44 protein-coding genes are annotated in these 43,965 nt (G+C 67.0%); 19 read left to right on the top strand and 25 right to left on the bottom strand.

Annotated features, from left to right (window positions below):
• Nucleotides 1–1,207: glutamine synthetase family protein (locus tag ACK4HL_RS12865; protein WP_409760912.1), on the bottom strand; the 1,207-nt coding region annotated here is incomplete at its 3' end.
• Between the two features lie 16 nt (nt 1,208–1,223).
• Nucleotides 1,224–2,579 (bottom strand): aspartate aminotransferase family protein, encoded by a 1,356-nt coding sequence (locus ACK4HL_RS12860; protein ID WP_409760910.1) that lies wholly within the window; start codon nt 2,577–2,579, stop codon nt 1,224–1,226.
• Between the two features lie 124 nt (nt 2,580–2,703).
• Here ACK4HL_RS12860 and ACK4HL_RS12855 point away from each other — a divergent pair, with 124 nt between their 5' ends.
• Entirely contained in the window at nt 2,704–3,549 is an 846-nt protein-coding gene (locus ACK4HL_RS12855; protein ID WP_409760908.1) for a D-amino-acid transaminase, read from the top strand.
• A 234-nt stretch (nt 3,550–3,783) separates the two neighbouring features.
• Here ACK4HL_RS12855 and betA read toward each other — a convergent pair whose 3' ends face one another.
• Nucleotides 3,784–5,445, bottom strand: coding sequence for a choline dehydrogenase (betA, locus tag ACK4HL_RS12850; protein ID WP_409760906.1), 1,662 nt, complete (start codon nt 5,443–5,445; stop codon nt 3,784–3,786).
• Nucleotides 5,442–6,308, bottom strand: a complete 867-nt coding sequence (locus ACK4HL_RS12845) for a MurR/RpiR family transcriptional regulator (protein ID WP_409760904.1) — start codon at nt 6,306–6,308, stop codon at nt 5,442–5,444. The genes betA and ACK4HL_RS12845 overlap by 4 nt, the downstream gene beginning before the upstream one ends.
• A gap of 105 nt (nt 6,309–6,413) precedes the next feature.
• Between ACK4HL_RS12845 and ACK4HL_RS12840 the strand changes: the two genes are divergently transcribed.
• The 4 genes from ACK4HL_RS12840 (at nt 6,414) to ACK4HL_RS12825 (ending at nt 10,488) form a co-directional block, all read left to right on the top strand.
• Nucleotides 6,414–7,163 (top strand): N-formylglutamate amidohydrolase, encoded by a 750-nt coding sequence (locus ACK4HL_RS12840; RefSeq protein ID WP_409760902.1) that lies wholly within the window; start codon nt 6,414–6,416, stop codon nt 7,161–7,163.
• Between the two features lie 17 nt (nt 7,164–7,180).
• A complete protein-coding gene (locus ACK4HL_RS12835) occupies nt 7,181–8,554 on the top strand; it encodes a glutamine synthetase family protein (protein ID WP_409760900.1) in 1,374 nt (457 codons plus the stop codon).
• 131 nt (nt 8,555–8,685) lie between these two features.
• Nucleotides 8,686–9,846, top strand: coding sequence for an iron-containing alcohol dehydrogenase (locus ACK4HL_RS12830; RefSeq protein WP_409760898.1), 1,161 nt, complete (start codon nt 8,686–8,688; stop codon nt 9,844–9,846).
• A 51-nt stretch (nt 9,847–9,897) separates the two neighbouring features.
• Nucleotides 9,898–10,488: a hypothetical protein gene (locus tag ACK4HL_RS12825; protein WP_409760896.1), complete on the top strand. Its 591-nt coding sequence runs from the start codon at nt 9,898–9,900 to the stop codon at nt 10,486–10,488.
• A 2-nt stretch (nt 10,489–10,490) separates the two neighbouring features.
• Here ACK4HL_RS12825 and ACK4HL_RS12820 read toward each other — a convergent pair whose 3' ends face one another.
• Entirely contained in the window at nt 10,491–10,925 is a 435-nt protein-coding gene (locus ACK4HL_RS12820) for a copper chaperone PCu(A)C (RefSeq protein ID WP_409760894.1), read from the bottom strand.
• A 96-nt stretch (nt 10,926–11,021) separates the two neighbouring features.
• Here ACK4HL_RS12820 and ACK4HL_RS12815 point away from each other — a divergent pair, with 96 nt between their 5' ends.
• The 4 genes from ACK4HL_RS12815 to ACK4HL_RS12800 all read left to right on the top strand — a co-directional run bounded on the left by ACK4HL_RS12815 (nt 11,022) and on the right by ACK4HL_RS12800 (nt 17,666).
• A complete protein-coding gene (locus tag ACK4HL_RS12815; protein WP_409760892.1) occupies nt 11,022–12,044 on the top strand; it encodes an NADP-dependent oxidoreductase in 1,023 nt (340 codons plus the stop codon).
• 150 nt (nt 12,045–12,194) lie between these two features.
• A complete protein-coding gene (locus ACK4HL_RS12810) occupies nt 12,195–13,040 on the top strand; it encodes an ImuA family protein (protein ID WP_409760890.1) in 846 nt (281 codons plus the stop codon).
• Nucleotides 12,925–14,427: a Y-family DNA polymerase gene (locus ACK4HL_RS12805; RefSeq protein ID WP_409760888.1), complete on the top strand. Its 1,503-nt coding sequence runs from the start codon at nt 12,925–12,927 to the stop codon at nt 14,425–14,427. Before ACK4HL_RS12810 ends, ACK4HL_RS12805 begins: the two co-directional genes overlap by 116 nt.
• Nucleotides 14,424–17,666, top strand: a complete 3,243-nt coding sequence (locus tag ACK4HL_RS12800; RefSeq protein WP_409760886.1) for an error-prone DNA polymerase — start codon at nt 14,424–14,426, stop codon at nt 17,664–17,666. Before ACK4HL_RS12805 ends, ACK4HL_RS12800 begins: the two co-directional genes overlap by 4 nt.
• Before the next feature lie 12 nt (nt 17,667–17,678).
• Here ACK4HL_RS12800 and ACK4HL_RS12795 read toward each other — a convergent pair whose 3' ends face one another.
• The 6 genes from ACK4HL_RS12795 to ACK4HL_RS12770 form a co-directional block, all read right to left on the bottom strand.
• Nucleotides 17,679–18,779, bottom strand: a complete 1,101-nt coding sequence (locus ACK4HL_RS12795; RefSeq protein ID WP_409760884.1) for a WD40/YVTN/BNR-like repeat-containing protein — start codon at nt 18,777–18,779, stop codon at nt 17,679–17,681.
• Nucleotides 18,780–18,782: 3 nt separating this feature from the next.
• Nucleotides 18,783–19,052 (bottom strand): MoaD/ThiS family protein, encoded by a 270-nt coding sequence (locus ACK4HL_RS12790; RefSeq protein ID WP_409760882.1) that lies wholly within the window; start codon nt 19,050–19,052, stop codon nt 18,783–18,785.
• Nucleotides 19,053–19,117: 65 nt separating this feature from the next.
• A complete protein-coding gene (locus tag ACK4HL_RS12785; RefSeq protein WP_409760880.1) occupies nt 19,118–19,600 on the bottom strand; it encodes a TspO/MBR family protein in 483 nt (160 codons plus the stop codon).
• Between the two features lie 5 nt (nt 19,601–19,605).
• Nucleotides 19,606–20,727: a nickel/cobalt transporter gene (locus tag ACK4HL_RS12780; RefSeq protein ID WP_409760878.1), complete on the bottom strand. Its 1,122-nt coding sequence runs from the start codon at nt 20,725–20,727 to the stop codon at nt 19,606–19,608.
• The gene (locus ACK4HL_RS12775) at nt 20,724–21,395 is read right to left on the bottom strand and encodes a DUF1007 family protein (RefSeq protein ID WP_409760876.1); all 672 of its coding nucleotides are present in this window, start codon (nt 21,393–21,395) and stop codon (nt 20,724–20,726) included. Before ACK4HL_RS12775 ends, ACK4HL_RS12780 begins: the two co-directional genes overlap by 4 nt.
• A 65-nt stretch (nt 21,396–21,460) precedes the next feature.
• Nucleotides 21,461–22,402 carry a zinc ABC transporter substrate-binding protein gene (locus tag ACK4HL_RS12770; RefSeq protein WP_409760874.1) on the bottom strand — a complete coding sequence of 314 codons (942 nt, stop codon included), beginning with the start codon at nt 22,400–22,402 and terminating at the stop codon, nt 21,461–21,463.
• Nucleotides 22,403–22,538: 136 nt separating this feature from the next.
• Here ACK4HL_RS12770 and ACK4HL_RS12765 point away from each other — a divergent pair, with 136 nt between their 5' ends.
• Nucleotides 22,539–23,312, top strand: coding sequence for a cytochrome c biogenesis CcdA family protein (locus tag ACK4HL_RS12765; RefSeq protein ID WP_409760872.1), 774 nt, complete (start codon nt 22,539–22,541; stop codon nt 23,310–23,312).
• Here the strand turns inward: ACK4HL_RS12765 and ACK4HL_RS12760 are convergent.
• Genes ACK4HL_RS12760 through nthA form a run of 4 tightly spaced genes read right to left on the bottom strand, consistent with a single transcriptional unit; the run spans nt 23,299 to nt 25,535 of the window.
• Nucleotides 23,299–23,649 carry a nitrile hydratase accessory protein gene (locus ACK4HL_RS12760; RefSeq protein ID WP_409760870.1) on the bottom strand — a complete coding sequence of 117 codons (351 nt, stop codon included), beginning with the start codon at nt 23,647–23,649 and terminating at the stop codon, nt 23,299–23,301. The genes ACK4HL_RS12765 and ACK4HL_RS12760 overlap by 14 nt on opposite strands.
• Nucleotides 23,612–24,262, bottom strand: coding sequence for a nitrile hydratase subunit beta (nthB, locus tag ACK4HL_RS12755; RefSeq protein WP_409760868.1), 651 nt, complete (start codon nt 24,260–24,262; stop codon nt 23,612–23,614). Before nthB (ACK4HL_RS12755) ends, ACK4HL_RS12760 begins: the two co-directional genes overlap by 38 nt.
• Nucleotides 24,259–24,915, bottom strand: coding sequence for a nitrile hydratase subunit beta (gene nthB / locus ACK4HL_RS12750; protein WP_409760866.1), 657 nt, complete (start codon nt 24,913–24,915; stop codon nt 24,259–24,261). The genes nthB (ACK4HL_RS12755) and nthB (ACK4HL_RS12750) overlap by 4 nt, the downstream gene beginning before the upstream one ends.
• Complete coding sequence (gene nthA / locus ACK4HL_RS12745) at nt 24,912–25,535, bottom strand: nitrile hydratase subunit alpha (protein ID WP_409760864.1); 624 nt, start codon at nt 25,533–25,535, stop codon at nt 24,912–24,914. Before nthA ends, nthB (ACK4HL_RS12750) begins: the two co-directional genes overlap by 4 nt.
• Before the next feature lie 55 nt (nt 25,536–25,590).
• Between nthA and ACK4HL_RS12740 the strand changes: the two genes are divergently transcribed.
• Nucleotides 25,591–26,268, top strand: coding sequence for a haloacid dehalogenase type II (locus tag ACK4HL_RS12740; RefSeq protein ID WP_409760862.1), 678 nt, complete (start codon nt 25,591–25,593; stop codon nt 26,266–26,268).
• A gap of 7 nt (nt 26,269–26,275) precedes the next feature.
• Here ACK4HL_RS12740 and gshB read toward each other — a convergent pair whose 3' ends face one another.
• The 6 genes from gshB to rph all read right to left on the bottom strand — a co-directional run bounded on the left by gshB (nt 26,276) and on the right by rph (nt 31,451).
• Nucleotides 26,276–27,220, bottom strand: a complete 945-nt coding sequence (gshB, locus tag ACK4HL_RS12735) for a glutathione synthase (protein WP_409760860.1) — start codon at nt 27,218–27,220, stop codon at nt 26,276–26,278.
• On the bottom strand, nt 27,217–27,582 hold the full coding sequence (locus ACK4HL_RS12730; protein WP_409760858.1) for a YraN family protein: 366 nt from the start codon (nt 27,580–27,582) through the stop codon (nt 27,217–27,219). Before ACK4HL_RS12730 ends, gshB begins: the two co-directional genes overlap by 4 nt.
• Nucleotides 27,572–28,468 (bottom strand): 16S rRNA (cytidine(1402)-2'-O)-methyltransferase, encoded by an 897-nt coding sequence (gene rsmI / locus ACK4HL_RS12725; RefSeq protein ID WP_409760856.1) that lies wholly within the window; start codon nt 28,466–28,468, stop codon nt 27,572–27,574. The genes ACK4HL_RS12730 and rsmI overlap by 11 nt, the downstream gene beginning before the upstream one ends.
• A gap of 124 nt (nt 28,469–28,592) precedes the next feature.
• Nucleotides 28,593–29,741, bottom strand: a complete 1,149-nt coding sequence (gene hemW, locus ACK4HL_RS12720) for a radical SAM family heme chaperone HemW (protein WP_409760854.1) — start codon at nt 29,739–29,741, stop codon at nt 28,593–28,595.
• On the bottom strand, nt 29,728–30,738 hold the full coding sequence (gene rdgB, locus ACK4HL_RS12715; RefSeq protein ID WP_409760852.1) for an RdgB/HAM1 family non-canonical purine NTP pyrophosphatase: 1,011 nt from the start codon (nt 30,736–30,738) through the stop codon (nt 29,728–29,730). Before rdgB ends, hemW begins: the two co-directional genes overlap by 14 nt.
• Nucleotides 30,738–31,451 carry a ribonuclease PH gene (rph, locus tag ACK4HL_RS12710; RefSeq protein ID WP_409760850.1) on the bottom strand — a complete coding sequence of 238 codons (714 nt, stop codon included), beginning with the start codon at nt 31,449–31,451 and terminating at the stop codon, nt 30,738–30,740. Before rph ends, rdgB begins: the two co-directional genes overlap by 1 nt.
• An 87-nt stretch (nt 31,452–31,538) precedes the next feature.
• Here rph and hrcA point away from each other — a divergent pair, with 87 nt between their 5' ends.
• Both hrcA and grpE read left to right on the top strand, forming a co-directional pair.
• A complete protein-coding gene (gene hrcA / locus ACK4HL_RS12705) occupies nt 31,539–32,624 on the top strand; it encodes a heat-inducible transcriptional repressor HrcA (protein WP_409760848.1) in 1,086 nt (361 codons plus the stop codon).
• Nucleotides 32,625–32,689: 65 nt separating this feature from the next.
• A complete protein-coding gene (grpE, locus tag ACK4HL_RS12700; RefSeq protein ID WP_409760846.1) occupies nt 32,690–33,286 on the top strand; it encodes a nucleotide exchange factor GrpE in 597 nt (198 codons plus the stop codon).
• A gap of 6 nt (nt 33,287–33,292) precedes the next feature.
• Here the strand turns inward: grpE and ACK4HL_RS12695 are convergent, their stop codons facing one another.
• A complete protein-coding gene (locus tag ACK4HL_RS12695; protein ID WP_409760844.1) occupies nt 33,293–34,540 on the bottom strand; it encodes a flavin monoamine oxidase family protein in 1,248 nt (415 codons plus the stop codon).
• A gap of 102 nt (nt 34,541–34,642) precedes the next feature.
• Here ACK4HL_RS12695 and ACK4HL_RS12690 point away from each other — a divergent pair, with 102 nt between their 5' ends.
• The 3 genes from ACK4HL_RS12690 to dnaJ all read left to right on the top strand — a co-directional run bounded on the left by ACK4HL_RS12690 (nt 34,643) and on the right by dnaJ (nt 38,452).
• On the top strand, nt 34,643–35,017 hold the full coding sequence (locus tag ACK4HL_RS12690) for a cupin domain-containing protein (RefSeq protein ID WP_409760842.1): 375 nt from the start codon (nt 34,643–34,645) through the stop codon (nt 35,015–35,017).
• 192 nt (nt 35,018–35,209) lie between these two features.
• Nucleotides 35,210–37,126 carry a molecular chaperone DnaK gene (gene dnaK, locus ACK4HL_RS12685; RefSeq protein WP_409760840.1) on the top strand — a complete coding sequence of 639 codons (1,917 nt, stop codon included), beginning with the start codon at nt 35,210–35,212 and terminating at the stop codon, nt 37,124–37,126.
• Between the two features lie 156 nt (nt 37,127–37,282).
• Complete coding sequence (gene dnaJ, locus ACK4HL_RS12680) at nt 37,283–38,452, top strand: molecular chaperone DnaJ (RefSeq protein WP_409760838.1); 1,170 nt, start codon at nt 37,283–37,285, stop codon at nt 38,450–38,452.
• Nucleotides 38,453–38,493: 41 nt separating this feature from the next.
• On the opposite strand, the gene ACK4HL_RS12675 is transcribed toward dnaJ, so the two are convergent.
• Entirely contained in the window at nt 38,494–39,102 is a 609-nt protein-coding gene (locus ACK4HL_RS12675; RefSeq protein ID WP_409760836.1) for an SH3 domain-containing protein, read from the bottom strand.
• A 185-nt stretch (nt 39,103–39,287) separates the two neighbouring features.
• On the opposite strand from ACK4HL_RS12675, the gene ACK4HL_RS12670 reads away from it, so the two are divergent.
• Nucleotides 39,288–40,277: a 2-hydroxyacid dehydrogenase gene (locus ACK4HL_RS12670; RefSeq protein ID WP_409760834.1), complete on the top strand. Its 990-nt coding sequence runs from the start codon at nt 39,288–39,290 to the stop codon at nt 40,275–40,277.
• Nucleotides 40,278–40,310: 33 nt separating this feature from the next.
• On the opposite strand, the gene ACK4HL_RS12665 is transcribed toward ACK4HL_RS12670, so the two are convergent.
• Entirely contained in the window at nt 40,311–41,087 is a 777-nt protein-coding gene (locus ACK4HL_RS12665) for a gamma-glutamyl-gamma-aminobutyrate hydrolase family protein (RefSeq protein ID WP_409760832.1), read from the bottom strand.
• A 66-nt stretch (nt 41,088–41,153) separates the two neighbouring features.
• On the opposite strand from ACK4HL_RS12665, the gene ACK4HL_RS12660 reads away from it, so the two are divergent.
• Together ACK4HL_RS12660 and ACK4HL_RS12655 are read left to right on the top strand one after the other, a co-directional pair.
• Nucleotides 41,154–41,924 (top strand): SDR family NAD(P)-dependent oxidoreductase, encoded by a 771-nt coding sequence (locus ACK4HL_RS12660; RefSeq protein ID WP_409760830.1) that lies wholly within the window; start codon nt 41,154–41,156, stop codon nt 41,922–41,924.
• A gap of 13 nt (nt 41,925–41,937) precedes the next feature.
• Nucleotides 41,938–43,140, top strand: a complete 1,203-nt coding sequence (locus ACK4HL_RS12655; RefSeq protein WP_409760828.1) for an acyl-CoA dehydrogenase family protein — start codon at nt 41,938–41,940, stop codon at nt 43,138–43,140.
• Here ACK4HL_RS12655 and ACK4HL_RS12650 read toward each other — a convergent pair.
• Nucleotides 43,137–43,965: chromate transporter (locus ACK4HL_RS12650; protein ID WP_409760826.1), on the bottom strand; the 829-nt coding region annotated here is incomplete at its 5' end. The two genes, ACK4HL_RS12655 and ACK4HL_RS12650, sit on opposite strands and share 4 nt — an antisense overlap.

Here is a 43,965-nt window from a genome sequence, read left to right as displayed (position 1 = left end):
TGTACTTGGCGTGGCGCTCGTAGTTGTTGCCGTTCACCGGATTGCCGGGCTCGGACTTCTCGGTGATGCCGTAATGAATCCCGGCGAGGATCGCCGCCATCACCAGGTAGGGGTTGGCGTCCGCCCCCGAAGGCCGGTGCTCGATGTGGCAGGCCTTGGCAGGCCCCGCGGGAATGCGCAGCGAAACGGTGCGGTTGTTGATCCCCCAGGATGCCGAGACCGGCGCATAGGAATTGCGCCGGAAGCGCCGGTAGGAATTGGCGTTGGGCGCGAAGATCAGCATCGATTCCGCCATGGCCGCCTTGAGCCCGCCGATCGCATGCATGAGGAGCTCGTTCTGGGTGGGGTCTTCCGCCGCGAAGAGGTTGTTGCCGTCCTCGTCCGCAAGCGAGACGTGGATGTGCATGCCGGATCCGGTCCAGCCGGAATAGGGCTTGGCCATGAAGGTGGCGGCAAGCCCGTGCTTTTCCGCCGCGTTCTTGATGAGGCGCTTCAGCATGATGCCCTCGTCGCAGGCCTTCAGCACGTCGGCGCGGTGGCGGAGCACGATCTCCATCTGGCCCGGCGCGTATTCCGAGATCAGCGTCTTGGCGGGAAGGCCCTGGACCTCGCACATGGCGTAAAGGTCCTTGAAGAAGGGCGCGAAATCCTCCGTATCCTGAAGATAATAGGCCTGGTAGTGTTGCGGGCGTGCCTCGTTGATCTGGGCGCGCGGCGCGATCGGCTTTCCGGCGAGCGCGGAGGCCCGGTCCATGAGGAAGAACTCGAGCTCGACGGCGCCGACCGGCGTCATCTTCAGCTCGGACTGGAAGCGCCGCACGATCTTCTCCAGCGCGTTGCGCGGGTCGGCGTAGTGCGGCGTGCCGTCGAGATCGTGGATGGCGGCGATGTACTGCGCGGTGGGCGCCCCGGCCCACGGCACGCGCACCATGCTCCCCGGCACCGGCCACATCAGCATGTCGCGGTCGCCTTCGTCGAAGACGAGGCCCGTCTCCGGCACGTCCTGCCCGGTCACGTCGAGCACGAGTGCCGAGATCGGCATGAAGCGGCCATCCTTCCAGGCGGGCACCACCTCGTCGCGGCGCAGCACCTTGCCGCGCGCCACGCCGCACAGGTCGGTCCACACCACATGCACGCTTTCGATGTCGGGGTTCTGGTCGAGGAACGCCTGCGCTTCGGCTTCGCGGCGGGGGAATACGAGGGTCATGTTCGGTTGCTCCGGTTCAGCTCATCAGTTCGGAAAGGCAGCGGTCGAGTCCTTCGACGAGCTGCTCCACATGCGCCTCGGTCGTCGCCGGGCAGATGAGCATCATGTTGTGGAATGGGGTGACGATCACCCCGCGGTTCAGGAGATAGTGATGCACCGCCACGTCGATCGGCTGGTGGATCATCTTCGCGGCCTCGCCGCCGTTCTTCGGGCGCGCCGGCGTGCACATGAATTCCACGCGCGCGCCCACCCGGACGACGTGCCAGCCCACGCCATGTTTGATGATGACGTCGGCAATGCCCTTTTCGAGGCGCCTTGCCAGCGCCTCGAGGGGGCCGAACGCCTCCTCGGTGAAGTAGCTCTCGAGCACGGCGCGCATCAGCGCCAGCTGGATCTTGGAGCCCGACAGCGTCGTGCCGATTCCCGAATGGCCTGGCGTCCGCGTCTCGAGAAAGGTGCGGATGCGGTCGCTCACGTCCTGCGTGAAGCCGTAGACGGCCGCGGGAATGCCGCCGGCGATGGGCTTGCCGAGAACCATGGCGTCAGGCTCGAGGCGGTGTGCCCGCGTGTAGCCGCCGGGCCCGGAAGACATGCAGTGAGTCTCGTCCATGACGAGCAGCGTGCCCGTCCTCCGCGTGATCTCGCGCAGTGCCGCGTGATAGCCCTCCTCGGGGAGAACCATGCCGACATTGGTCATCACCGGCTCGGCGAGAACGCAGGCGACGTCGCCCCCGGCAAGCGCCTTCTCGAGCGCCGGGACGTCGTTGAACTCGACGACCCTGGTGAACTGCGTGAGGTCGCGCACCTCGCCGATGAGCGCGGGGTCCGCATGTGGCGCGCCGCCGTCGATCGTCACGTAGGTGTCGTCCACCGCGCCATGGTAGCAGTGGTTGAACACGAGGATCTTGCTGCGGCCCGAAATGGCGCGGCACCACTTGATCACCGCGCGGTTGGCATCCGAAGCCGTCGCCGTAACCTGCCAGCAGGGAAGTCCGAACCTGTCCTCGAGCAGCTTTCCGACGGTCGCCGCGTCGGGCGAGGGCATCATGGTGGTGAAGCCGTTCGCACCCTCCCGGCGCAGGGCCTCCACCACGGCGGGAGGCGAATGGCCGAACATCGCGCCGGTGTCGCCGAGGCAGAAGTCGATGTAGCGGTTGCCGTCGGCATCCGTCACGTCCACGCCCTGCGCCTTGGCCACGAACAGCGGAAACGGCGTTCCCCAATCCACCATCCAGTGCATTGGAACGCCCTTCAGCCAATTGCGGCCGGCCTCCTCGGAGAGCTGCTTCGAAGCGGGGTTGCGCTGGGTGAAGAGGGCTTCTTCGCGGGCCAGCATGGCCTTTATCGAGGCTTCCGGAATGGGAGGCGGCATGATGTCCTTCTTGGCCGTTGACGTTGGCCATCTCCTAGCCGCCCGCGGGGGTCGCCACAACCCCCATGGATTCGCCGGTTGGAATCGTGTTTAGAAGCGCTGCAGCATGAAGGAGCCTGGTCGCATGGTCCGCACCGTCTACGTGAACGGCGAGTATCTCCCTGAGTCGGAAGGAAAAATCTCCATCTTCGATCGCGGCTTCCTGTTCGCCGACGGGGTCTACGAGGTGACGGCGGTGGTGAAGGGCAGGCTGGTCGATCATGACTCCCACATGCAGCGGCTCGCGCGCTCCTTGCAGGAACTGCGCATGGGCTGGCCCTGCACCAGGGCCGAACTCGACGCTATGCACCTCGAGTTGATCCGCCGCAACCGGCTCGAGGAAGGCATCATCTACATGCAGGTGACGCGTGGCGCCGCCGACCGCAGCTTCAACTTCCCGAAGGAAGCCGTGAAGCCCACGCTCGTCGCCTTCACCCAGACGATGAACCTCGTGAACAACCCGAACGCGGTGACGGGCATCAAGGTGATCACCACGCCCGATCTCCGTTGGGCCAGGCGCGACATCAAGACCGTGATGCTCCTCGCGCCATCCCTGGGAAAGCAGGAGGCCTACGAGAAGGGCTGCCAGGAGGCCTGGATGGTGGAGAACGGCCGCGTCACCGAGGGGACCTCCTCCAACGCCTATATCGTGAAGGGCGGCAAGGTGGTCACCCGCGGCCTTTCGAACGAGATCCTCGCCGGCTGCACCCGTCGCGCCCTGCTGCGCCTCGCCAGCGAATACGGCATCGAGATCGAGGAACGCGCCTTCACGCCGGAGGAGGCCTATGGCGCCGACGAGGCCTTCCTCACCTCCGCCTCGCAATTCGTCATGCCCATCGTGGAAGTGGACGGCCACCGGATCGGCGGCGGCCAGCCGGGCCCGGTGGTTCGCAAGCTGCGCGAGATCTATCTCGAAGAGGCGGGGAAGTAGGGGCGGAGACAGCCCTCAATCCGTCATCCCGGCGGCCGCCGGGGTCCAACTCCGGGCGCCCGAAGCCGGGTTCCGGTTTTCGCCGGAATGACGGACCTGAGAAGCAGTCCGTAAGTCGTTTCACGATGTCAATCAGCAGCAGGCACGGCTGACCGGCATCTAGAACGGATAGGAATAAAAGTCAAGGATTAAATTCCCGTACCTCCCTTGGGAGAACGGGAGAGGGAGAGCGTCCTACCTCTGGCTCACCTTCCAGGCCGGGTTGATCCAGGGTTCCTGGTTGGAGGGCGGCAGGGGATCGCGGCCCAGGATGTGGTCGCTCGCCTTCTCGCCGATCATCAGGGTGGGCGCGTTGAGATTGCCGTTGGTCACCTGCGGCATGATGGAGGAATCCGCCACCCGCAGGGCCTCGATGCCGATCACGCGGCATTCGTGGTCGACGACCGCCATCGGGTCTCCGGCCGATCCCATCTTGCAGGTGCCGCAGGGGTGGTAGGCGCTCTCGCAGTGCTCGCGGATGAAGGCGTCGATCTCGTCGTCGCTCTGGACCTTTGCCCCCGGTTGGATTTCCTCCGCCGCGTAGCGCTGCATGGCGGGCTGCTGGAAGAGTTCGCGGGTGAGGCGCACGGCCCGGCGCCATTCCGGCAGGTCTTCCGGGTGAGTAAGATAGTTGAAGAGAATCCGCGGCGCCTCGCGCGGGTCATTGTTCCTGACACGGACGAAACCGCGTGACTTGGCGCGCATCGGCCCCACATGCACCTGGAAGCCGTGGCCGGGGAATGCGGTCCGCCCGTCGTAGCGCATCGCGGCAGGCAGGAAATGATACTGGATGTCCGGGTACTCGATGCCCGCGGCAGAACGGATGAAGCCGCAGGACTCGAAGTGGTTGGTGGTGCCGAGCCCCGTCTTGAAGAACAGCCACTCCGCGCCGATCAGCCCCTTGGAGAACCAGTTGAGCTTGGAATAGAGCGTCACCGGTTCCTTGGAGCGCACCTGGAAATAGATCTCGAGGTGGTCCTGCAGGTTCTCGCCCACGCCGGGAAGCGCGTGAACGACCTCGATCCCCGCCGCCTTCAGCACCTCAGGCGAGCCGATGCCGGAGGCCTGCAGCAGCTTCGGCGAATTGATGGTGGAGGCGGCGACGATCACCTCGCGCCTGGCCTTCACCTGGTGGCGTTCGCCTCCGCGCTCGTACTCGACGCCAACCGCGCGCCGCCCCTCGAGCAGCACCCGGTGGGCGAGGGCGCGCGTCACGAGCGTCACGTTGCCGCGCTTGAGGGCGGGCTTCAGATAGGCATTGGCCGCCGACCAGCGCACGCCCTTGTGCACCGTCATTTCCATGGGGCCGAAGCCCTCCTGCTGGCGGCCGTTGTAATCCTCGGTGATGGGATATCCCGCCTCCCGGCCGGCCTCGACGAAGGCCCGGTAGAGCGGGTTCGAGCGCGGCCCCCGCCGCACGTGCATGGGCCCCGACGTGCCGCGCCAGCCTTCCTCGCCGCCATGGCTGGTCTCGAGGCGCTTGAAATAGGGCAGCACGTGGCGGAAGCCCCAGCCCTTTGCCCCCATCTCCTCCCAGGTGTCGAAGTCCCTGGCATGGCCGCGCACATAGACCATGCCGTTGATCGAGGAGGAGCCGCCCACCACCTTGCCGCGCGGCGTGGCAAGCCGCCTGCCGCCGAGCCCCGGCTCCGGCTCCGATTCGAAGCCCCAGTTATAGAGGCTCATGTTCATGGGGTAGGAGAGGGCGGAGGGCATCTGGATGAAGGGGCCGCGGTCGCTTCCGCCGTATTCCAGCACGCAGACGCTGTTCTTCCCGTCTTCGGAAAGGCGGTAGGCCATGGCGCATCCGGCCGAGCCCGCGCCGACGATGACGAAGTCGAAGCTCTCGGTGTTCATTTGCCGCGCCGTCCTGAATCCGACAGAGATTCGAGTTCGGCGATGCGGGCCTCCGTCTCGCGCCAGGAGGCGTTGACGGTTGCCGCTACGAGAGCCTCGGCCACGAACAGCGGCACGATGTTCGAGTCCCAGCTCGAGGGGGCTTCGATGCGGAGGGGAAGTGAGTGCACGGCAAGTCTCGCGATCGGGGAAATCCACTGGTCGGTAATGAGCACGACCTTGGCCCCCCGCTCTCTGGCGGAAGCGGCAAATTCGAGCATGCGCGCGTCATAGCGGCGGATATCGAAGAACACGATCACGTCCTGCTTGCCGATGTCGAGCAGGTATTGCGGCCAGAAGGACTGGGTGGCGGGAACGAGGCTCACCCCCGGCCGCGCCATCTGCAGGTGGATGGCGAGGTAGCCGGCGATCGCCCCGGTGATGCGCCCGCCGGCGATGTGGATCTTCCGCTTCCTGTCCGCCAGCAGCGCCACGACGGCGTCGAAGGCGCGGTGGTCCATCAGCTTGAGGGAGCCGGAGAGGTTCTCCATCGCAGCCGTGGCGAAGCGGTTGAGGATGTGGGTGTCGGGCGCTTCCGCCGACCAGCGGTCATGCTTGGCGATGGGGTTCTGCAGCTGTGCGGAGAGTTCCGCCCGGAGATCGTCCTGGAAGGCGGGAAAGCCGGTGAAGCCCAGCTTCTTGGCGAGCCGCAGCACCGAGGGGGTCGAAACCTCCGCCTCGCGGGCGAAGTCGGAGATGCTGCCGAGCCCGGCCATCGGGTAGTTGGCGAAGAGGGCGGCCATCAGCTTCCGCTCGGCGGCGGTGAGCTCCCCCGACATCAGGCGCAATCTCTCGGCAACGGTCGTCGCGCGCTGCGGCGGCATGGCGGGTTCTCCTGTCTCGCGTGCCAGTGTAACGAATTTGACAGCTCTGGTACAATCTGAAATCATCGCTTCAACCCCGCCATTTCGGCCCCGGAGATTTTCTGAATGGGAGCCCTGCTCCAAGACGACGAGGAAAACCCGTTCATCGCCGTGAACGAGGGCGGACGTTCACCCTATGTGCTGATCTGCGAGCACGCCTCCCGCCTGCTCCCGAGGCGTCTCGGCAATCTGGGCCTGGCCGAGGCCGAACTCTCCCGCCACATCGCCTGGGACATCGGCGCGGAGAAGGTGGCGCGCCTCCTCTCGCGCCTCATGGATGCGCCGCTCCTGCTGCAGCGCTATTCGCGGCTGGCCTACGACTGCAACCGCCCGCCCGAGTCGCCGGACGCCATACCCGAGGTGAGCGAGACCACCGCCATTCCCGGCAACCGCAGGCTTTCGCCGGAGGACAGGCACTCACGCATCCGCGAAATCTACCGGCCCTTCCATGACGGCGTCTCGGCCTTGCTGGACAGGCGGGCGGCTTCCGGCATGCGGGCCATCGTCGTGTCGATCCACTCCTTCACCCCCGTCTACAAGGGCAAGGCACGCAGCGTCGAGCTCGGCATCCTGCACGACCGGGACACATCGCTCTCTTCGAGGCTCATCAAGAGCTTTCCCAACATCGATGCGCGCCTCAACGAGCCCTACGGCCCGAAGGACGGCGTGCTCCATACGCTCAACATGCATGGCTTCGCGCGCGGCCTCAGGCACGCCATGATCGAGATCAGGAACGATCTCGTCGCTGCAGAGCGCGGGCAGGACGAATGGGCCCAGCGGCTCTCCGTGCCGCTCATCCAGGCCGCAACCACATAAGGGACAGGGGAAACGACATGAATGAGGGCATGCTGAGCCTCGAGCAGCTGAAGGCCGAAGTGGCCGCGGGAAAGATCGACACGGTGGTGGCGGCCATGGTGGACCTGCAGGGCCGGCTCGTCGGCAAGCGGTTCCACGCAGGATATTTCGTCGATGGCGGCCACGAGGAGACGCACGCCTGCAACTACCTCCTCGGCGTCGACATCGAGATGGAGCCGGTGCCGGGCTACAAGGCGACGAGCTGGGAGAAGGGCTATGGCGATTTCGTGCTGAAGCCCGATCTCGCCACCCTGCGCAGGACGCCCTGGCTCCCCGGAACGGCGCTCGTCCTCTGCGACGTGCTGGACCATCACACCCACGAGGACGTGCCGCATTCCCCGCGCGCCATGCTGAGGAAGCAGCTGAAGCGGCTCGACGACATGGGAATGAAGGCCTACATGGCCTCGGAGCTCGAGTTCTTCCTGTTCGACGACAGCTACGAGGTGGCGAACCAGAAGGGCTACCGCAACCTCAAGACCGCCGCCTACTACATCGAGGACTATTCCGTGCTGCAGACCTCGAAGGAGGAGGTCTACATGCGCGCCCTGCGCAACGGGCTCGCCGGCGCGGGCATCCCGGTGGAGAACTCCAAGGGCGAGTGGGGCCCCGGCCAGGAGGAGATCAACGTCAAGTACGCCGAGGCCCTGGAGATGGCCGACCGCCACGCCATCATCAAGAACGGCGCCAAGGAGATCGCCTATGCCCTCGGCAAGGCCGTCTCCTTCATGGCGAAGTGGGACTATGGCATGGCGGGCAACTCCTCCCACATCCACCAGTCCCTGTGGACGAAGGATGGCGCGCCGCTGTTCTTCGAGAAGGGTGCGGAGCACGGCATGTCGGCGATGATGAAGCATTATCTCGCGGGCCAGCTCGCCCATGCGGGCGAGATCACCTATTTCCTGGCGCCCTACATCAATTCCTACAAGCGCTTCATGGCCGGCACCTTCGCCCCCACCCGCGCCGTGTGGAGCTTCGACAACCGCACGGCGGGCTTCCGCATCTGCGGGGCCGACTCCAAGGCGGTGCGCGTCGAATGCCGCGTCGGCGGCGCGGACCTCAACCCCTACGTCGCCTTCGCCGCGCTGATCGCGGCGGGCCTTCATGGCATCGAGAAGAAGATGGAGCTCGAGCCTGTCGTCTCGGGCGACATCTACGACACCTCGCGCAAGCTGCGCGAGATCCCCAAGACGCTGCGCGACGCCACGAAGCTGCTGGACGAGTCCGCCTTCCTGCGCTCCGTGATGGGTGACGAGGTGGTGGACCACTACGTCCACACCGCGAACTGGGAGCAGTTCGAATTCGACCGCCGCGTCACGGACCTCGAGCTGAAGCGCGGTTTCGAGAGATATTGACGTTCTTCGAGGGCGTCACCCCGGCGAAGGCCGGGGACCAGCTTCAGGCGCCCACAGCTGGATCCCGGCCTTCGCCGGGATGACGCCGCATAAGGGGCTAAGAGTTTCAGACGGCAGCAGGAGAAAACGCCATGGCCATTCCGAACCGCAACATCAACTACCCCACTGCCATCAAGTTCGGCGCCGGCCGCATCCGGGAGCTCGCCGAGCATTGCCGGGCGAACGGCATCAGCCGCCCGCTGGTCGTTACCGACAAGGGTCTCGCCGCCATGCCGATGGTTGCGGACATCATGGCGGACCTCAAGAAGGCGGGGCTGAAGGCCGGCCTCTTTGCCGATGTGCGCCCGAACCCGGTTGAGGAGAACGTGCTCGCCGGCTGCCAGGTCTTCAAGGACGGCAGGCATGACGGCGTCGTGGCGCTCGGCGGCGGCTCCGGCCTCGACACGGGAAAGCTCGTTGCGCTGATGCATTCCCAGAACATCTCGGTCTTCGAGCTCGAGGACATCGGCGACTGGTGGACGCGCGCGGACGCCTCGGTGATCGCGCCCATCATCGCCGTGCCCACCACGGCGGGCACGGGCTCCGAAGTGGGCCGCGCCGGAGTCGTCACGCATCCGATCACGCATGAAAAGAAGATCATCTTCCACCCCGCGATCATGCCGAAGGTGGCGATACTCGATCCCGAACTCACGGTCGGCCTGCCGCCCAAGCTCACCGCCGCCACCGGCATGGACGCGCTCGCGCACAATCTCGAGGCCTATTGCGCGCCCTTCTATCATCCCTGGTCGGCGGGCGTGGCGCTCGAGGGCATGCGCCTCGTGAAGGAGAACCTCGCCAGGGCGGTGAAGAAGGGCAAGGACCTTGACGCCCGCGGCAACATGCTCGTCGCCTCCGCCATGGGCGCCACCGCGTTCCAGCGGGGCCTCGGCGCCGTCCACGCCATCTCGCACCCGTTCGGCGGCCTCTACGATGCGCATCACGGCCTGTTGAACGGCATCATCATGCCCTATGTGGTGAAGGCCAACCGCCGCAAGATCGAAAAGGACATCGAGCGCGCCGCCGCCTATCTCGGCATCAAGGGGGGCTTCAACGGCTTTCTCAAGTGGATCCTGGCGCTGCGGAAGGAGATCGGCATCCCGCATGCGCTGAAGGACATCGGCATCGACACCAAGCGGCTCGACGAGGTGGCGGCGATGGCGGTGAAGGATCCGACCGCGGGCGCCAACCCGATCCAGTTCACCGAAAAGCAGTACAAGGCCCTGGCCAGGAAGTGCGTGACGGGAGATCTTTAGACCGCCCTGGAGCCCGCCCGCTCGTCCCCTTGGGGAGGTCACGCCTTCATCATGCCCGTGCTCGGCACGGGCATTTTTTTGTGGGGCCGGTCCGGACAGGCAGATGATGAGGAACAGCGGGAGGAGGGCTCCGCGGCCTTCGATGAGGTCACATTCAAAACCGAGGGAACGGAAGGCGCGCGAGTTGCATTAGAACGGGTGGCAACACTGGGCTGGTTGGCATTGAAGCGGCTGCTTCAGGAGGAAGCTATGTGTGACTACTCATTGGAAATGTATAGCTCGCGTCCCGCCCGTGAGGGTGAGCGCTACGTGATGACCCGGTTCCCGAGCGGGTCGATGGGACTGGCCGCTCCTGGGCAGCCCGGAACCGCGGTGTGCCTGGCATGCGACACCAAGCTCGCCATCGCCGACATTCCGGCCGAGCTCGCCGCGCGCCACGGCCTTGCCGAGCGTGAGGAGGCGACGTTCATCCGCCTCGACTCGGGCGTCTACCGCGATGGCGTGCGCTTCGCGAACGGCGTCGAGCTGTCGCTGCAGCAGCTGCCCGTCGGCGTCACCATGGAGCTGGTGCCCGTCGAGCCGGTGAAGCTTCCGATCGCCGAGAAGGCCGAGGAAAAGGCAATTCTGCCGGAACTCGTCTAGCCTCAGTCGCCTGGCGCCGTCTCGACGTGAAACTCGATCTCGGCTTCCCCCGCCTGCTGGAAATCCAGGATGATGGTGAAGCGCTGGTCGGGGAGAAGCGGCCCTTTGAGACCCATGAGGCGGAGATGCCGCGCAGTGGGTCTCAAAGCCAGCGGTTTGCCGGGCTGCAGAACGAATGAACTGAGCGGCGGATCATCGTAGCGGTTGTTCCGCCGAAGTTCGATCTGTGTACAGACGGATGATCGCGCCCCGACGAGTTCGTCGGCCGTCGGGCCGTTGTTGATCATGGGGAGGAAGGCCTGGCCTTCGCTGCCTTGGGCAGGAAGCGCCCAGGCATGGCCGATGGCAATGCCCCCTTGCGCATAGGAATGGCTGCGGGCCGGGGCGGTGGAGGCTGTGAGTCCCGCCAGGCCGATGATGAAGCGGCGTCTCTGCATCGAAATTTTTGGTCCTTGTGTGCGATCATGGCGGCTCTGGCCGTCATGTGGGGTGCCTCATATAGTCGCGGGTGAAGGCGAGGCAGGGGATGTTTCATGGGCCAGGAGATTCGGAACCGGCGGATCGTGATGGCGTCGCGTCCAGCCGGCGCGCCGGTGCCGGGGAATTTCCGGCTCGAGGAGGTGGAGGAGCCGCTTGCGCCTGAAACCGGCCTGCGGCTCAGGACGCTGTTCATTTCGCTCGATCCCTACATGCGCGGCATGATGGACGAGGGCCCTTCCTATGTGACCCCGCTCAACCCCGGCGAGGTGATGCGGGGAGACGCGGTGAGCGAGGTGATCTTCTCCCGCCATCCGGGGTTCAGCGTGGGGGACATCGTGCTGGGCTATACCGGCTGGCAGAGTTTCCCCCATTCGCACGGCGATGGCCTGCGCAAGCTCGACCCGGCCGTGGCGCCGGTGTCGACCGCCCTCGGCGTTCTCGGCATGCCGGGGATGACGGCCTATGTGGGCCTGCTCGAGATCGGCGCCCCGAGGCCCGGCGAGACCCTGCTCGTCGCCGCGGCGAGCGGCGCGGTCGGCTCCGCCGTGGGGCAGATCGGCAGGATCAAGGGCTGCCGCGTGGTGGGGATTGCCGGCGGGCCGGAGAAGACGCGCCACGTGCGCGAGGACTTGGGCTTCGACGTGGCGCTCGACCATCGGGCGCCCGATTTCGCCGCAAGGCTGAAGGAGGCCTGCCCGGAAGGCGTCGACATCTATTTCGAGAATGTCGGCGGGCGGGTCTGGGCGCTCGCCTTCCCGCTGCTCCGGCAGTTCGCGCGGGTGCCGGTCTGCGGGCTGATCGCGCAGTACAACGGGCTTCCGCCGGGCGGCGGGGAGGGGCCCGGCGTTCCGCAACTGATGCACGACGTGCTGCGCAAGCGCCTGCGCATCGAAGGCTTCATCGTCTCGGATTTCGAGGCGCGGGAGAAGGAGTTCCTGCGCGACATGGGGGCCTGGGTGGCCTCCGGCCGGGTGAAATACCGGGAGGACGTGGTGGAAGGCCTGGAGAACGCCGTTCCCGCCTTCATCGGCCTGCTCGAAGGGCGGAATTTCGGCAAGCTCCTCGTGAAGCTCTGAGCCTCTGGGCCTGCAGCCCGCGGCAACCAGAGATTCTGCGCGCTTGACTCTGCGCCCGCTCTATGGAACAAAATAGGAACATTCTGGATCATTAGTATCATGCGTATGGGACCGGCACATGTTGCGCGGAGCGGGGAAACTTGCGCCGGCGTGACCCCTTTCCGTCGGGGCGAGGAGGATCTGGCCTCGCTGCTTGCGGGTTTGCGGGCGCACATCACCAGGCTCGAGCAGGGCCGGGGGCAGTTCGAGCGGCAGCGGGCGAAGAGCGCCCCCTGGCTCATCGGCCTCGACCCGATCGACCGGCACCTGCCGGCCCAGGGGCTGCAGCGTTCGGGTCTTCACGACGTGTCGCCGCGCGCCCATGGCGACCAGCCTGCCGCCATGGGCTTCGCCCTGGCGCTGGCGCTCCGCCGCCTGGCTGACCCGGAGGAACGCCGCCCGCTGCTGTGGTGCCGGCTCGCCGCCCATGAGCGCGAGCATGGCAGGCTCTATGGCCATGGCCTCGCCCGGCTGGGGCTTCCCCGCCACCGCTTCGTGACGGCGACGCTCCGGAAACCCGCCAGCCTCCTGTGGACCATGGAGGAGGCGCTGAAATCGGGTGCGGTCGCCGCCGTCATCGGCGATGCCGATGCCGCCCATGCCGATCTCACCGTCACCCGCCGCCTGTCGCTGGCGGCAAAGGCAGGCAAGTGTGCGGCCATCCTCACCTTCGCCAGGGCGGAGCCCGCCGCCACCGCCAGCCACACGCGCTGGACGGCGGGCACCGTCCCCTCCGTGAGCCCGCCGCATGACGCGCAGGCGCCCGGCCTGCCCTGCTGGAGCATCGAACTCACCCGCGTCCGGGGCGGCCGCCCCGGCGCCTGGATTCTGGAATGGCATCATGCGCAGTCTCGTTTCTCTCTGGTTCCCGGATTTTCCCGTCGAACGCTTCATCCGGGGACGGATCAAGGCGGGACGGAAGCCGCCGCCCCGGGGCCTGCCCTTCGCGCTGGTTGAGCGCAGCAAGTCGGGCCTGCGCCTCGTGGCGGTCAATGCCGCGGCGCGCGAGTTCGGGCTCATGCGCGGCATGCGGCTTTCGGACGCGCGCGCCCAGCTGCCCGATCTCCTCTCGGAGCCGCATGAACCTGAGGAGGACATGAACAGCCTGCTGGGGCTTTGCCGCTGGATGGAGCGCTACAGCCCCTGGGTGGCGCCCGATCCGCCGGATGGCATCCTGTTCGATGCCTCGGGCGTTCCCCATCTCTTCGGCGGCGAGGCGCGCATGATGGCGGAGATCCGCGCGCGCCTGGCGCAATATGGCTTCAGCGCGCGGATCGGCCAGGCCGCCACGATCGGCGCCGCCTGGGCGCTCGCCCGCTATGATGCAAAGGATCTCCAGGGCCTCCCCGTCGAGGCGCTGCGGATCGACGGCACGGCGGTGAAGACGCTCCGCCGCCTCGGCCTCAAGACGGTGGGTTCGCTGCTCGCCATCCCGCGCGCCGCACTTGCCCGCCGCTTCCGTGGCGAGAGCATCGGCGAGAACGTGCTGATGCGGCTCGACGAGATGATGGGCCAGCGCGAGGAGCCGCTGAACCCCCTGAACCCGCCCACCTCCTTCATGGCGCACCGCGCGCTGATGGAGCCCGTCATCCATGCCGAGGGGCTGGAGGCGGTGCTGGCGGGCCTCGTCAACCTGCTCTGCCGCGATCTCGAGCGGCAGGGCAAGGGCGCCCTGCGCCTGATCCTCAAGCTCTTCCGGGCCGACGGTTCGCGCGCCAACCTGCCCGCCGGCTTTTCCGTGCCCACCCATGACCCCGGCCACATGCTGCGCGTGCTGAAGCCCAAGCTCGAGGCGGTGGACGCTGGCTTCGGCATCGACGCCATGACGCTCGAGGCGCGCGAGACGGCGGAGGCGAAGATCCAGCAGCACGGCTTCCTCGCCGACGAGAGCACGCTGGCCTTGGAACAGCTGAACGACCGCGTGGCAAACCGGCAGGAAGCGCAGTTCCTCTCGCTCGAGGAGGCCGAAAGCCATATTCCCGAACGCGCCGAGACGCCGAGGCCCCTGGCGCAGAAGCCTCCTCCCGCGCCCGCCCCCTTCCTGGCGGGCGCCCGGCCGCTCCTCGTCTTCGAGGCGCCGGAGCCCGCCAAGGTGATCGCCGCCGTGCCGGACGGCCCGCCCATGAGCCTCACCTGGCGGCGCGTCACGAGGCGCGTGGCGAAGGCCCAGGGGCCCGAGCGCGTGGCGCCCGAATGGTGGCGCCTCGCCGGGGGCGAGCGCCCGCGCGACTATTACGTGGTGGAGGACGAGCAGGGCCGCCGCTACTGGCTCTACCGCGAAGGCCTTTACGGCGAGCCGGGCGAGGACCAGCCGAGATGGTTCGTACACGGATTGTCCGCATGAGCAGCATCGCCTACGCCGAGCTTCAGTGCACCAGCAACTTCTCCTTCCTGCGCGGCGCCTCCCACCCCGAGGAGCTCGCCATGCAGGCGAAGCACCTCGGGATTGCCGCGCTCGCCGTCACCGACCGCAACACGCTGGCCGGCGTGGTGCGCGCCCATGCGGCCGCGAAGGATGCGGAGCTTCCCTTCATCGTGGGGGCGAGGCTCGACCTTCAGCAGCCGGAGATCTCGCTTCTCGCCTATCCGACGGACCGCGCCGCCTATGGGGGGCTCTGCCGGCTCCTCAGCCTCGGCCAGCGGCGCGCCGAGAAGGGCCAGTGCCTCATCACGCTCGATGACGTTCTCGCCCATGCCGCGGGGCTCGTCTTCGCGCTCGCCTCCGAAGGTGCGGATCACCTGCCCGAACTCCGCCGGAGGCTCAAGGCGCCGCTCTACCTGGCGGTGAGCCACCATTACCGCGGCGATGACCGGGAACGGCTGAACCGCCTCGCCGAATTCGCGCACACTCACAGGACGGGCCTTCTCGCCACCAATGACGTGCTCTACCATCACCCCTCGCGCCGCGTGCTGCAGGACGTGGTGACGGCGATCCGCGAAGGCGTCGAGGTGGCGGAGGCCGGCTACCTGCTCGAGGCCAATGCCGAGCGCCATCTGAAGACGCCTGATGAAATGGCGCGGCTGTTCCGCGATCACCCGCAGGCCATCGCCAACACGCTGGCCATCGCCAAGGCCTGCCGCTTCTCCCTCGACGAGCTCAGATACGAATACCCCGAGGAGCCGATCCCGCAGGGTTCCACCCCGCAGGCCCATCTCGCGCACCTCGCCTGGGAAGGCGCGAAGACCCGCTATCCGCAGGGCGTGCCGCCGAAGGTGAAGGAGAATATCGCAAGGGAGCTGGCGCTGATCGAGAAGCTCAACTACGCGCCCTATTTCCTCACCGTGCACGACATCGTCAATTTCGCCCGCTGCCAGGATCCGCCGATCCTCTGCCAGGGGAGGGGCTCGGCCGCCAATTCCACAGTGTGCTACGTCATCGGCATCACCGCGGTCGATCCCGGTGAAATCGATCTCCTCTTCGAGCGCTTCATCTCGGAGGAGCGCAAGGAGCCGCCCGACATCGACGTCGATTTCGAGCATGAGCGGCGCGAGCAGGTGATCCAGTACATCTATTCGCGCTATGGCCGCGAGCGGGCGGGGCTTGCCGCCACCGTCATCACCTACCGCGGCCGCTCCGCCATGCGCGAGGTGGGAAAGGCGATGGGCCTTTCGGAGGATGTGACGGCCACGCTCGCCGGCATCGTATGGGGCCAGATGCGCGAGGAGATGCACAATGGCCGCCTGAAGGAGGCGGGGCTCGACCCCGACGATCCGCTGCTTGCGAAGGTGATCGAACTCGCCGACGAGATCCAGGGCTTTCCCCGCCACCTCTCCCAGCATGTGGGGGGATTCGTGCTCACCAAGGGCCGGCTCGACGAGACGGTGCCCATCGGCAATGCCGCCATGGAGGAGCGCACCTTCATCGAATGGGACAAGGACGACATCGACACGCTGGGCATCCTGAAGGTCGATGTGCTGGCGCTCGGCATGCTCACCTGCATCCAGAAGAGCTTCGAGATGATGGAAGCCTGGTACGGCCTCAAGCATTCCCTCGCCAGCCTGCCGCGCCAGGATGACGCCGTCTACGACATGCTGTGCCGGGCGGATTCGGTGGGCGTGTTCCAGGTGGAGAGCCGGGCCCAGATGAACATGCTGCCGCGGCTCAAGCCCCGCTGCTTCTACGATCTGGTGATCGAAGTGGCGATCGTCAGGCCTGGCCCCATCCAGGGCGACATGGTGCACCCTTACCTCAGGCGGCGCGACGGGCTGGAGCCCGAGGACTATCCCGCACCCCACCCCGATTTCGGGCCACCCGACGAATTGCGCCAGGTGCTGGGCCGCACCAGGGGCGTGCCGCTGTTCCAGGAACAGGCGATGAAGCTCGCCATGGTCGCCGCCGAATTCACCGCCGGAGAACTCAACGAGCTGCGCAAGGCGATGGCCACCTTCCGCCGCCGCGGCACCATCGGAAGGCTCGAGCAGAAGATGGTGAGCCGCATGGTGGAGCGCGGCTACGACGCCGCCTTCGCCGCGCGCTGCTTCAACCAGATCAAGGGTTTCGGCGAATACGGCTTCCCCGAGAGCCATGCCGCGAGCTTCGCGCATCTCGTCTATGTCTCGGCCTGGCTCAAGTGCCATCACCCGGAGGTGTTTGCCGCTGCGCTGCTCAATTCCCAGCCCATGGGATTTTATGCCCCGGCCCAGATCGTGCGCGACGCGCGCGAGCACGGCGTGGAGGTGAGGCCGGTGGATGTGAGCTTCTCCGCCTGGGATTCATCGCTGGAAGAGCCTTCCCACGGACAGCGCGCGGCGGTGCGGCTGGGGCTTCGCGAGGTCGATGGCCTCAAGGCGGATGATGCGGCCCTGCTGCTGCAGTATCGCGCCCGGGGAAAGCCCCTCTCGATCGCAGCGCTCCATGGCTTCGGCGTTCCGGTATCAGGGCTCGAGAAGCTCGCCGCCGCCGATTGCTTCCGCTCGCTCGGCCTCGACCGGCGCGCCGCGCTGTGGGAGGTGAAGGCGCTGGCCAAGTCGAGGGCGCTGCCGCTCTTCGCCTTCGCCGAGACGCGCGAGCAGGGCGATGAACCCGAGGTGCTGCTCCCCGAGATGCCGCTCTCCGAGCATGTGGTGAACGACTACCAGACGCTGAAGCTGTCCTTGAAGGCGCATCCCATGCAGTTCCTGCGCGGGCTGTGCAATGAACGCGAGGTGACGGACAATGCGCGGCTGAAGAGCCTGCGCAATGGCGCGGCGGTGACGGTGGCGGGCGTCGTGCTGGTGCGCCAGCGCCCGGGCTCGGCCAAGGGTGTGGTGTTCCTGACGCTCGAGGACGAGTTCGCCGTCGCGAACGCGGTGATCTGGCCCAAGGTGCTGGAAACCCACCGCGCGGTGGTGATGGGTGCCCGCCTCATGCTCATCCGGGGCCGCGTGCAGCGCACCGGCGACATCATCCACGTGGTGGCGAACGCCATCGAGGACCGCTCCTCATGGCTGGCGCTCCTCACCGAGGATGGCAGCCTGCTCAAGAATCCGCTCGCCAGGGCGGATGAGGTGGTCCGCCCGGGCCCCGACCCGCATCAGCAACAGCCCCCGGCGCGGCATCCGCGGCAGGTCAGGGTGATCCCCAGGAGCCGGGACTTCCATTGACGGCCCTTCGCGTCACCCGAACCGCACCGCATGGATGGGCGGGAGCGATGTGCTCACCGTCGTCCAGGAATCGCCCTGGTCCTCGCTCACCCAGAGGTTCCCGGTCGTCGAACCGAAGCCCAGCCTTTCGCCCGTGCCGTCACCCGCCAGCGCGTGGCGGAACACGATGTCATAGGCGTGTTGCTTCGGCAGCCCATTCGCGAGCACCTCGAAGCTCCGGCCGCCGTCGCGCGTGCGGGTCACCACCAGCCGGCCATCGACGGGGTAGCGCTTCTCGTCCTTGATGCCGGGCACGAACCAGGCGGTGTCCGGGTCATTGGGATGGACGACGACGCCGAAGCCGAAACTCGAGGGCCTGGCCTTCACCTCCTGCCAGCTCTTGCCGTCGTCCACCGATTTCCAGATGCCGCAATGATGCTGCACCCAGAAGCGCTCGGGTGCTGCGGGGCACTGCACCATCATGTGCGGGTCCTGGGTGTGCGGGTCGTCCGCCACGCCTTCGGGCCCGTCGTCGAAGCGCATGCCATGGGCGGACTGGCGCCACGTTTCGCCGCCGTCATGCGTCACCCATACGCCGCCGCAGGAGATGGCGACGCGCACCGTCCTCGATGAGCGCGGGTCGACGCAGATCGAATGGATGCCGGGAATGTCGGCGCCGCCGCCCAGCCACTTGTTGCGCTCTGGCATGTCCCACAGGGGCCGGATCATCTCCCAGCTGTTCCCCCGGTCGCGGCTCCGGAACAGGCCGCCCGGCATGGTGCCGGCCCACAGCGTGCCGGGCTCGTCCGCGCTCCCGGCCTCGAGCGACCAGATCAGCTGCGTCGTCCATTTCACCGGGCGGCCCCAGCCGTCCCGGTCGTCGAGGCCCTCGGGCTTTTCGGGATAGGCTGGGGTGGCGATCTCCTGCCACGTGCCGCCTTTGTCCCTCCGGTGCAGCTTCACGCCGAAATGGCCGTGGTTCAGGGCGGCATAGTCGGCGCCGTCGCGCGCGTCATGCAGCGCCAGCGTGACATTGTCGCCGAGAAAGGAAGCCCCCGACACCTGCCAGCCGCCGCCATTGCGCGTCACGTCGAAAAGCCCCTTGCGGGTTGAAACCATCATGCGTCCGGACATGTCTCATCCTCCCGAAAGGGCCTGCATCACCCAGATCTCGCTCGAGGGGCGGACGGCATCGCTCAGCCGCTCCAGGTCGCGGATGCGCTGGCCGTCCACCAGTATGGTCATGTGCTTGCGGAGCGCGCCCTGGTCGTCCAGCACGTAGCTGCCGAGGCGGTCCTGCGCCCGGAAGACCTGAGCGAGGACATCGCGCACGGTCGCGCCCTCCGCCTCCATGCTGGCGCAGTCGACGTGGCGGCGCAGATTGGCCGTGAAGAACACCTTCGCCATTCGCCATCGCTTCCGTTTTCCCGGGGCGCAGTCTAGCCCAAGGGGGAGGGGCGCGACAGCAACCCTCAGTTCAGGGTCCAGATCGCGAAGTTGAGCGCGCCTGCAAAGCTCACCCAGGCGAGATAGGGAACGAACAGGAGGCCCGCCGCCGTGGACCTGCCGAAGAATGCGAGCATGGTGAGGAGCACGGCCACCCACAGCATCACGAGTTCGATGAAGGCGAGCCCCGGTGAACGCGCGCCGAAGAACAGGAAGGACCAGGCGAGGTTCAGCGCCAGCTGGACCGCGAACAGCGCCATGGCCGGCCCGATGCGGTCCCGCGTCTTCCAGACGAGCCAGGCCGCCACCGCCATCATGATGTAGAGCAGTGTCCAGACCGGTCCGAACAGCCAGTCGGGCGGGGTCCAGGATGGCTTGGCGAGCGTGCGGTACCAGCTCTCGATGGCGCTCGACGTGGCAAGGCCGCCGAGCGCCCCGACGCCGAGGCAGAGCAGCAGAAGCAGCGCGAGGACCACCCACTGGTTCCGGAAAATGGTGCTTTCCCGCATGACGCTCACATCATGGCGTTGGTGGAGCCCAACGAGCCGAGGAACAGGATCGTTCCGAGAAAGGCGATGGCGAGGCCCCCCGCGAAGCGGAGCCCGATGCCGAACCAGTCGAGCAGGCGCGAGTTGCCGCGCATCAGCCGTGCGGCGAGCCGCTTCGAATAGACGGCGACCGCCGCGATGACGGAAACCGTGATGAAGGTGCCCGCCGCCATGGCGAAGGCCGAGGAAATTCCCGCCCAGTAGAGCCCGAGCCCGTTGGCGAAGACCAGCACCAGGATTGCCCCGGTGCAGGGCCGGATGCCGACGGCGAAGGCGAGCGAAAAGGCCTTGGCGAAGGACCAGTCGCCCCTCACGTCCCGGGCGGCCGGGACATGCGCGTGGCCGCAGCCGCAATCAGGGCCGTGCACGTGATCGGCCGTCGCGCCATGGGACCTCAGCGGCTCGAAACCCGTGAAGTCGTGGAGGCCGGTGGACTGGCGCATGGCGACGCCGGCGAGGGCGGGCTGCGGCACGGCGAGCGCCCGCGAGGGCCGCAGCATCAGCAGCCCCGTAACGATGAGCCAGAGACCGAGCAGCGCGATCAGCCCGTAGCTGGCGCTTTCGAGGAGCCCGGCGATGCTGCGCGCCGTGGAGCCGACGCTCGCCACCACGAGGAACAGAACGCTCACCAGCACGATTGCGGTGAGCGCCTGGATGATGGCGCTCATGAAGGAGATGAGAATGCCGCGCTTCAGGTCGTTCTCGGTGGCGAGCAGCCAGGCGGAGATCACCGCCTTCCCGTGGCCCGGCCCCGCAGCATGGAACACGCCGTAGCCGAAGCTCAGCAGCATCAGCGTCCAGGTGGCGGCGAGCGGCGAGCTTCCCTTCATCTGGCGCAGCGTCGCCGAAAGCTTGCCATAGAAGGCCTGCTGCTTCTCGCGCGCCCACAGCACCGGGTCTTCCCAGAAGGAGACCTGCTGCAGGGTGCCGTCCTTGTTGCGCGGCTGCACGAGAAGCTTCTTGCGGTCGATCTTCACGGGCGGTGCCGCCTGTTCGGCTGCGGGCTGCTCCGCCTGCGCGCCAGCCTGCGGCGGCGCGGCCACGACCATGAGGAACAGGGCGAGGATGGCGAGGAACGCCCGGCTCATGCCACCTTGCACTGGATGGTGACCGGCTGGGCGAAGAGGGCGCCGAAATCCTCGTCGTTCTCGGGCTTCCAGTCAGGTCCCTTGGTGGAAAGCATGGCGCGCGTCTGCTCGACCTCCGCATCGGTGGGAACGGGCTTCACGACGAGCTGGCAGGATTTCGGCATGGCGCCGATCACCGTCACCGGATCGTCCTTCACGTAGTCGATGGCGATGAAGAAATCGGGGTCATAGACCTTGGCGACGAACTCGCCCTTGGTCGGATCGACCGGCGTCTTGAGCGGCACCTGGAAGTGAAGCTGCAGCTTGTCGTTGGACCAGATCTGGCCGAACTCCGTGACCTCGCCGATCGGCTGCTTCTGGCCGTTGAACCGCAACACCGTGAAGAACTCGTAATCCTTGAGCGAGGCGATGTTCTCCCTGGTCAGCGGATCGAGCTCGGACTGGCTGTAGACGCCGTCGCCATTGGTGTCGAGCCCGTCGAGGGCCATCTGCGCATAGGCGTCGTCGAAGGTCCACATCAGGTTCAGCGCGCTGACCTGACCTTGCTCGTTGAACACCACGTCGGATCGCATCTCGATCCACACATGCGGATGTGCCATCGCCGCGGGGGCGGCGAGGCCTACGGCGGCCAGAAGGGCTGCGGCGGCGGCCCGGTGACGGATGATCATTGCCCACTACTCTTGATTTTTCTGACGAATGATGGGGCAATGCGGCAAAAAAGTGAAGCGCCCGGTCAGCCCGCGAGGCACTGCCTCAGGCTGGCCGCCAGGTTCCTGAGAATTTGCTGGTATGCCAGCGGGCCGGGCGCCACATCCGCGCCGATCGGGTCGAGCACGCCCTCTCGCGCAGCCGTTCCCTCGACGACGGTCGCCACCACCTTATTGTCATATTGCGGCTCCCGGAAAACGCAGGCCGCCTTCACCTCGGTGATCTTCCGCCGGATCTCCCGCAGGCGCTGGGCCGAAGGTGCTGCGGCCGAAACGTCCGATATCGATCCTGCCGCCGCCAGCCCGAACCGCCTCTCGAAATACTGGTAGGCATCGTGGAAGACCACGTAGGGCGTGGTCTTCACGCCCTCGAGCTCAGCCTCGATCGCTTCCGCCGTCTCGTCCACGGAACGGGCGAAATCCTCGGCGTTGCGGAGATAGAGGGCCGCGTTACCCGGGTCCGCCTTGGCCAGCTCCTGTGCCACGGCGAGCGCCATGGCCTTGGCGTTCGCCGGATCGAGCCAGACATGGGGGTCGAAGGCGAGAACGCCCTCGTCGTGGCCTTCGCCTTCCTCGTGCCCGTGCTCCTCCTCGTGGGCGTGATCGTGCGTCTCCCAGGTCCCGCCCTGGCGAACGGGCAGGGTCGTGACGCCGGGCGCGGCGGCGAGCTCGACGAAGCGCCTGCCGTTCACCGCTTCCGTTCCGCTCATCTGCGACAGCTTGGCCTCGAGGCCCTGTCCGATGATGAAGACGAGGTCGGCCTCTCCGAGCTCCTTGATCTGCTGGGGCGAGAAGCTGGCCCGATGCTCCGGCATGCTGCCCGCGAGGAGGAGTTCCGGCTGGCCCTTGTCCCCCATCACGGCCGACACGATCCCATGAACCGGGATCACGCTGGCGACAACCTTCGGCTGCGCCACGGCAGGAGCGGAGGCGAGCAGGAGGGCGAGCGGAACGAGAAATCGGCGCATGCAAGGTATCCTCTATGTAATGTTATAATATAACATACCTGTTTCCGTCCAGCGCAGTCAAGCCTCACCGGAATGTCAGGGGCTGCGGCCCCGCGGTGAATTGCGCCGCGCCGTGTTAGCTGCCAGATGAGGGATCATGTCGCTCGACGTTTCGATCGGCGCCGCGCTGTTCGCCGGCGCCATCAGCTTCCTCAGCCCCTGCGTGCTGCCGCTGGTGCCGCCCTATCTGTGCTTCATCACCGGCACCTCGCTCGAGGAGCTGGTGGACCACAAGGCACGCCCGCAGGAGGAGCGCCGCCGCACGCTGCTCGCCGCCCTCATGTTCGTCCTGGGTTTTTCCACGGTCTTCGTGATCCTGGGCGCCAGCGCCTCCTGGATCGGCAGCCTGCTCAGGACGGAGCTCGCCCGCCAGGTTGAGCTCTTCGGCTTTTCCTTCAACCCGATCACCACCGTGGCGGGGCTCGTCATCATCGCCATGGGGCTCCACTTTCTTGGTGCCTTCCGCCTGCTGTGGATCTCGCGCGAGGTGCGCTACCGGCACGACTCCCACCCCGGCGGGCTGTTCGGCGCCTATCTGATCGGGCTCGCCTTCGCCTTCGGCTGGACGCCCTGCATCGGGCCGGTGCTTGGCACCATCCTCACCATCGCGGCGAGCGAGCAGGACATCCTCATGGGTGCGGGCCTTCTCGCGGTCTATTCGGCGGGGCTCGGCATTCCCTTCATGCTGGCAGCGGCGGGGGTGGGCACCTTCATGGGCTTCATGGCGGGATTCCGGAAGCACCTGCGCACGGTGGAGCGGGTGGCGGGCGCATTGCTGGTGGTCTCGGGCTTCATGTTCATCACCGGCGGCGTGCAGGCGGTGAGCTACTGGCTGATCGAGCAGTTCCCCTTCCTGCTCAATCTCGGCTGAGCACGATCGGCTTTCCGTGCGGCGTGGCCTTCGCCGCGCGGTCCCACGCTGCGACGCGGGCGATGCGCTCTTGCCCGCTCAGGACGCCCTTGGCCTCGACCAGGCGCTCGAGTGCGGCGAGCCAGCTTTCGTAGTAAGGCCGGTCCGGCTGCGCCCTCAGTTCGGCGCCCAGGGCTTCCGCCCACTCGGTCCACTGGAATACGCCCGCCTCGTTGAGCTTCACCGCCATGGCGAAGGCCTGCGCCTCCCATGGCTCGGCGAAGACGGGGCCGTCGGCGTCCTTCGGCAGGCGATCGGAGTCAGCGAGCTTCAAGATAGGGCTCCCACAGATCGGCATGGATCGCGTCGCGCGACGGGCTCCCCCACACCTCGGCGGCGGAGAAGCGCACCGTGTAGAGGTGGCGCGGGTCCTCGCCCCTGCCATGGGCGTTCGCATCCGGAAACACATGGGCACCGTGCCAGGCGACGATCTCGCCCGCGTGGCCCCTGAGGTAGCGCGGAAGGCGCGTGTGCCCATGAGGGTTCATGTTGCGGGCGCGCACCCGGTCTCCAATCTTGAAGGCGGGGGCGGCGGGCACGTCCCGGCGGTAGCTGCCAGGCGCGCTGACGGCGGGCCACACGGCCTCCGGCGCGGTGGGTGTTACGGGCTTCGCGGGCGCTGAGGCCTTGCCCGAGGCGATCTCCGCCGCGGTGGCGAGGCCGTGGCGCGGGAGGAGGATCTCGATCCCGTTCAGCCAGTGCTCGTAGTAGCTCGAAGCGATGTAATGGCCGGGATGCATGGATTCGCAGGCCGAGCGGTCCTCGTCGAGCGTCCAGCCGCCGACGTCTCCCACCGCCGCCATCAGCGCGAACATGCGCGATTCCCAGGGGGCGTGGAACACCGGCTCGTCCTTCTCCGGCCGCACCGGGCCGAAGCCCATCATGCCGCCGCAGTCATGCGCACCGTTCATGCGAGTTTCTCCAGATAGGGTTCCCAGAGGTCGATGCAGACCGAGTCCTTCGTCTCCTTGCCCCAGAGTTCCCGCCCCGTGAAGCGCACGGTGTAGAGCCACTGCGGGTCTTCGCCGAGGCCGTGGGCGTTGGAGTCGGGCAACACATGCGTGCCATGCACCGCCACGACTTCGCCCGCCTTGCCGCGTGCGTAGCGGGGAAGCCGGGTGTGGCCCTCCGGGGATATCGTCCGTGCACGGATCCTGTCGCCGGGGACAAAGCCCTGCGGGCGATTGCTGGGCCGGTCCGCCGGGCCGCCGGCGGCGAGAATGGCGGGAATTGCTTCAGCCCTCGCGACCCGCTTCACGGGCAATGGCGGAACAGCCATGCGGCCTTGCTCTTCCTCCGCCGCCGTCACCAGCCCGAGCTCTATCAGCTGCAGGACGAGGGCGTAATGCCGCATCTCGTAGTAGCTCGACCGCCAGTACTGCATGGCCGGCAGTCGCTCGCGCGCGTGGCGGGCCTCGTCGATGTTCCACATCCCCGTCATGCCCATGGCCAGCACGAGCGCGAAGGCGCGCGGCTCCCATTCCGCGTGCCAGACGGGCTCGTCCGCCTCGGGCCTCACCGGCCCGAAGCCGGTGAAGCCGCCCATGTCGTGCGCGCCGTTCATGCCGGTGATTTCGCCAGCCCGGTGCCGATCATCGAATCGCGGGTGACGAGTTCGGCCAGCTGCTCCTCGCCAAATCCTTCCGTTCCCGCCGGGCGCTCCGGGATCACGAGGTAGCGGATCTCGGCGGTCGAATCCCACACGCGCACGTCCTTGCCCTCGGGAAGTTCCACGCCGAACTCCTTCAGCACCTCGCGCGGCTCGATCACCGCGCGCGAGCGGTAGGGCATGGACTTGTACCAGACGGGCGGCAGCCCCAGAACCGGCCAGGGGTAGCAGGAGCACAGCGTGCAGACGACCATGTTGTGCGTTTCGGGCGTGTTGAACAGCGCCACCATGTGCTCGCCCTGGCGGCCCTGGTAGCCGAGCGAGGCGATCGCCGCGGTGGCATCGCGCTTCAGCCATTCGGCGAAGTCCAAGTCCGCCCAGGCCCTCGCCACCACGCGCGCGCCGTTCCGGGGGCCGATCTTCGTCTCGTAGGTCTCGATCAGGACGTCGAGCGCCCTGGGGTCGACATAGCCTTTCTCGACGAGAAGCGACTCCAGTGCCTTCACCCGCAGCGCGATGGGCGAAAGCTCCGATCCTTCGTGGTCATGGTCGTGGTGGTGCCCGTCATGTGCCATTTGTAACCTACCCGCTTTGCGCTAATCATAGTCCGGGCTTTGCGGGAGAGGAAGCATGGAGAGGCTGCAGGGGATCAGGGCCTGCGTGTTCGACGCGTATGGCACGCTGTTCGACGTCCATGCGCCGATGCGGAAGCTGGCGCCCGAGATCGGCGAGAAGGCCGAGGAAATCTCCCGGCTTTGGCGCCAGAAGCAGCTCGAATACACCTGGCTCAGGAGCCTCATGGGCGTGCATGCCGATTTCTGGCACGTCACCGGCGAGGCGCTGGACTATGCCCTCGAGCAGCACGGCGTGGACGAGCCCGGCCTCAAGGACGAGATCATGGCGCTCTACCTGAAGCTCGACGCCTACCCCGAGGCGGCGGAGGCGCTCGAGGCGGTAAGGGCGAGGAGCAGGCTCACCGCCATCCTTTCCAACGGCAGCCCCTCCATGCTCGACGCGGCGGTGCGCCACGCCGGCCTCGACAAGCTCTTCAACATGGTGCTCTCGGTCGAGGATGTCGGCATCTACAAGCCAAGCCGCCGGGTCTACCGCCATGCCATGCAGAAGCTGCAGATCCACGACGCGCCGGCGATCTGCTTCGTTTCCGCCAACACCTGGGACGCGCAGGGCGCCGCGCAGTTCGGCTTCCAGTCGGTGCGGGTCGACCGCTTCGGCCTCAAGGACGACCGCATCCCGGGAAAGCCTGCCGGCCTGATCAAGGACCTGAGCGAACTGGCCGCGATCGTCTGACGATGAGCTACCGGCGCGCCTCGATCGCGTCCCAGATCAGGCTCGCGATGTCGGCGCCGCCGAAGCGCTTCACCTCGCGGATGCCGGTGGGCGAGGTGACGTTGATCTCGGTGAGATAATCGCCGATCACGTCGATGCCGACGAAGACGAGCCCGCGCGCCTTCAGGTCCGGCCCCAGCGCCTCGCAGATCTCGTGCTCGCGTTTGGTCAGGCTGGCGGGCTCGGGCTTGCCGCCCACATGCATGTTGGAGCGGTTCTCGTTCACGGCCGGCACGCGGTTGATGGCGCCCACCGCCTTGCCGTCGACGAGGATGATGCGCTTGTCGCCCTTGCGCACCGCGGGCAGGTACTTCTGCGCGATGAAGGGTTCGCGGAAGCTCTGGGTGAAGAGTTCGAGAAGGGCGGAGAAATTCTGGTCGCTCTCGCCCAGCCGGAACACGCCGGCGCCGCCATTGCCGTAGAGCGGCTTCAGGATGATGTCGCCATGGCGGCGGCGGAACTCGGCCAGTTCGAAGGGATCGCGCGTGATGAGCGTCTCCGGCATGAACTGCCCGTAGTTGAGGACGAACAGCTTTTCCGGCGCGTTCCGCACTTCCTTCGGATCGTTGACGACGAGCGTCTTCGGGTGGATCGCCTCCAGCATGTGGGTGGCGGTGATGTAGCCCATGTCGAAAGGCGGGTCCTGGCGCATCAGCACCACGTCGCAGGCGCCGAGATCGGCGCGCCGCTCCTCGCCGAGGGTGAAGTGATTGCCCTTCTCGTCCCTGACCTTGATGTCATGCCCCGTGGCGAAGAGCGTTCCGTTCTCGAGCGCCAGCGTCTTCGTTTGATAGTAGAAGAGGCCGTGGCCGCGCGCCTGCGCCTCAAGCATCATGGCGAAGGTCGAGTCGCCCGTGATGTTGATGGACTGGATCGGGTCCATCTGCACCGCCACCTTCAGCGCCATGCTCATGCATCTCCTTCGAAAGCGTTCTCGATATGCCGCGGCCAGTGGTAGGGGCTCACCGCGAGGATGTCAAAACGGCAGCATTGCAGGGCAGCCTTGCGGTCTTCCGCGAGAAACTGCCGGGCGGCGGCGGAGATGCGCCTCGCCTGCCGCGGGGTGACGGAGGAGACCGCCCCATCGGGCGTCGCGCGCGCCTTCACCTCGATGAAGGCGGTGACGCCGTGCCGCCGCATCACCAGATCGACCTCGCCGGCGGGCGACTTGTAGCGGCGGGCAAGAAGCCGCCAGCCCTTGAATCGCAGGTACCACAGCGCCACGCTCTCGGCGAAGCGGCCCGCCTCCTCTGACTTCCGGCGGTCACGCGCCATCGTTTTCCTTGCGGGCGAGGATTCGCTGGTAGATGTCGGCCCTGTTGAGGTTGAAGCGCTTCGCCAGTTCCGAGGCCGCCTTGCTGGCGGGCATCTGCCTAAGCGTTTCGGAAATCGCCGCGTCGATGTCCTCCTCGGAAGCAGCCTCTTCTTCCGCCGGCGGGCCGACGAGCAGCGTGATTTCGCCCTTGATGGCGGCCCGGGCCTCGAGTGCGGCCGCCACCTCTTTGACCGAGCCGCGCAGCACCTCCTCGTGGAGCTTCGTCAGCTCGCGCGTCACCGCCACGCTGCGGCCGGGGAGTGCCATGGCGAGCTCGTGCAGCGTCTCGAGGATGCGGTGCGGGCTCTCGAAGAAGATAAGTGTGGCCTTGAGCTTCGCGAGCTCGTCGAAGAGCCTCTTTCGCTCGCCCTGCTTCTGCGGCACGAAGCCGGCGAAGAGGAAGCGGTCGGTGGGCAGCCCCGACAGGGCGAGGCCGGTGAGCACGGCGGAAGGGCCGGGGCAGGCGGTGACCGGAATGCCAAGCTCCGCCGCCTCCTTCACCAGCCGGTAGCCGGGGTCGGAGACGAGCGGCATGCCGGCGTCGCTGATCAAGGCGATGGCAGCGCCCTGCTTCAGCCGTTCGAGGATGTGCGGCCGCGCCTCGCGCGCATTGTGCTCGTGATAGGGTGAAAGGCGCGCCTTGATAGCGAAACGTTCCATGAGCTTCCCGCTCGTGCGCGTGTCCTCGCAGAGCACCATGTCGGCAGCGGCAAGCGTGGAGAGCGCGCGGAGCGTGATGTCGCCGAGGTTGCCGATGGGGGTGGCCACCACGTGGAGCCCCGGCGCCAGCGGCTCCGCCTCGTAGCGGTGGGCGCCGATGATGTATGTGCGGGGGCCGTCGCTCATCTTTCCGTGGTACTCCACCCTCATCCGTCATCCCGGCGAAGGCCGGGATCCAGCTTCCTTCGTGGCGCCAGAGCTGGACCCCGGCCTGCGCCGGGGTGACGCCAAGACCAAAGGATGATTACTGTTACGACGCCAGTTCCGCAATCACGGCATTGAGCAGCTTGCGGCCGTCGGCCGTCACCATCAGGCGCCGCCCATGCCGCTTGACGAGGCCCATGGACTTCATTCCGGCGAGCTTCGAGGAATCGAACCCGCGGCCCGCGAGAGCCTCGTAACGGTCCATGTCGATTCCTTCGGCGATGCGCAGCCCCATGAGCAGATATTCGTTCGCCTGCTCGATGGGCGGGACGAGCACATCCGAGACGATGCCGTGGCCCTGCGCCTGCACCAGGGCGCGCCAGGCCTCCGGGTGCTTCTCCGCAACGAGCGCACGGCGGTTCTCGCCTTCCGCCAGCCTGCTGTGCGCGCCGGGGCCCACGCCGGCATATTCGCCGTAGCGCCAGTAGAGCAGGTTGTGGCGCGATTCCTCGCCCGTTGCGGCGTGGTTCGAGACTTCGTAGGCCGGGAGCGCCGCCTTCTCGGTCAGCTCCTGCGTGAGGTCGTAGAGATCGGCGGCGCGGTCATCCGTTGGGGTTGCGAGTTTGCCGCGTTCCTGCAGGTCGAAGTAGGCGGTGCCGGGCTCGATGGTGAGCTGGTAGAGCGACATGTGGCCTTGCTGCTCGGCCAGGGCGCGGGAAAGCTCCTCGCGCCAGGTCTCCGGCGTCTGGCCGGGCCGGGCATAGATCATGTCGAAGGACACGCGCGGGAACACCTTCGCGGCAAGGCGGAAGGCGGCGAGCGCCTCCTCCGGCGAATGCTGGCGGCCCAGCGCTTTCAGATCGTTTTCATCGAGCGCCTGCACGCCCACCGAGACGCGGTTCACGCCGGCCGCGCGGTAGCCGCGGAAATTCTCCGCCTCGACCGAGGTCGGGTTGGCCTCGAGGGTGGTCTCGACGTCCGGCGCGACGCTCCACAGCTTGCCGACCGTATCGAGCACCTGGCCCACGGCATCGGGCGGCATCAGCGAAGGCGTGCCGCCGCCGAAGAAGATCGAGGTGACGGTGCGGCCCCTCGTGCGATCCGCGAACCATGCGAGCTCCCGGGAAAGCGCGCGCGCGAAGGAGAGCGCGTCGACGGGCTCGTGCCGGACATGGCTGTTGAAGTCGCAATAGGGGCATTTGGCCTTGCAGAACGGCCAATGCACATAGATGCCGAAGGCGTCAGAAGAGGTCACGGACGAGTTTTTCCAGCGCCTTGGCGCGGTGCGAGATGCGGTTCTTCTCTTCGGGGGCGAGCTCGGCGAAGGTGCGGCTTTCGCCATCCGGCACGAACATCGGGTCATAGCCGTGGCCCAGCGCGCCGCGCGGCGGCCAGGCGAGGGTTCCCGCCGCGCGGCCTTCGTAGATGCGCTCCTCGCCGTCCGGCCAGGCGACGCACAGCGTGCAGGTGAAATGGGCGCGGCGCTGTTCAGGCATGGTGGCGCCCTTGGCCTGCAGCTTCTCCTCGACAAGGCGCATGGCGCGGTTCCAGTCGCGGTCCGGCCCCGCCCAGTCCGCGGTGTGGACGCCCGGTTCGCCGCCGAGCGCCTCGACGCAGAGGCCCGAGTCGTCGGAAACGGCGATGAGGCCGCTCGCCCGCATGGCCGAGAGCGCCTTGATGCGGGCATTGCCGGCGAAGCTGTTCTCGGTTTCGGCGGGCTCGGGCAGCCCCAGGTCTCCGGCGGACACCGCTTCTACGCCATAGGGCTTCAGCAGGGCGTCGAACTCGGCGCGTTTGCCCTTGTTGTGGGTGGCGATGACGATCTTCTTCCCCGCCAGCGTGCGCATCGGCCGGAAGCCCCACAGCGCACCGTCGGAGAACTCCAGCGAATTGCCGGCAGGATCGCGGAAATAGATCGATCGCCCGCCCCTGGGCCAGTCGATCGTCTTCTCGACGGCGATGCCCCTGGTCTCCAGATGCCGCGCCCAGGCTTCGAGTTCGCCTTCACCGCAGCGCAGGCAGGCGTGGCCGGTGCCCTGCGTGCCATGGGGCGGGGGGCCGTCCTCCGCCTTCTGCGCGATGGTCACATCCGGGTTGAAGACGAGCAGCATCTGCTCCGCCATGCGGAAGAACACGAATTTTCCCGGCGCCTCGCTGTAGACCTCGAGGCCCAGCGCGCCCTCGTAGAAGGCGCGCATTGCGGCAATGTCGCGGCCATAGAGGACGGTCTCCAGGATGCGGGTGGCGCGCATCAGGCGATCGCCGCCTTCTGCTTCGCGACCAGTTCCGCGATGCCCCTCTTGGCCAGCGCCAGAAGTTCATGGAGTGTCGCCTCGGAGAAGGGCTCGCCCTCTGCCGTGCCCTGGATCTCCACGATGCCGCCCGATCCCGTCATCACGAAATTGGCGTCGGTTCCGGCGGAGGAATCCTCCGGGTAGTCGAGGTCCAGAACCGGCACCCCGCCATGGATGCCGCAGGAGATGGCGGCGACATGGTCCTTCAGGGGCCACTGCCGGAACATGGCGCGCTGCTCCATCCACTTCAGGCAGTCGAAGAGGGCCACCCACGAGCCGGTGATCGCCGCCGTGCGCGTTCCGCCGTCGGCCTGCAGCACGTCGCAGTCGAGCGTGATCTGGCGCTCGCCCAACGCCACGAGATCGACCACCGCACGCAGCGACCGGCCGACGAGGCGCTGGATTTCCTGGGTGCGGCCGGACTGCTTGCCCGACGCCGCCTCGCGCCTGGTGCGTTCATGCGTGGCACGCGGCAGCATGCCGTACTCCGCCGTCACCCAGCCCTTGCCGCCGCCCTTGAGCCAAGGCGGCACCTTCTCCTCGAGCGAGGCGGTGCACAGCACGTGCGTGTCCCCGAAGCGGACGAGGCATGAGCCTTCCGCATGCCGGGTGAAGCCGCGCTCGAAGCTCACGGCGCGCAATTCGTCGGGTTTCCGTCCCGATGGGCGCATGATGGTCTGTTCCCTGTTGCGAAAACCGGGCTTCTACCCCCTCGATTGACCCGCGCCAACTTGATTTCTACATTGGCACCCATGAGCATGATCCCGCCCAGACCCGTTTCGGAGGAGCGGCTTTCCGGCATTGCCGGCCTCGACCAGCGCTCGCGCGACATCTTCCGCCGCCTCGTCGACACCTATCTCGAGACGGGCGAGCCGGTGGGCTCCCGCACCATCTCGCGCATCCTGCCGCAGAACCTTTCGCCTGCCTCGGTCCGCAACGTGATGATGGACCTCGAGGACGCCGGGCTGATCTTCTCCCCCCATACCAGCGCAGGCCGGGTGCCGACCGAGCAGGGCCTGCGCTTCTTCGTCGACGCCGTGATGGAGGTGGGCTCCATGAGCGCCGACGAGCGCGCCCGCATCGACGCCCAGATCGCCGCCTCGAACCGCCAGCGCCGGATCGAGGACGTGCTGGGTGAGGCGACGACACTCCTTTCCGGCCTCTCGCACTGCGCCGGGGTGATCCTGGCGCCCAAGATCAACGCGAGGCTGAAGCACATCGAATTCGTCAACCTGGGCCCCGGGCGGGCGCTGGTGATCCTGGTGGGGGAAGACGGCAGCGTCGAGAACCGGGTGATCGAGGTGCCGCGCGGGCTGCCGCCCTCGACCTTCGCCCAGGCCTCGAATTATCTTTCGACCAGGTTCCAGGGAAAGACCATCGACGAGGTGCAGCGCTTCGTGCGCGAGGAGATGCAGAGCCTGCGCCGTGAGCTGGACGAGATCTCGGCCCGGATCGTGGAGGCCGGGATCGGCCAGTGGTCCGGCGAGGCGGATGCCGACGACAAGACGCTGATCGTCAAGGGCCAGGCGAACCTGATCGAGAACTCGACAGCCGCCGCCGACCTGGAGCGCATCCGCAAGCTGTTCGAGGACATCGAGAACAAGAAGGAGCTCGTCCACCTCCTGGGGGCCGCCGAGCAGGGGGAGGGGGTGCGGATCTTCATCGGCTCCGAGAACCGGCTGTTCTCGCTTTCGGGGAGTTCCATCATCGTTTCGCCCTACCGCAACGCGGAGGAGAAGATCGTCGGCGTCATGGGCATCATCGGGCCGACCCGCATGAACTATGCCCGGATCATCCCGATGGTGGACTATACCGCCAAGGCCATCGGACGGCTCCTCACTTGATTTTTGGGGCGGGGCAGCCGATATGGCTGCCATCCCGTAAATCAATGGACTGGAAAGCTTCAGCCATGGCTGACGATACGAAATCCCCTGAGCACACAAACGGCGCCGGGCAGCCCGCGCCCCAGACTGCCCCTGAAGCGGCAGCCCAGGAGACGCCGGAGCCCGCCGCCGAGATCGATGCGCGGGACCTCGAGATCGCGCAACTCAAGGAGGAGGCCGCGGCGCTGAAGGACCGTTTGCTCCGCACCGCCGCCGACATGGACAATCTGAGGAAGCGCGCCGAGCGCGAGAAGGCGGAAGCAACCCTTTATGCCGCCACGAATTTCGCGCGCGACCTGCTGAGCGTCGCCGACAACATGAGCCGCGCCCTCGCCGCCGTTTCTCCGGAAGCGCGGGAAAAAGCCGACGAGGCGACGAAAAACCTGCTCGCCGGCGTGGAAATGACCGAGCGTGAGTTGCTCAACGTCTTCCAGCGCTACAACATCCGGAAAGTCGATACGGTCGGCGCAAAGTTCGACCCCAACTTCCACCAGGCCCTGTTCGAGATGCCGACGAAGGACCACCCGCCCGGCACCGTGGTCCAGGAGATGCAGTCCGGCTTCGCCATCGGCGACCGCTGCCTCCGCCCGGCGATGGTGGGAGTGGCCAAGGCCGAGGGCTGAGGCCAGCTAAGGGCGGACCAACCCCATCGCCGTCTCCGCCGCCGCGATCCCCGACAGATGCGCCCCGTGGACGGTGGAATAGAAGGGGATGGAGCAGTGCTCGCCCGCCAGCACGATGCGCTCGCCAACGGGTTCCGAGAACAGGAAGCGCGAGTCCGCCCGGCCTGGCTTCGCATGGGAATAGCCGCCGAGCGTGTGAGGATCGGAAGCCCAGTGCGTGCGCAGCATCCTGACCACGCGTTTCTTCATGCTTGCACCGAAAGCCTCTGCCAGCGCCTCCAGTGCGACGGCCATGGCCGCGGCATCGCTCAGCTTTTCCATCTCCCGCCCCCAGGAGCCCGCAAGGTGCGAGACGAGGAGCGGGCGCCCGAACGGGTTCACATGCAGGTTGAAGGGTGGCCTTGCCTGCTCCGACAGGTCGACGACGTCGCCATAGAGGTGGCCCAAGCCCTCGACGGGCCCGTCGAGGAGCAGGGCGATCTTTTCCGAAACGCCCATGGGGCAGTCGTGGAACGCCTCGATGAGCGCTGCCGGAAGGGCAGGCGCGAAGCGAATCCCTTCCGCGATCAGGACGTTGACGGGAACGGCGAGGATGACGGTTCGGGCGGTGAGGGTACCACGCGGTGTTTCGAGCCGTACGAGCCGTCCCGACCAGTCGATCAACGTGACCGGTGTTGAAAGCGTGACCGGCAGGCCCGCCGCGTTGGACGCCACCAGCGCCCCGAACCCGGCTTCGACGGGGTAGTCGCCGCCTCCGTCTTCGTAGCGGGCGTAGTCACGCGTCGAGCAGTCTTCCGGATCGTGCGATGTGATCTGGCCGATGATCTGGCGGATGAGGGGCGTCCAGCGGCCGGCCGGGCCGACGCAGTCGGAGAAGGCAACATCCAGTCCCGCTTGCCCAGCTTCTGCGATCCGGCCCATCGCGCGGCCGAATTCCATCGAGGCGTCCTCGATCAATGCATTTGGGGCGGGCGCGCCGGCCGTGTGGATCAGGTAGTCCGACCACGCCATCCGGGCATAGCGGAACCCCAGCCGGTCGGCGATCGTCGTGAAGGGGTTTTGCGCCGCCGCGTGGAGCCAATGCGCGCCGCAGTCGAACGGCAGGCCCAGCGTTGCCGTATCGGTAAAGGCCCGTCCGCCGATCCTGTCCCGCGCCTCGAGCACGATGAAGCTCTTGCCCGCCGACTGAAGCCGAAGCCCCGCGGCCAGCCCCGCTGCCCCGGCGCCGATCACGGCGATGTCGTAGTGGCCCATGGTCCTGCCTCCCTGCCGTGCTATCGCTTGCGGGGGCTTGTGCCCGCAATACCTTTCTCCACATAGTCCCGTCCCGGGATGGTTTTCGGAGGAGAGCGCGCCATGAAGACCTGCAGACTGATCAGCGGCGGCGAAAGCTACGACGGAAAGCAGGGGCTTTCCTATTTCTCGGGCATTTCCGCGGAATCGGCAGGTTCGGAGAAGCTCTGCATGCACATCGTGACGATCCCGCCCGGCGGCTGCGCCAGGCCCCATTACCACGAGGCCCATGAATCGGCGATCTATGTCCTCGAAGGCTATTCCGAGATGCGCCACGGACCCAATCTGGAGGAGGTGATGCAGATCCGGGCGGGAGATTTCTGCTATATCCCGGCCGGCGTTCCCCACCAGCCCTACAACCCGACGGACAAGCCGGTCCGCGCCGTCATCGCCCGCACCGATCCCAACGAGCAGGAGAGCGTGGTGCTCCTCGATTGAGCCACGTCAAAATGGGCGGGCGAACCGCTTGATAGGCCCAAACCCCCTGCCTATATAGCCAACGAACACCGGCTCCTGGGAATCAGGGCGTCCGGAAGCAATGTCTGAATCAGGAGGCGGACTCCCCCAAAAGGGGTCTGGGAAGTGCCTGTCGGGGCTTCCCAAGGTCTGCCTGCCAATTGGAGGATCAAGATGGCGAAAGTGATTGGTATCGACCTCGGCACCACCAACTCCTGCGTGGCGGTCATCGAAGGAAAGAACCCGAAGGTGATCGAGAACGCCGAGGGTGCCCGCACCACCCCCTCGATCGTGGCGTTCAACAACGACGGCGAAACGCTCGTCGGCCAGCCCGCCAAGCGCCAGGCGGTGACCAACCCCGAGAACACCTTCTTCGCGATCAAGCGCCTGATCGGCCGCCGCATGGACGATCCCATGGTGGCGAAGGACAAGAAGCTCGTCCCCTACAACATCGTCAAGGCCGACAACGGCGACGCCTGGGTCGAGAGCCGGGGCAAGAAGTTCTCGCCCTCCCAGATCTCCGCCTATACCCTCACCAAGATGAAGGAAACCGCCGAGCGCTACCTCGGCGAGCCGGTGACGCAGGCCGTCATCACCGTTCCCGCCTATTTCAACGATTCCCAGCGCCAGGCCACCAAGGACGCCGGCAAGATCGCCGGCCTCGAGGTGCTGCGCATCATCAACGAGCCGACGGCGGCCGCTCTCGCCTACGGCCTCGACAAGAAGAACTCCGGCACGATCGCCGTCTATGACCTGGGCGGCGGCACCTTCGACGTGTCGATCCTCGAGATCGGCGACGGCGTGTTCGAGGTGAAGTCGACCAACGGCGACACCTTCCTCGGCGGCGAAGACTTCGACATGCGCATCGTCGACTACCTCGCGGACGAGTTCAAGAAGGAGCAGGGCATCGACCTCCGCAAGGACAAGCTCGCCCTGCAGCGCCTGAAGGAGGCAGCCGAGAAGGCCAAGATCGAGCTTTCGTCTTCGGCCCAGACCGAGATCAACCTGCCCTTCATCACCGCCGACCAGACGGGGCCGAAGCACCTCACGCTGAAGCTCACCCGCGCCAAGCTCGAAGCGCTCGTGGATGACCTCATCCAGAAGACGATCGAGCCCTGCCGCGCCGCCCTCAAGGATGCCGGCGTCACGGCGGGCCAGATCGACGAGGTGGTTCTCGTCGGCGGCATGACCCGCATGCCGAAGGTCATCGAGACGGTGAAGCAGTTCTTCGGCAAGGAGCCGCACAAGGGTGTGAACCCTGACGAGGTCGTCGCCATCGGCGCCGCGATCCAGGCCGGCGTCTTGAAGGGCGAGGTGAAGGACGTCCTCCTCCTCGACGTGACGCCGCTGTCGCTCGGCATCGAGACGCTGGGCGGCGTGTTCACGCGCCTCATCGACCGCAACACCACGATCCCGACCAAGAAGAGCCAGGTCTTCTCGACCGCCGACGACAACCAGACGGCCGTGACGATCCGCGTCTTCCAGGGCGAGCGTGAAATGGCGGCCGACAACAAGATGCTGGGCCAGTTCGACCTGATGGGCATTCCGCCCGCCCCGCGCGGCGTGCCGCAGATCGAGGTGACCTTCGACATCGACGCCAACGGCATCGTCAACGTGTCCGCCAAGGACAAGGCGACGAACAAGGAGCAGCAGATCCGCATCCAGGCTTCGGGCGGCCTCTCCGACTCCGAGATCGAGAAGATGGTCAAGGAGGCGGAAGCCAACGCCGCCGAGGACAAGAAGCGCAAGGAGCTGGTGGAGTCCAAGAACCACGCCGAAGCGCTGATCCACTCGACCTCGAAGTCGCTTGCGGAATTCGGCGACAAGGTCTCCGCCGCCGACAAGTCGGCGATCGAGGCCGCCATCGCGGACCTGAAGTCCACGCTGGAGACCGGCGACGCCGAGGCCGTGAAGGAGAAGACCAACGCCCTCGCACAGGCTTCCATGAAGCTCGGCGAGGCCATGTACAAGGCGCAGCAGTCCCAGGCCGAGGCGGACGCCCAGCGTGACGCGGGTGCCGCCGGCGGCAGCGCGGACGACGTGGTCGACGCCGACTTCGAGGAAGTGAAGGACGACGACAAGAAGGTCTGAGTCCCGATGCCATCCGGAACCCCGCTTCACGTCGCCGGCCCCTCGGGCTCGCAGCGCGGGGCGGGGTTCTGCTATATCCGAAACGTGGAATTCCCCACGCTCTGAAGGCCGGCCTGCGCGGTCCAGAAGGGCGGTAACCCCTAGCGGTATTCATCTATGGCCAAGCGCGACTTTTACGAAGTTCTGGGCGTCGGCAAGTCGGCCGACGAGAAGGAGCTGAAGGCCGCCTATCGCAAGCTCGCCAAGCAGTTTCACCCCGACGCCAACCCCGGCGACAAGACGGCCGAATCCAAGTTCAAGGAAATCAACGAGGCCTATGACGTCCTGAAGGATCCGCAGAAGAAGGCGGCCTATGACCGGTTCGGCCACCAGGCCTTCGAGGGCGGAATGGGCGGCGGCGGGCGCGGCCCCGGCGGGGCGGGCTTCGGCCCCGAATTCAACTCCTCGATGTCGGACATCTTCGAGGACCTCTTCGGCGACTTCATGGGCGGCGGCGGCGCGGGCCGTGGCCGGCGCGGCGGGCGCGGCACGGGCGGCGCGGCCCGTGGCGCGGACCTCCGCTACAACATGGAAATCAGCCTTACCGAGGCCTTCACCGGCAAGACGGCGCAGATCCGGGTTCCGTCTTCCGTCTCCTGCGAGACTTGCAGCGGCACCGGCGCCAAGCCGGGCTCGAGCCCCAAGACCTGCGCCACCTGCGGCGGGCAGGGCGCGGTGCGCTCGCAGTCGGGCTTCTTCACGGTGGAGCGCACCTGCCCCACCTGCCAGGGCCGCGGCCAGGTGATTTCGGATCCCTGCACCGCCTGCGGCGGCCAGGGCCGCGTCACCAAGGAGAGGACACTCTCCGTCAACATCCCGGCGGGGGTGGAGGACGGCACCCGCATCCGGCTCGCCAACGAGGGCGAGGCGGGACTGCGCGGCGGCCCCTCGGGCGATCTCTACATCTTCCTGTCGGTCAGGCCGCACGAGTTCTTCCAGCGCGACGGCGCGGATCTCTTCTGCAAGGTGCCCGTCTCGATGACGGTGGCGGCGATGGGCGGCGAGATCGAAGTGCCGACCATCGACGGCAAGAAGGCGCGTGTCACCATCCCGGACGGCACCCAGACCGGCAAGCAGTTCCGCCTCAAGGGCAAGGGCATGCCGGTGTTGCGCTCTTCCCAGACGGGCGACATGTATATCCAGGTGGCGGTCGAAACCCCCGTCAACCTCACCCGGCGCCAGCGCGAGCTTCTGAAGGAGTTCGAGAAGGAAGCCCGCAACAACAGCCCGGAATCGGAAGGCTTCTTCGCCAAGGCCAAGGCCTTCTGGGACGGGTTTGGAGGGTGAGGCCGGAAATTCCGTCTCCCGACGGAGAAGGGAAGACGATCTCAGTCCACCCGCTCGCCGGGATAGACGCCCCATAGCTGCGTCTGCTCGACATAGCCGTCATAGCCGCCGGCGGTGACTTCGCACCACTGGCCGTCGCAGCCCTCGACTTCGCCCACGACGCCGGCACCCACCCGGGCGACCAGCGAGGCCCCGTCCTTGGGCGCATTGTGGAGCGTCACGGTCTGTCCCTGCTTCCAGGGGGCGATCACCGCTGTGCGCTTGCCGGAGAGCATGTTCTGCAGGATCCAGCCTTCCTCGCCGTCGGAATCGCGCACCCGCCGCCAGTTCTCGAATTCGGCAACGATCTCGACGGGCAGGCCCTTGCGCTGGAATACCCAGGCCACGGGATGATCGCTCGACGGCCCCCGCCGCACGTTCACCTTTTCCGCCTTCAGCGAGACGAAACGCGGGATCGGCAGGCCCGAGGGGCCCACGGAACGCGGCGCCTCGCTGTCGATCGAGCCGGTGATCTCGCCCGGCGCCGGCTTGGCCTGTGATTCGGCCCGCTTGCCGAAGACGGACCAGCCGACGGCCGCCGCGACCCCGATGCATGCCACGCTCAGAATGATGGAGCCAAATCGCCGCGTTGCGGCCGGCTGTCCCGCCATGTTCGTCAAAATCCCCTGGAGGACCGCCGCACCGCCCGTCCCGCCGGCGGCTGCCCTTCGACACAAAGCCAGTTTACACCACGCGCCCTCCCGTGCAAACGGAGGAACGGCATGGATCAATGACAGGATTGGTCGGCCAGGGTTAACATTGTGTTGAGAGCCGAGACCGGAGCCAGGATCACCGCATGAGCAAGCGAAAGCCCCTCGTCGTCGTCACCCGCAAGCTTCCGGACGTCGTCGAGACCCGGATGATGGAGCTGTTCAACACGAGGCTGAACGCCAACGACGAACCGATGGGCAAGGCGGAACTGGTGGAGGCCGTGAAGACGGCGGAGGTTCTGGTCCCGACCGTCACCGACCGAATCGACAAGGCGGTGCTGATGCAGGCGGGCGAGCAGCTGAAGCTCATCGCCAACTTCGGCACCGGCGTCGACAACATCGACGTCGAGACGGCGCTGTCGCGCGGCATCACGGTGACCAACACGCCGGGCGTGCTGACGGAGGACACGGCGGACTTCACCATGGCGCTGATCATGGCCGTCTCCCGCCGCATCATCGAGGGGGCGAAGGTGATCGGGCCGGACAACAGCTGGGCCGGCTGGTCGCCCACCTGGATGCTGGGCCACCGGATCGGCGGCAAGCGCTTGGGCATCATCGGCATGGGCCGCATCGGAACCGCACTGGCACGCCGCGCCAAGGCCTTCGGCCTTCAGATCCACTATCACAACCGCAAGCCCGTTCACGCCAGGATCGAGGAGGAGCTCGAGGCCACCTACTGGGAAAGCCTCGACCAGATGCTGGCGCGCATGGACATCGTCTCCGTCAACTGCCCGCACACGCCCGCCACCTATCACCTGCTCTCGGCGCGCCGCCTGAAGCTGATGAAGAAGGAGGCGATCATCGTCAACACCGCGCGCGGCGAGGTGATCGACGAGAATGCGCTGGCCCGCATGCTCGAATCGGGTGAGCTCGGCGGCGCCGGCCTCGACGTGTTCGAGCACGAGCCGGCGGTGAACCCGCGCCTTCTCAAGGCCAAGAAGGCCGTGCTGCTGCCGCACATGGGCTCGGCCACCATCGAGGGCCGCATCGACATGGGCGAGAAGGTCATCATCAACATCAAGACCTGGGTCGACGGCCACAACCCGCCGGACCGCGTGCTGCCGTCGATGCTGTGAGAGGGCCGAGGACCTCCCTCGACGAGTCTGCCTTCAGGCGATCGCCCGCGCGGGGGCGCCGCGCGTCTTGGCATAGGCGCGCACGGCGTTGCCGAAGGCTGTGAACAGCTTCACCGAATCCGGGTTGTTCAGCGCCTTGTATTCGGGGTGCCACTGCGTGCCGATGGCGAAGCTCCGGGCATCGCGCACCGAGACGGCCTCGATGATGCCGTCTGGCGCCGTGGCCTCCACCGCAAGACCCTTGGCGAGCCGCTTGATGCCCTGGCGGTGGATCGAGTTCACCATGGTCTCGCGCTTGCCGAGGATCTTTTCGAGCTGGCCGCCCGGGCGGATGTTGATGGCGTGGGCCGGCGCATAGCGCACCTCCACGTCCTCGTGCTTCGGCGCCCGGTGGTCGATGCGGCCCTCCACATCCTGCAGTTCCGTCTCGAGGGTGCCGCCCATCACCACGTTCAGCTCCTGAAAACCGCGGCAGATGCAGAACAGCGGCATGGCTCGCGCCAGAACCCGCTCGATGAGCTTGAGCGTGGTCGCGTCGCGCGCGTGGTCGTAGGGCTCGTGCGCGGCGGAGGGCTGCTCCCCGTAATGCGGCGGATGGACGTTGGAGACCGCCCCCGTCATCACGATGCCGTCGAAGTGGTCGAGCAGCGAGTCGATCTCCAGCGCGTCGATCATCGAGGGGATCATCACCGGCGTGCACAGCGCAACCTCGGCCACGGCGCGCACATACTTGTCGCCGATCGAATGAAACAGGAAGCCGTGGCTCTCATGGGTGTCAGCCGGCAGTCCGACGAGGGGCAGGTACGACATTTCGGAACCTTGAAGGAGCAGTGATTTGGCGTCTAGATAGCCCGAGCGAAGGGGTAAGTCCAACCGATGGCCCAAGTCACGCCGGCGCAACGGCTTTTCGACCTTTCCGGCGAGGTGGCGCTGGTGACCGGGGCCTCCTCCGGCCTGGGCCGCCGCTTTGCCCAGGTGCTCGCCGCCCATGGCGCGAAAGTGGTTGCGGCCGCGCGGCGGTCCGAGCGGCTGGCGGCGCTTGCAGAAGAACATCCCGCCATCCTGCCCCTCGTCCTGGACGTCACCGACACGGCGAGCTTCCCCGCAGCGCTGGAGGAGGCGGAGCGCTTGGCAGGATCGCTCAGCCTTCTCCTCAACAATGCCGGGATCGCCAGCGGCCGGCGCATCCTCGATACGCCGGAGGAGGAGTGGCGGGCGGTGCAGCAGGCGAATGTCGATTCCGTGTGGCACCTGTCGCGCGCCTTCGCTGCCCGCCTGGCCGGGGCAAAGCGCCCCGGCGCCATCATCAACATCGCGTCTCTCGTTGCCGAAAGGGTCGGCGTGTCCTCCGCGGCCTACGCGGTCAGCAAGGCCGCTGTCCTGCACATGACGAAGGCGCAGGCGCTGGAATGGGCGCGCCACGGCATTCGCGTCAACGCCATCTGCCCCGGCTACATCCACAGCGAGATGACGGACGCGTATCTCGCGAGCCCCGCCGGACAGGAGATGATCCGCCGCATTCCCCAGCGCCGCGCCGGCGACCCGTCGGATCTCGATGGCGCGCTCCTGCTCCTCGCCGCGCCGCGCGCCTCCGGTTTCATGACCGGCGCCTCCGTGTTCGTCGACGGCGGCCACAGCCTCGCATAGGAAAGAAGGTCAGATGGATTTCACCCTGCCGCCAGAAATCGAAGCCCTCCGCCTCAAGGTGCGCAGCTTCGTCGAAACCCATGTAATGCCGCTCGAGGCCGACCGCGCCAATTACGACGCGCACGAGAACATCCGCCTCGAGGTGCTGAAGCCGCTGCGCGAGAAGGCGAGGGGCGCAGGCCTCTGGGCGCCGCAGATGCCGAAGGCGCGCGGGGGGCTGGGCCTTCCGATGGTGGGCTGGGCCGCCTTCTACGAGGAGGCGAACCGCTCGATCTTCGGGCCGCTTGCCTTCAACTGCGCAGCACCTGACGATGGCAACATGAACGTCCTCAACAAGGCGCTGAGGACGGAGGCCGAGAAGGACAGGTGGCTGCAGCCCATCGTCGACGGCGAGATCCGCTCCGCCTTCGTGATGACGGAGCCGCACCCGGGCTCGGGCTCCGACCCCGGCGGCATGATGCTGACCCGGGCCGAGAAGCAAGGCGGCAAATACATCGTGAACGGGCGGAAGTGGTTCATCTCCGGCGCCGAGGGGGCCACGCACTACATTCTCGTGGCGCGCACCTCGGAGGATCCGCGCCGCGGCCTTTCAGCCTTCCTGTTCCACAAGGACCAGCCCGGCTGGCGCATCCTCCGCCGCATTCCCACCATGGGGCCGGAGGAGCTGGGCGGCGCCTGCGAGCTCGAATTCGAGGGCCTCGAGATCCCCGAGGAGAACCGGCTCCTCGAGGAGGGCGACGGGTTGCGGCTCACGCAGATGCGTCTGGTGCCCGCACGCCTCACCCACTGCATGCGCTGGCTCGGCCTGTCGAAGCGCTGCCTCGAGATCGCCCACGCCTATGTGAAGGAGCGCAAGGCCTTCGGCACGACGCTGGCCGAACACGAGAGCGTGCAGATCATGCTGGGGGAGGTGGCGGCCGAGATCGAGAAGGGCCGGCTCCTCACCATGCACGCCGCCTGGAAGCTCGACCGGGGCGAGAAGGCGCAGAAGGAGGTGTCGATGGCCAAGATCCACGTCGCCGACACGCTGAACCGCGCGGCGGACATGGGCGTCCAGCTCTGTGGCGCGCGCGGCTATTCGAAGGACACGGTGCTCGAGTGGATCTACCGCTATGCGCGCTGCGCCAAGCTGGTGGACGGCGCCTCGGAGGTGCACAAGATGGTGCTGGCCCGCAGCCTCGCCAAGGAGGGCAATGACTTCTGGCGCTGGGGCTAAACTGCCAGCCGCCAAGCCGCGCCGAGCGCAGCGCAGAGCGCAAGCGTTCGGATGATCCCGAAATGGAAGCGGAGCAGAACCACGGCCGCGAGCACGCTCAGCGCCAGGGAGAACCAGTCGAGATTGCCCCACTCCGGCACCCACGGCCGGAACCAGCCTTCGCGCCGCGTGACGTCGCCGAACAGCACGTGCAGCCCGAACCACAGCGACAGGTTCAGGATAACGCCGACGACGGCGGCGGTGATGGCGGAAAGCGCACCCGAAAGCCTGGGCCTGCGGCCGATGGCGTCAATGTAAGGGGCGCCCGCGAAGATCCAGAGGAAGCAGGGTGCGAAGGTCATCCACAGCGTGACGAAGGCTCCCGCGATCCCGCCCCAGGCCGAACCCAGCTCCCGGTAGCCCGCGAAATAGCCGACGAACTGCGTGACGAGGATCAAGGGCCCGGGCGTCGTCTCGGCCAGCGCCAGCCCGTCGATCATCTCGGAAGCCGTCAGCCAGCCCTGCTGCTCCACCGCGGCCTGCGCCATGTAGGTCAGGACCGCATAGGCGCCGCCGAAGGTGACGACGGCGAGGGTCGAGAAGAACACGCCCACCTCGCTGAGCACATGGTCCGGCCCGAGGAGGAGGATCAGGGCAGCGAGCGGCACGAGCCATGCCGCACCCCACAGGGATACGGTGCGGCCGAGCCGGCCGAAAGCAGGGAGCCGGGCGGCGGCCGCCTCCGGCACGCCCGCGTTCCGGACGAAGCCATGGAGCCCGGCCGCGATGATCACCACGGGAAAGGGAAGGCCGAAGGCGAAGAGGGCGAGGAAGGCCAGCCCCGTG

Source organism: Aestuariivirga sp. (assembly GCF_046294715.1).
Lineage (GTDB): Bacteria > Pseudomonadota > Alphaproteobacteria > Rhizobiales > Aestuariivirgaceae > Aestuariivirga.
This window is presented reverse-complemented; position numbering and strand designations above follow the sequence as displayed.

What these genes read in the sequence shown, in the direction of transcription:
- dnaK (WP_409760840.1), top strand. Translation starts at nt 35,210, where the DNA reads ATGGCGAAAGTGATTGGTATCGACCTCGGCACCACCAACTCCTGCGTG.
- rph (WP_409760850.1), bottom strand. Translation starts at nt 31,451, where the DNA reads ATGCGCCCATCGGGACGGAAACCCGACGAATTGCGCGCCGTGAGCTTC.
- ACK4HL_RS12760 (WP_409760870.1), bottom strand. Translation starts at nt 23,649, where the DNA reads ATGCCGATCTGTGGGAGCCCTATCTTGAAGCTCGCTGACTCCGATCGC.
- ACK4HL_RS12805 (WP_409760888.1), top strand. Translation starts at nt 12,925, where the DNA reads ATGCGCAGTCTCGTTTCTCTCTGGTTCCCGGATTTTCCCGTCGAACGC.
- ACK4HL_RS12825 (WP_409760896.1), top strand. Translation starts at nt 9,898, where the DNA reads ATGCCCGTGCTCGGCACGGGCATTTTTTTGTGGGGCCGGTCCGGACAG.
- ACK4HL_RS12830 (WP_409760898.1), top strand. Translation starts at nt 8,686, where the DNA reads ATGGCCATTCCGAACCGCAACATCAACTACCCCACTGCCATCAAGTTC.
- ACK4HL_RS12660 (WP_409760830.1), top strand. Translation starts at nt 41,154, where the DNA reads ATGGCCCAAGTCACGCCGGCGCAACGGCTTTTCGACCTTTCCGGCGAG.
- ACK4HL_RS12670 (WP_409760834.1), top strand. Translation starts at nt 39,288, where the DNA reads ATGAGCAAGCGAAAGCCCCTCGTCGTCGTCACCCGCAAGCTTCCGGAC.
- ACK4HL_RS12765 (WP_409760872.1), top strand. Translation starts at nt 22,539, where the DNA reads ATGTCGCTCGACGTTTCGATCGGCGCCGCGCTGTTCGCCGGCGCCATC.
- ACK4HL_RS12675 (WP_409760836.1), bottom strand. Translation starts at nt 39,102, where the DNA reads ATGGCGGGACAGCCGGCCGCAACGCGGCGATTTGGCTCCATCATTCTG.
- ACK4HL_RS12785 (WP_409760880.1), bottom strand. Translation starts at nt 19,600, where the DNA reads ATGCGGGAAAGCACCATTTTCCGGAACCAGTGGGTGGTCCTCGCGCTG.
- ACK4HL_RS12800 (WP_409760886.1), top strand. Translation starts at nt 14,424, where the DNA reads ATGAGCAGCATCGCCTACGCCGAGCTTCAGTGCACCAGCAACTTCTCC.
- ACK4HL_RS12665 (WP_409760832.1), bottom strand. Translation starts at nt 41,087, where the DNA reads ATGTCGTACCTGCCCCTCGTCGGACTGCCGGCTGACACCCATGAGAGC.
- gshB (WP_409760860.1), bottom strand. Translation starts at nt 27,220, where the DNA reads ATGAGCATGGCGCTGAAGGTGGCGGTGCAGATGGACCCGATCCAGTCC.
- nthB (WP_409760868.1), bottom strand. Translation starts at nt 24,262, where the DNA reads ATGAACGGTGCGCATGACTGCGGCGGCATGATGGGCTTCGGCCCGGTG.
- nthB (WP_409760866.1), bottom strand. Translation starts at nt 24,915, where the DNA reads ATGAACGGCGCGCACGACATGGGCGGCTTCACCGGCTTCGGGCCGGTG.
- ACK4HL_RS12790 (WP_409760882.1), bottom strand. Translation starts at nt 19,052, where the DNA reads ATGGCGAAGGTGTTCTTCACGGCCAATCTGCGCCGCCACGTCGACTGC.
- ACK4HL_RS12815 (WP_409760892.1), top strand. Translation starts at nt 11,022, where the DNA reads ATGGGCCAGGAGATTCGGAACCGGCGGATCGTGATGGCGTCGCGTCCA.
- ACK4HL_RS12655 (WP_409760828.1), top strand. Translation starts at nt 41,938, where the DNA reads ATGGATTTCACCCTGCCGCCAGAAATCGAAGCCCTCCGCCTCAAGGTG.
- ACK4HL_RS12840 (WP_409760902.1), top strand. Translation starts at nt 6,414, where the DNA reads ATGGGAGCCCTGCTCCAAGACGACGAGGAAAACCCGTTCATCGCCGTG.
- ACK4HL_RS12860 (WP_409760910.1), bottom strand. Translation starts at nt 2,579, where the DNA reads ATGCCGCCTCCCATTCCGGAAGCCTCGATAAAGGCCATGCTGGCCCGC.
- rsmI (WP_409760856.1), bottom strand. Translation starts at nt 28,468, where the DNA reads ATGAGCGACGGCCCCCGCACATACATCATCGGCGCCCACCGCTACGAG.
- ACK4HL_RS12845 (WP_409760904.1), bottom strand. Translation starts at nt 6,308, where the DNA reads ATGCCGCCGCAGCGCGCGACGACCGTTGCCGAGAGATTGCGCCTGATG.
- dnaJ (WP_409760838.1), top strand. Translation starts at nt 37,283, where the DNA reads ATGGCCAAGCGCGACTTTTACGAAGTTCTGGGCGTCGGCAAGTCGGCC.
- rdgB (WP_409760852.1), bottom strand. Translation starts at nt 30,738, where the DNA reads ATGCGCGCCACCCGCATCCTGGAGACCGTCCTCTATGGCCGCGACATT.
- ACK4HL_RS12690 (WP_409760842.1), top strand. Translation starts at nt 34,643, where the DNA reads ATGAAGACCTGCAGACTGATCAGCGGCGGCGAAAGCTACGACGGAAAG.
- ACK4HL_RS12740 (WP_409760862.1), top strand. Translation starts at nt 25,591, where the DNA reads ATGGAGAGGCTGCAGGGGATCAGGGCCTGCGTGTTCGACGCGTATGGC.
- ACK4HL_RS12795 (WP_409760884.1), bottom strand. Translation starts at nt 18,779, where the DNA reads ATGTCCGGACGCATGATGGTTTCAACCCGCAAGGGGCTTTTCGACGTG.
- nthA (WP_409760864.1), bottom strand. Translation starts at nt 25,535, where the DNA reads ATGGCACATGACGGGCACCACCACGACCATGACCACGAAGGATCGGAG.
- betA (WP_409760906.1), bottom strand. Translation starts at nt 5,445, where the DNA reads ATGAACACCGAGAGCTTCGACTTCGTCATCGTCGGCGCGGGCTCGGCC.
- ACK4HL_RS12820 (WP_409760894.1), bottom strand. Translation starts at nt 10,925, where the DNA reads ATGCAGAGACGCCGCTTCATCATCGGCCTGGCGGGACTCACAGCCTCC.
- hrcA (WP_409760848.1), top strand. Translation starts at nt 31,539, where the DNA reads ATGATCCCGCCCAGACCCGTTTCGGAGGAGCGGCTTTCCGGCATTGCC.
- ACK4HL_RS12775 (WP_409760876.1), bottom strand. Translation starts at nt 21,395, where the DNA reads ATGATCATCCGTCACCGGGCCGCCGCCGCAGCCCTTCTGGCCGCCGTA.
- ACK4HL_RS12695 (WP_409760844.1), bottom strand. Translation starts at nt 34,540, where the DNA reads ATGGGCCACTACGACATCGCCGTGATCGGCGCCGGGGCAGCGGGGCTG.
- ACK4HL_RS12855 (WP_409760908.1), top strand. Translation starts at nt 2,704, where the DNA reads ATGGTCCGCACCGTCTACGTGAACGGCGAGTATCTCCCTGAGTCGGAA.
- ACK4HL_RS12730 (WP_409760858.1), bottom strand. Translation starts at nt 27,582, where the DNA reads ATGGCGCGTGACCGCCGGAAGTCAGAGGAGGCGGGCCGCTTCGCCGAG.
- grpE (WP_409760846.1), top strand. Translation starts at nt 32,690, where the DNA reads ATGGCTGACGATACGAAATCCCCTGAGCACACAAACGGCGCCGGGCAG.
- ACK4HL_RS12780 (WP_409760878.1), bottom strand. Translation starts at nt 20,727, where the DNA reads ATGAGCCGGGCGTTCCTCGCCATCCTCGCCCTGTTCCTCATGGTCGTG.
- ACK4HL_RS12770 (WP_409760874.1), bottom strand. Translation starts at nt 22,402, where the DNA reads ATGCGCCGATTTCTCGTTCCGCTCGCCCTCCTGCTCGCCTCCGCTCCT.
- ACK4HL_RS12835 (WP_409760900.1), top strand. Translation starts at nt 7,181, where the DNA reads ATGAATGAGGGCATGCTGAGCCTCGAGCAGCTGAAGGCCGAAGTGGCC.